Origin of the sequence: Streptomyces sp. NPDC093094, from assembly GCF_044754345.1 — a bacterium.
Taxonomy (GTDB): Bacteria; Actinomycetota; Actinomycetes; order Streptomycetales; family Streptomycetaceae; genus Streptomyces.
Genome location: NZ_JBIVOX010000036.1, coordinates 1 through 48,601, shown reverse-complemented (window position 1 = coordinate 48,601; position 48,601 = coordinate 1). Strand labels below are relative to the sequence as shown.

Here is a 48,601-nt window from a genome sequence, read left to right as displayed (position 1 = left end):
CGCACGACGGCGCAGCTCAAGCGGGTACTGGGAAGGACGTGCCATGACTCGATCCTCTCAAATGATCGAGTCCCTACCGAACCCGGAACGGTTCACAATTCCAAGGGGTGCCTGCGGAGGGTGTGAGGGTGGGCGGTCAGGCGTGGGGGTCGACTTCGGGGTGCGTGAACCGCACGGGCTTGCCCAGCGACCGGGCGTAGGCGATTTCGGCTCCGATGCAGTCGCCGACTGCGAGCACCTCATCGGCGAGCCGGATCTTCGCCCGGTGCAGATCGTCGAGTCGAACCTTCAGCGCCTCGGCCTCGACAGGATCGGACCAGAGTTCGTGCGGCGACTTCATGTCACAGCCCGGCTCAACGGCCTGCTCAGGCAACTCCTGCGGGAGAAGGAAGGACAGGACGGCGAGCCGCCGGCCTGCGTGACCGGCGCCCAGAGCGTCAAGACCTCCACCAGCGTCCCCGCCTCCGGCCAGGGCACCGATGCCGGGAAGAAGATCATGGGATGCAAGCGGAGCATTGTCACCGACACGCTCGGACTCCTGCTCGCGGTGCTGGTCACCGCGGCGAGTGTGCCGTCCGGCAGCACGTACTGCGCGTCCGTGTCGCGCGGGGCACGGGTCGGCCCCGGAGCGCGGTGGCCAGGAGACCGATGACGGCGTGCACGTGGGTGTGTGCGGTGCCCACGCCGATCCGGAAGCCGGTGGCGGTCTGCGCGAGGGTGCCGTGCTTGCGCAGGTGCACCGGTGCGACCAGGGCTCGCTGGGAGGGCCGGAGCTTGCGGCGGCGGTCACCCTCCCGGGTGACGATCAGCATCGTCACCCACTCAACCGGCGCATGAGGCAGGTCCAGTGCGGCAGGGTACGTGACCGATGAGGCTCCCCGGCCGAAGAGTCGAGACGTCAGACATCTCGCTCAACCGCCGAGGGGCCTCGTCCGTTCTGCACAGGTCGCCCATCATCCGACCGTCACCCGATCGGGGGCCCCGCCGAAAATGCTCCATGATCCACACCGTCATGACCGACCCCATGGCCCGCCGCCTCACCGGCGAGAGCACCATCTCCTGGTGCAGCCCGACACCATGGACCAAATAGCAGATTCAGGGATGAAAAGCTGGGCGAAAATGACCCTCCAGCCATGCGCGAGGTTGTAGTTTCACGGCACCACGACACGAACATCGGTTCCGCGATCTCCGGCGCAGGCATCAGCGGGATTCTCGTTTCGGACGCGTTGCCCTGGACCGCAGCGGTGCGGTCCGGCCGGGCTGATAACTCGGCCAGGCCGCATCCGACACTTCGACGGGGCGCGCAACGAAGCGGCCGACAACTGTAAAGCTCAACGCGGCGAGAAACGCACACAATCCCACGAAGATGGGGAACTCCGGCCCGTGCCCCGGAAGGTAGCTTGACCAGTAGATCACCAGCGAAACGACCCCCCAGGCCAGTAGCGAGAAGCTGTACCCGACCGCCAGCAACGCCGCAAGCAGGCAAATCAGACCGGCAGTCACGGTTGGAGCCACGGATAGCAGCCGGACTTCGGTGGACGACATATGTGGATATCTTGCCGAATCATGGCCAGATGTCGCCACGGCCGCCGCGAATGAGAACAATACACTCGCACCCAGTGCCCGGAGCCACATGGGGGATCGCCTGAGTTCAGGGGGAGCAGCCATAGGGCGCAGATCAAGCGCGGTGGACAGGCGATACCGGTCGACCATTCCGAGTACGGGCGCCACCAGCGTGACGGCGAGCAGGCCAACGAATGTGACACCGGGATCCCTGGTCTGATCCAGCAGGGCACGCATCCCCCGCGCGTCGGGGTCGAGGCGGCCGAAAGCATAGACCACGAGGATGACGAGGCCGAGCGCCCCGGACAGGGCTCGCGCTCTCCAGATACGCATGTCGAGGTAGTTCGCCCATTGCCGAAGGGCCGGGACGACGCCCCCGAGCAAGGAGGGGAACAAAGTAGACGCCAAATACCAGGCGACAGGGCTGCTCCGCCGAAAGTAGCGGACGTGGTCCAGGAGGGGCTGTCCCAGACTTGGACTGTTCCAGACATGCGGGTCGGCAAGAGGCGGCCACGCCAGTCGGCCGACGGTGTCCGCCGAACTGGTGATCTCGATCCACCTGGAGACGCTGTGAGGGCAGCGCAGAGCTCGACCGACGTTCCGGACGCGAGGGCGGACAGAAGCTCCCGCGAAGAGACAGAGCCCGATTCCCGAGAGCAGGGCAAGCACCTGCCCCCAATCGGGTAGGAGAGCACTCGGATGGCTCCATAGGGCGGGAAACCTGCCGCCTGGCGGTCGCCCTGAGTCGATTCCATGGTCGATCAGCTGTTTGTTGACCCTGAGGCACCAGCTGATGAAACCTTCCTGGCTCTGAAGGATAGCCAGCAAAAAAGGCACGACTGAGATCATCAGCAGCAGCACGCCGAGGGCCAGTGCGGCGGCGGCGGAGATGGACCGTCGGTCACCGAAATCCTTCAACAGGCTGATCGGCTTCAAACCCGACCCGATTCCGATGAACTTGATCCGCTCCTTGACTCCAGCTTCCCGGGCGCGCAGTTCGAGAGCCCGAAGACTGAGAAACCCTCCCTGGGAGTGTCCGACCACGACCACGCGACTCGCCATCACAAAGGCGGCGTCGATTGCGGAGTTGATGACGCCGATGATTTTCGACAACTCCTTGTCTCTGGCGGCCGCGATCTGCACGTCACCTAAAAGATTCCATGGCGGAAAGGCCGTACTGGCCGCCAGAATCCCGAGGAGGATGAGCGTGAACAGACGGATAGAGGGCTGGAACAGCGAGAGAAGCACCAGTAGCGGGAAAGCCAATCGGCAGAAGAAGCGCATGAAGCTCGGGCCTTGGACGTCCCGCCGGTCGGGCGCCACTGCCATGAGCAACATCAACGGAATCGACTTGACGATCCACACCAGGGTCTGCAGACCCCTCGGCCGGCGTCCGGCGTCAGCCCAGAACGCCTCGAGGAACACGACCCGTTGCTTGACCCGCTGCTTGTCGACCCTTCCTGCGTACTGGAATTCGACATGCGCGAAGGTCTCGCCGTCGCTGGGTCGTCTCGTCACCATGACGCGCTGTGATGCCTGCCGGCAGAGAATCTGCTCTACAGACCCAGCCACCTCCTCGAGGGGGCCACCGGGCTTCTGGTTGCCGATTCCATGGACCACGACTACGGCGACGCTGTTCTGCCGGTCAGGCTTGCGGCTCCCCCCAACGGCGCGTGCCGCCGCGGGCCGGCATTCGACATCGACGCGAACCAGCAGAACGACTGCCGCTAGCCACGCGGCCACCAGCAGTGTGTCGACCGGGCTCGCGGTCCGCCATTCCGGAGAGGGAAAGAACCCGCCGCGGAAGGAGAAGGCCAGCGCGGTCAATGCCACCAGGAAGACCAGGCAAGCAATTCGGATTAATCCGAAGGAGGTGGAGACTCTGGCCGTTGCTCCTTCTTTGATGGAGGCGGCGCGGTGGCTGAAACGGCGCATCAGCCAGAGGGAGGGTTTTACGGCCAGGCCGCCGAAAATGATCACCGCGAAGGTGTCCATGCCCGTCCAGATGTTAAGCCCTGCATAGAGTGCGGCGGCTGCCATGATGGAGAGCACGGTCTTGAGTCTGACGGAACGAAGGGCCGATTTCGGAATTCGGTGGCTTGATGTTCCGTGCACGCGGTCGCCTCGGGATCCTGCTGCGCTCAATCTCTCTCCTGGAGATTATCGGATCATGCTCTTTTTACTGTTGTTGCTCCAATTCTCCCTGCGCCCGCCATGGTATGGGTGCTGTGTTTCGTAAACGAATTCCATGCGGAGCGAAGCGGATCCGGATGGAGGCCGCCGAACGGTTCGGCGCCGGTGCCTCCAGCGCGGAGGTCGCCAGGGACTCACGGGTGAGTGTGCGCTCGGTCAGCGGCGGCGCCCGACCAGGTCATTTGCCGGGGAACGTGAACCCGGTCGAGCGGGAGTGCGGCGAGACGGGCCGCCGGTGGCCAGGGCTGTGCGTGTGGGGGAGACGTCCTTCAGGTCGAACGGCGGCTTGCCGACGCCGGCGTACCGCACAGCCCGTTTGACCGCCCGGGCGTCCGGCCGCGCTCGGCGCCAACCGCCCTTGGCCGACTTCAAGGCTCGCCGATCGGTGTTCGGTGTTGGCTTTGCAGCTCGTTCTGCCGTGCGAAGAGCGAGCTGTGGGGGGTCGCTGCCCGCCTGCGGACAAACGTGGCCGGCCGCCACCGGGTTCAGCGCAGGACGCTTGCGACTGCCCCCGTGACAGCGGCAAGCACCGTGAGCGTCCCGGCGAAGGTCTGGGCCGCACGGACCGCTGCGGTCGGGCCGGTGGCGCCGTCGCGGCGTGCCAGACAGCCGGCGGCGCCGGCCAGCAGCGTCGAGATCAGCACTGCCAGAGCGCACGAGAGCACGACAGCGATGGTCTGAACAGACATGTCCCAACTCCTCCGGTCCGAAAACGGTGTGTGCACCGAACCTCGGGGAAGACCCGTTCGCGAAGGTTCACGGCGGTATAAAGCGAGAGAAGGCGAACACGCGGGTACGGCAGAGGGGGGGCCAATGGCGAGCAGTGGCGAGCCGTCTGATCCCGAAGCGGCGCTGACGGAGTTACGAGCACGTCTCCAAACCGCGCTGGTGGCCAAGCGGTTGACCAAATCAGCACTCACCCGGCGGGCGATGCTCGGGCGGACTTCGGTGAGCCGGGCCTTCTCCGCTTCGGCGCCCGTGCCGTCAGCGCAGACCGTCAGCAGTATTGCGGCTGCCCTCGGACTCGATCCTGACCCGCTGCTGCGGCTGCGAGCGGTTGCAGTCTCCGGCACTGCACGGGAAGCGCCCGGGCTCTCGCCGCGTCGCTTCGGCGAGAGCCGCCCGGACGTCGATTCCGGCGTTCGCGCCGATCACCAGGCGGCGGAGAGACATGGCGGCCCCGCCCCGGACGAGGAGGCCATGGCCGCCTACGCGCTACGGGTCAGGCAGACGTACGCGCATCTCGAACTCGACGTCCTCACACCGCTGTCCGACCAGAGCGATCACCCGCCGGTCGCCGTGCGTGAGGTCTTTGTGGTTCCTGGTCTCAGGGCCGACCCACCGCCCGTCGAGCTGCCCCGCGAACTGGTCCACCGCCTTTTGGAGTCCGGGGACCTGGCGGCGGAAACGGAACCGCCCGAACAGTCCACATCCTCGGCGGACGAACCGGCGGAGACCGGGCTGCCGGACTTCTTCGCGGAGATCCAAGAGGCCATCGAGCAGCTGAAGGACTCCTACCGGCGCACGCCCGTGGTCGACGCCCTCACGGTGCTCGCAAGCGAGGGCGGGCGCAGAACCGTACTGCTGGGCGATCCCGGAGCCGGAAAGTCCACGCTCGCCCGCTACCTGGCACTGACGCTGACCCATGGCGCGCCACCGGAAGGCCCACTGGCGGCGCTGGCCGGCCATGTCCCCCTGCTGGTGGAACTCAGGGAGTACGCCGCGGGGGAGTGGCGCCAGCGCACCTTTGAGGACTTCATCACGCACCTGCACATCAACCGGGGCATGGCCCCGCCGCCGTCTGTGACCTTGCAACTCCTTCGCTCGGGCCGGGCGGTGGTCGTCTTCGACGGCTTGGACGAACTTTTCGATCCGCGTATCCGCCAGGACACCCAGCACCGCATCGCGGCCTTCGCCGCCCGCTATCCTTCCGCGCGCGTCATCGTGACCTCCCGGACCATTGGCTACCAGCGGGCCGTTCTCGACGGTGCGGACTTCAGCCATCACATGCTCCAGGATCTCGACGGGTCCCAGATCAGTGACTTCGCGCACCGTTGGTACACACTCTCCTGTCGGCATGATCCGCAACTCGCCGACCGTCTCGCCGGGCAACTGGTCGCCGCCGTCACGGCCTCAAGGCCGGTGCGTGAAATCGCCGGCAATCCGTTGCTGCTGACGATCCTGGCCATCATCGGACGCCGCAAGGTCCTGCCGCGCGACCGCCGCGGCGTCTACGAGCACGCCGTCACGGTTCTTGTCGCCCATTGGGACCAGCAGGCCAAGCATCTGCAGGCCGAACTTGCCGAGAGCGTGGCCAGCACGCTCGACGCGCTGGGGGAACGGGAACGCACCCTGCTGCTCCAGCTCCTGGCCCGAGCGATGCAGGAGGGGACGGGTGGGATCGCCGGAAATCACATTCACGGCAGCGATCTCGAACGACTGATCGGCGATCATCTGCGTGCACGGTACGAGATACCACCGCCCCTCGCCGCCACCTGCTCCCGGGCCGTCGTCGCGCAACTGCGCGAACGCAACTTCATCCTCTCGCGCTACGGCGGCGAAGTGTATGGATTCGTCCACCGCGCCTTCTTGGAGTATCTCGCGGCCATCGACATCATCCAGCGGATCAAAGACGACTGGGAGCGCACGCCCAAGCAGTATGTCGAGGAGATCGTCACGGCTCACGCCGCCGACCCGGCCTGGCACGAGGTGCTCTTGCTCCTGATCGGTGAACTCGGCGAGCGCGCGGCGGCGGCCGCCGTCGACCGCATTCTCGTGCTGCACGCTCAGCAGCAGGATCCCATGGAGGCGGGTCATGTCGTCCTCGCCCTACGGGCCCTGGCCGAAGTGGGCGCAGTGGGCGGGCTGTCCGGACAGAGTGCCGCCGTCGTCGACGCCGTCTGCGCTCTGTTGGACACGAGTACCGACGCCGCGCTGCCGTGGATACCTGCCGCGGCGTCGGCTTTCCAGATGTTCGGACCTTACTGGACCGGCCGTGAGCGTTATCTGCGGTGGTACCACCTGCGCGGACAGTTCTCCGAGGCCGGCACCGAAGCGGCCGAACTGGCAGTCGCCCTGCGTCCCGATCCGGCGGAGCTGCGCAGGCTCGCGGCCGGCTCGTTCTACGGACCGGACCGCGAAATCTTCCTCAAAGCTCTGGCCGAGGGGTGGAGCTCCCAGAGGGCCACGCAGGAGTTCCTGGCCGACCGGTCGGCTCGCGATCACAGCCCCGGAGTGCGGCTCAAGGCACTTGAACTGCTCACGACATGGCCGGGCGACCCCGAGCTGCTCATGGAGCGCCTGTACGTGGAGTCGGACGCGGCGATGCGCTGCGAGCTGGTCGCTCTGCTCATCGACCGGTGGCCCCAGAGCCGGAAGGTCCGCGAGGCATTGCAGCAGCGGGCCACGAGCGACCCTCATGCCGAGGTCCGCCGACGAGTGGTCGACGGTCTGCTGCGCTGGCCCGACCGCGCGGACGTACGTGATCTTCTCGTAGCCGTGGCCACAGACACCACGGACCCCGTCGATGCCTCAGCTGCCGGACCGGCCTTGACGGCAGCCGAGGCACTGGCGGCCGACCTGTCCTGGGACGAGAGCCTCGAACCTGTTCTGGCGCAGCTGGCAGAGCACCCTTCCCCGCTCGTCCGCCGAACAGCGCTGCCGCCGCTGCTGGACCGCCGGAGCGACGACGAGGCCCGCCGACTGCTGTGCGCACGCGCCGAGAACGACGAGGAACCGCAGCTGCGCTGGGCAGCTGTCCGGACACTGACACGGTGGCCGAAGGACGACGGTGTCCTCCGCCTGCTGCGGGCGCGTGCCACAGAGGATGCCTCACCCGTGGTCCGCTGGACCGCGCTGAAAGCCTGGGTCTCCCACTGCGAGGACCGTGAGGAGGTCCGCACCGTGCTGGCCGCTCGTATGGTCGCGGAAGAGAGCCCGGACCTGCGCTGGGGAGTTTTGGCCGCGTTGGTGAACCATCAGGCCGACAGAGCCCGGGCGAGGCTTCTGCTCGCCCGGCGGGCGGCGGACGACACCGACCCCGAGGTGCGGGCGGCGGCACTGAGGAGCTTCGTAGAGGACCAGCCTCACGACGACGAGGTCTGGTCGCAGTGGGTGGAGGTCGTGAACCGGGAAGTGGACCCCATGGTGCGGTTCGCCGCGGTGTCCTCGCTCGAGGACGCCTGCCTGGAGCGGGAGGACGTGCGCACCGTACTCGTCGGCATGGCTGTGGGTGACCCGGTGCCGGCCGTCCGCTGGGGGGCGGCCTCGGCGCTCGGTCGCAGCGGGCAGGCATCGGACCTCCGCGAGGTGTTGCTGGCCCTCGGCCGCGGGGACACCGAGCCGGATGTGCGCCTGTCGGCCGTCGCCCGCCTGTCCGACGACTGGGCTCACGACGAAGAGGTGGCGTCGTTCATCGCCATGCGAGCTCGCCAGGATCCAGACCCTCTGGTCCGCCGGAAGGTCCTCGAGGCGTGGACCGGCGCGGGCATCTCCCGCGACCCCACACCCACGCTCGTCGCGATGGCCGCCGACGACACCGACCCCACCGTGAGGTTCGCCGCCCTCACCCGTCTCACGGACCACCACACTGACAACCAACAGGTACGAGCGTTCCTCGCCGTCCGCGTACGCCAGGACCCGGACACCGAGGTCCGGCGCGCGCTGCTGAACGCCTGGACCGGTGTGCTGCCGCCCACCGACCCCGCCACCGTGCTCCTCGCCGTGGCCGCCGACGACACCGACCCAGCCCTCAGACTTGCCGCGCTCACCCATCTCACGGACCACCACGCCGACAATCAACAGGTACGAGCGTTCCTCGTGGACCGGATCCGGGAACACGTCGACCACGACGTCACACGGACGGTACTGCGTATCTGGGACGGGGACGGCCCCGTCGCCGACGAGGAAGTGCCCGCGCTGGTAACGATCGCCACAGACGATCCGGCAGGCTCCAACCGCTGGACGGCAACCGCTGCCCTGGTACGCGGTCTTCCTGACGAGGAGCGGTTGCGGGTACTGCTGGCAGACCGGGCGGCGCACGACGAAGACCCCCGTGTCCGCTGGGCGGCAACACTCGCCCTGGTCAGCACGCTGCCGGTGGAGCAGGCCGGACGTGTACTGGCGGAACGCGCCACTCAGGACGAGGACCGCGATGTGCGCTCGGCGGCGCTGAACAAACTCATCCGGAAATCCTCGGCCGGCGACGACCGCCGGGAACTGCTGCTCAAGGTGGCCTCGGACGACGAGCATCCGACCATGCGCAGCATGGCCCTGGCGCTGCTGGCCGTACATCGGCCGGCGGACCCGGATCTCCGTGCCGCGCTCACGCAGCGAGCCGAGCACGACTCCGACAGCAATGTCCGCTGGACAACACTCAAAGCCCTGGCCACCCTCTGGGGCGACGACGATGTGCGCGCCCTGTTCGCCGCTTGTGCCGCCCAGGACCCGGACGCCGACCTGCGCTGGGCGGCATCCGTCGTCATGGCGAACCGCTGGCCCAATCACAGCACAGCAGCCATGGAACGTTTGCAAGACCAAGCCCTCTCAGCCCCGGACGCCGAGAGCCGCTGGCTCGCTCTGGCCGCGCTGTCCGATCTGCCCGGAACAACCGGCCAAGAAGCACTGCTCGCCGACCGCGCAAAGGAAGATCCTGACCCGTTGATCCGTCAAGCCGCCTTCGATGTGAGCATCCGCGCCGTTCCGCCCGAGGGGCCCCTCGCCGCCTACGGCCGCAGCGTGCAAGAACGGCTGCGTGCCCTCCAGTCCCTGCTGCACGCTGCAGACGACGCTCGGTCAGTCGCCCAGCACAGCGCCACTTTCGATCCCAACCCCGCAATCCGCCGACGGGTCCTCGCCATGATCGCTCTTGAATGGCCCGACAGACGGACGGCCATGCTGCTCGCCGACCGCGCCGCGGAAGACGAAGACCCCGAGGTCCGCCCCTACGCGGCTGCGCTGCTCGACACACTCCGCGGAAGCTGACGGACGCATCCCTGAAGTTCTCCTCCTGCTGTGGAGACCGTGACCGGAGGGACAGTTGGGGTCATGGCATCCAGGAAGCGCCTCTACGATGCGGAGTTTTGCGAGGGGGCGGTACGGATCGTGACGGAGACCGGGAAGCCGATCCCGGAGGTGGCCGCGGATCTGGGCATCCATTGCGGGACGCTGCACAGCCGGGTGTCGCGGGCGAGGCGTAACGGGTCACCGTCGTCGGACCGGCCGGTGGCCGAGCCCTCGCCCGGTGGCCGGCTGCGGGAGAGCGGGCGCGCGGAGCCGGACCGGCTGCGGGCCGAGGCCGGGGAGAAGGACAAGCGCATCCGCGAGCTGGGGACGGGGCGTGATGGGTGCAAGCGGTTCGTGGCCTTGTGGGTGAAGCAGCTGACGCGGACCCGGCCGTGGCGGTCGGGGTGATCAGCAGCTGCAGGGCCGGGCAGAGGGTTTTGTACCGCACCGCATGCCGGGCACTTGGGGTGTCGCAGTCGTGGTGCTGCAAGTGGCGCGACCGCCCGCCCACCGCGGGGCAGATGCGCCGGCAGCGTCCGGCGGAGGAGACCGGGGAGATCTTCCGGCGGTCCGGGCGGCATCTACGGCTCGCCCAAGGTGTTCATCGAGCTGATCCGCCGGGGCCGGCGGGTGCCGGTGAACACCGTCGCCGGACTCATGGCCGAACCCGGCCCGGCCGGACAAAAGATCCGAAGGCGCCGGGGCCTGACCCGGCCCGGGAGGCGGGCAGCGGCCCCGGACTTCGTGCGCCGGGACTTCACCGCCGGGGAACCGGACCTTGTTTGGGCGGGCGACATGACCGGGACCGACACCGGCGAGGGCAAGCTCTGCCTCGCCACCGTCATCGGTCTGTTCTCCCGGCGGCTGCCCGGCTGTGCGACGGGCGTCCGTCACGACGCCGAGCCGGTGGTGGCCTCACTCAACATGGCCGCGGCCACCGGGGGCGGCGACGTCCGCGGCGTGATCATGCACACGGACAGGGGGCAGCGAGTACTGCTCGCGGCGCTTTCGCCGGGCCTGTCGGCGACCGGGCGTGACCCGGTCCACGGGCAGAGTCGGATCTTGTTTCGACAACGCCGTGAGCGAGGCGTTCAACCGTGTGCTCAAGGTCGAGTACGTCCACCGGCACACCTTCGCCACCCGCGCCGGGGCCCGGATCAGGATCGCCACCTGGATCACCGGCTTCTGCAACACCAGACGGCTGCACGGCGTATGCGGGTTCAAGAGCCCGATCGACTACGAACGCGAGTACCGGGCCACCCTCGCCGAGGGACTGGCCGCATAGATCGTCTCCACACTGCGAGGGGATTGACACTTGACGTCTCTCCTTGATCAGCAGATCCGCCGTTGATCAGACACTCCCACGGCACGGCTTCGCCCCACCGAGCGAAGATCACCAACAGCATCACCTCCGTGACCAGTAATAGTGGGATGTCAAGTCAGATATCGAACAGCGCCTCTCCCTGAGGATTGGATTCGGGTGCGAGGACGGTGCGAAGGCGGCTGATGCTCTGCCGCCACTTCGGGCCGCTCGGTGTCTCATCCCAGAGTTCGGCGAGCTCGGACTCCTCGGCGACCACTCGGTCGAGTGCCTCGACAGCAAGCGGCCGAAGATCGCCGGCGAAAGCCGGAAGGGCTTCCTCGGGCCCGTAGCTTGTACTGATCGGTTCACCGCCCGGGCACTGTGCCGCGATGAGAGCGGCAGCTGCGACAGCCTCTGCGCCCTCTGGGCTCTCGAGGTAGTCCGGGGCTTGGACGGTGCGGCTGAGCGTCGCTCGCACGAGGCCCTCGCGCTTGTCCGGGGCCGTCTCGTCCAGGGTGTAGGCGAAGTCCGCGGCCATGTCGTTCTCGAAGGGGCCGATGTCCCAAGTTCCCATGATGATCTCCTCGCGTTGACGTGCGGTGATCATTGCAGCGACCACTGACAGCGGCTGTCATGAGGAAAGCGGGACGCGCTTCCGCAGGAGGGCAAAGTCTGCGCGGCCGGACATCTGGCGCTTGAGCATCTTGGTCCGGTGGACGCGTTCTTCGACGGCGCCCGAGCTCCAGGCAGGGTGAGGCCGGCGATGAGGCATCTGGCCGGGCCCCGGTCCCGAGATCCGCAGCGTGCTGCCGTGCGGGTGCGGGGTGTGCCCGCGGGTTCGGTGCGGGTGTGAGGTCCGGGTCAGTCGGGGGTGTGCAGCCGGCGGCCCAGGTAGACCTTCAGCGGTACGAGTGCCAGCCACGCCCACATGATCTGCGGGCCGGCCAGCAGGGCCAGCGGGACGGTGGCGGTGAAGACCAGCACGGAGGTGGCGCTGTCGAGGAGGTAGAGCGGGGTGGCTGCCTCGGAGGTGCGGTCGTGGCGCAGCCAGGGGCGTCTGGCCAGGACGGCGGCGAGGGCGAGGTGGGCGGCGGCGAGCGCGGCGACCGAGCCGGAGTAGATGGCGACCGACACGGGCTGGGCGCCGTACTCGGCGAGCAGCCTGGTCGGGAAGGGGACGAGGGCGGCGATCCCGAGGCCGGCCATGGAGAGGGCGATGATCTGCCCGTCGATCTCCCTCACGTCCTGGAAGATGCGGCGGTGGTCGCGCCAGAAGCTCCCGAGCACCGCGACGCTGAGCGCGTAGGCCCCGAGGTCGGGCAGCAGGTCGCGCAGGGCGTCGCGGTAGGCGGCCGGATCGAGTTCCCGGGGCACGGAGAGGTCGAGGACGAGCAGGGTGACGGCGATGGCGAACACGCCGTCGACCAGGGCCAATAGCCGTTCAGGGCTGCCGTCCGGGCGCGAGGTCCACATGGTGCCCGACGGTAGAGCGCGCGCCGCGTCCTGTGCCGCACCCACGCCCGGTCCCCGCGGCGGATCACACGGCCGCGCGGGGGGCGTGTTGTAGGGCGTCACCCTCTGGATCGCTGGCGGCAGCGTGGGGCCGGTCGGCGGCGGGGCGCCGTGCGGGCGCATGAGCGTGTGGCAGGCATCGCGCACGTCCTGGCGCAGGCCGTGGTGGAGCTCGGCGGACAGGCGGTGCCCGCGCAGCAGGCGGGTGTTGCCTTGGGTGAGGTCGTGCGCGACGAACACGGTGCACTCGCGGCCCAGGTCGTCGAAGGCCCGCAGGGTGGCGATGTTGCCACCGCCGATGGAGTACACCGCACGGATGTCCGGGCCGCGTTCCAGCGCGGCGCGCACGAGGTCGTACTGGGCGGTGTCGAGGTCCTGCTCCTCGGCCATCTCGCCCAGCGTGTGTTCGCCGGTGGCGGGCGCGTATGACGCTGCGGAGCCCGTCTCGCGCTCCTCCTCGTTGCGGAAGAAGCCGCCGCTGAGGATGTTGCCCGGCCGCCGTCCCAGCCACTGGCCATGAGAGAGGCGGGCCGTCGCGCCCGCCGCCCGGTCGTCGGTGTTGACGTAGGCGCGGCGGGCGCCGGCGGGCAGATCGGTCACCGGCGTCACTTCGGGCAGGTCGGCGGTTTCCAGGCCGCCGACTGCGGCGGTGACCCCGAGGACGTCCCGCGACCTGCTGGCCGCGGCCGGCATCGTCCCGGCAACGGTGCTGCTGGTCTCCGAGCCCTATATGGAGAGGCGATCGTTCGCCACCACCCGCAAGCTGTGGCCCGACGTCGAGATCGTGTGCGCGTCGGAGCAGCTGGACCTGGACGACTACGTCAAGAGCATCGGCGACGAGAAGCTCGTGGTGGACATGCTCGTCGGCGATCTCCAGCGGGCCATCGAACACCCGAAGCGGGGCTTCGCCATCGCCCAGGACGTCCCGGAGGACGTGCATGCCGCATACGAGTCCCTCATCCGCGACGGCTTCACCAGCCGCCTCGTCCTCTGACCAAGCCCGCCCCGGGCGGGCTGTGTGCCGTGCATCAGCCCGACCTGTTCCCGAGGCCGACCACCCTGGCGAAGCTGTTCGCGGCGGCCGAGGGCACCGGGCCGCCGGTACGGGACGCCTCCGACACGGTCGTACGCCCGAGCCCCGACCGGGCGGCGAGCTGCGTCTTGTTCAACCCGCTTCGGGCCGGCGCGGCGGCAAGCCTCCTGTGCAGTTCGGTGAGCTCCGCGCCGTCGCATCGGCCGTCGCTGTCGTGCCGGTGCCGCACCTGCTTCTCACGCTGTCGTGTTCGCCGGTGTTCATCTTCGTCCCGGTGAACCCCGGAGCGCATGATTTCCACGACGCCGGACCGCGCCGATACGCCCAGCCAGCAGCAGGGAGCAAGCCGTCTCGTTGCCCCGCGGTGCGGCGATGAGTTTGTGGCTCCCGGCCGGTCCAAGCTTGTGACACTCTAGGAAGGGACGCCGCCATGTCGGAGCTTCTCGTCGACTTCATTACTTCCCTCGACGGTTACGCGTCGGGAGAGGGATGGCCCGGGTTCTGGGGTCTGGAGGGCCCGGAGTACCTCGCGTGGCTGGGCGAGCAGCCCGAGGTCACCTATCTGATGGGAGCGAATACCTACCGTCTGATGTCGGGCTTCGCGGCAGGCGAGGTCCCCAGTGGTCAGGACGAGTTCAGGCCCGAGGAAGAGGCGTCCGTCGACGAACTGACGCGAGCGTCCAAGGTGGTGTTCTCCTCCTCGCTCGAAGAGCCGCTGACCTGGGCCAACTCCCGGCTCGTCCGCGAAGACGCCGTCGAGGCGGTCCGTGCCATGAAGTCGAGTGGCTCGGGGCTCCTCAGCACGATCGGCAGCCTCAGCCTGTGCCGGTCCCTGCTGCGGGCCGGACTCGTCGATCGCTTCCGTGTCGTGATGTTCCCGGTGATCACCGGGGTCACGGGTGAGGAACGCATCTACGACGGCTATCCGGACGTTGCCCTGGAGATGATCGGGCACCGTACCTTCGACGGCCGCATCCAGATGGTCGAGTACAGGCCCCGCGTGCTCGAGCATCCGCCGCTCGGCACCCCTGCGTGACGCGTCGCCCCGTCCGCCCGTCCGCCCGTCCGCCCGTCCGTCCGCCCGTCCGTCCGCCCGTCCGTCCGCCCGTCCGTCCGTCCGGACGGCCGTCAGGCCGGCGTCGGCGGGCGCGGAGCAGGACCTCGTAGGGGCGGGCGGCCGGCGTCGGTTGCGAGTGTCTTTTCCCGCTCGGCTTCCTGGGCTGCTGCCTGTTCGGGTTGAAGGCCGGCGGCCCGGTCGGGGGCTGGGTCTGCTGCGCGACCTGGACACCGCGTATGAGGGCGGGCCGGCAGAAGGCTGAGCGGTGCTGTTCGGCTGCCGCAGGCGTAGTGGATGAGGGCCCGCTCAGCCGTCATGTGTCGTGGGGCGGGTGCCGGTGGCTGTGATGGCGGCAACGGCCGAGAGGAGGGCCAGTGCGGCGAACAGTGCCGGGTAGCCGCCGAGGGGGCCGGTGAGGAGGGTTCCGGCGAAGGGCGCGCAGGACGCCTGCGGTCACGGTGAGGGTTCGTCGCTGTTCACGCCGGACGATGCTGCGGCGGTGCGGGTGCTGTGGTGGCGGCATGCGTACCGTCCCGGACCGCAGGGGCGTAACGGTCCCGGCGCTCAGAGATGCTCGAAGAAGCGGGTCCACCATGTTGCGAGACCCTGGTGTGGTCCGTGGCTGAGGTAGGTGAATCTGTCCTCCGCCGGCCCCGTCACTCCGGTGTAGCGCCGATGGAGCAGGTGTTGCGGGATCAGGGTGTAGCCGAGCATGGACAGCGCCGAAGCCATCCGGTCGCGCTCGTCAGCGGACAGCACGCCCTCGCGGACGGCGTGGTCCAGGTCTTGGTGGCTGTCGGGCAGCGGGGTGGTCACGACTGCGAGGTTGCCGTAGTTGCTCAGGCGCACGCCCAGTGGAACGCCGGCTTGGGTTGCCTCTGCCGGGACGGCGATCTTGAAGTAGTAGCTGGCGTCCTGTGTCTGGTCATCGAGTCGACATGGATGCCCAAGGTCATTGCTCAGCCGGTTCCGCAGCTGGATCGCCCGCGCCTTGGCGGCGGCGTAGTCGAATGTGTGCGGAAACTCCAGGTGGTCTGGTCCGGGCAGCTGATCAAGGTCATTGAACAACGCCAGGATCTGATCGTCGTCACTCACGCCCACCACTTCAGGAAGCCGTTCCTGCACGAGTGCTGGCGCCCCGGACGATGACCTGCCGCCAGGCATGTTCGGCTGCGGTGACGGCTTCGACGACCAGGGCTTCCAAACTCGCGGGGGTGAGGCTGCGGAGCGCGTCGCGGACCGGGGGCCGGGTCGGGTGCGGTGGCCCGGGAGATCTTCAGCAGTTCGGGGCTGTGGCTCTCGGGCCGGTACAGCGGCATGCCGCCCTCACCGTTGATGAGGCGTCGGCCCGTGCGGTCCTCGTGGCCGCGTCACAGAAGCTTGAGCGGGAACCGCAGACCGTGAGCAGAGCCAGTGGCAGCGTCTTTCTTGCGGGAGGCATCCAGAATTGCCGGCAGATCGCCGGACTGGCCGGTGCGGGTTGCAGGGCGGCGGTCGGCGTCGTGGCCGTCTTCTCGGACGGCGTGTGTCCGGCCTCGGATTTCGCCGGGTGGGCGGTGACCTGGGGGCGGTCGGTGACAGGGCCGGGGTGGGGCGCCGCGGTAGCCGGTGCGGCTGCCTGCGAGCCGGGGCGCGGGCGGTTGCCGTGGTTGCTGTGCCTTGCCGCTGTAGCACTGACCGATGCGCGGGGCTGGTTGCTGCAGGCCGCCTGGACCGCTACGTGCCGGGGGCCCGGTACTGGACCTGCCCGGCTTTGCGGAGGGCGTCCATGGTTTCGTCGATGGTCAGGAGAACGGTCGTCTCGAACGAGCTGAGTGCGCCGCCTCCGCTGATCGCCAGGGCGACCGCGGCCATGGAGACGTTGTCGGGGGCTTCCCACAGGTTGTAGCCGTCGCGGGTGCCGAAGGCGTACCAGAAGCCGTGGAGCTTTCCGCCGACGGACTCGATGTATGCCTGGGCGGCCTGTGCGCGGTCCTCGGGGTGGCCGATGAGTCTGGCCCAGGTTTCCGGCGTGTAGCTGAACCTCGATAGATAGAGCGGCATCATGTCTCCCTTTTGTCCCATCAAGGAATGCCACCGCGGGGTGGGATACGCCCCGGGACCGCTCGTGTTTCCCCCGAACGGCCGGGAGGGTGACCGGCATGGCACTGCCGGTGGGCGACCCGGCCCGCCCCGGGACACGGCATCAAAGCCCTCGCTTTGGGACGCTTGGGCTCTCGGTGGGAGGCGGCTTGGCTGAACTGCGGCGGAGCGGGTGCGAGGCCTGGCTGACCGGTGGCCCGGTCCCCACCGTTCCCCGTGGTTCCCCGCACGATCTGCCACGTGTCCGGCACGAGCACGGCCGTTCGGTCCGGGTCTGCCGTGGGCCACAGGCGCGGGCCGGGGTGCGGCGGCGGACTTGGCGATCAGCACGGCGCCGCGTGTGCAGCCTTCCAGTGCGAGGACCAGCAGTGCGAAGAGGGCGTCGAAGGCGCGCCGGCCGAGGATGGCGAGGTCTGCAGGGCGGGCGCCGGGCCTGAACGGACTCGACCAGCTTGAACACCATCGCGAGGACCGCGGCCGGGTTGCCGGCCCCGCGGGTGAGGGTCTGTCAACGAGCAGGTCTGTTCCGTAGCCGGTGGTGACGGAGGGTGTGGTCAGCCCAGGAGGATGCGGTGGCGGAGAACGGGGAAGCTTGCGCGGCCGTACATCTGGCGTTTGACCAGCTTGGTTTTGTTGTTGACGCCTATGGTGCCTCCGTTGTGGTGCGGCAGGGTGAGGGCGGCGTCGACTGCGGCGCGGTCCTTCTCAAGAGAGCGAAGTCGTTGACCCCGATGACCCGCGGAATCTGCATCATGGGCGCGGGCACCCGCCGCAGCAAGCGCAGGGTGATGGCGTACGAGAGGGGCACGGTCGGCGACCTGGCGAGTCGGCGGAGACCCGGCCGCGCAACTCCTCGACCAGCTCGCAGAGCCGGTCGGTCAGACGTGTGGTGCGGTTTCGCATCATGCACGCTCGGTGATCACAGACGGGGACTCACCGTCACCACCGACCACGGGACAGGCCCGTCGAACTGACACACCCGCATCACGCTTCAAAGGCCGGCAGAGCCAGTCGGCCAAGGGGCTGCCCGGCCTGCGGCCGGACAGCCCCACAAAGGTGTTCATCGAACTTCTGGAGCCCAGGCAACCTCCTGGCTCCTTCGGCGGCTCTCGCTACATGCCCGCCGCCGGATCGCCGTCACCGAGGCCGAGCCACCAGTGTCCGTCGTCCTTGACCAGCAGAAGCTCCTGCCGCTGCCCGGTCTCCTCGTACGTCACCGTGATGGGGCTGAAGTAGTCGACGGTGCCTTCCAGCACGGTGACGTCGACATGTCCGCCCGCGGCTTCGCCGTACTTGCGGACGTACGTGACCGCGGTCGGCCCGGGCTTCTTGTAGTCGGGCCCGGCGAGTTCGGCGATTCCCTTCGCGTCGCCGTCCTTGAGCCGCTGCACATAGACCCGGACGAGGGTGTCGACCTCCTCGGCCGTCTCCTGCACGTCAGGGTACGAAGACTTCTCCGCGCGCACTGTCACGTCGACCGTGGGCGAATCGGCCAGGGCGTAGGGGGCCCGGAACCAGTTCCACCATACGGCCGCGGCAATCCCGACGACGACCACGAGTACGGCACCGCCCAGCAAGATGACGCGTTTCTTCACAGGCACCTTCCCCTCAGTACCAGTTGGGCTTGACGCGGATGATCGAGTAGTCGGTTCCCCTGTTGGAGCCCGTCAGGTACTCGTTGAGCGGCTTGTCGAGCCGGTTCTTGTTGTGCGCGGTGACATATGCCTTGCCGTTCTTCACCAGGGTGATCACGCCGGCGTGGTCGTAGAGGCCCTTGCCGTTCCAGTCGAAGAAGACGATGTCGCCCTTCTTCGCGGCCGCCTGGTTCTCGCCGAGCCACTTGCCGTCACTGTGTTCGAGGAAGAACAGGACCTGCTTGTTCGCCACGGTCCACGTATGGGACCACGTCTTCCACATACCGCCCTTGGTCTCATGGTATTTGCGCCACCAGTTGTGGATCGAAGCCTCGTTCTTGCCCACCCCCTTCATGCGCATCTTCCCCCCGTAGTTCAGGGCCTTGGAGGTGAAGTTGGTGCAGTCCTGGGAGAACTCGTGCTGGCTGTTCCAGTGGGCCCTGGCCCAGTTGGAGATACCGGTGGCGTTCAGGGTTGCCATTGCGTCTATGTCCGGCCCGGCGACGGCACCGCTGAGCGTGAGCCCAGAGCTCGGAACCGCCCCGTGCGGCAGTGAACTGGCCGCCGAAGAGGTTTCCTCCGCCGACACCTGCCTGCCGAAGTCCGTCATCGAGAACGCCGACGCGTCCGCCGGCAGAACCTGTTCGGCCTGCGTGGCGTCGACACGCCGTTTCACGACGGGCACGCCCTCCAGCGCGAAGGTGTAGCGCCAGGTTCTCTCCGACTCGGTCGGCGTGGTTCCCGTACCGTCGTACAGGCCGGAACTTTCCTTGACCGTGGCTCGCAAGGCAACCGACTGGCCGTCCTGGGACAGCATGACGAGCACGTCCGTCAGCTCGGACGTCATGCTCGTGTACGACATGGCGTCGGCGGCCAGAGCGTCGCGTGTGGCGACCAGGTCGGCGCCCTCGGCTGCCAGCAGCCAGGAGAAGCCAGGCCCGCGGCTCGACGCGGCCGTCGCGACGGCGGCATTGCTGTGGACTCCGGTGGTGATGCCGTCACGCGCGTTCAGGTGCTGCTGAACGGTCTCGCGATAGATCTCCGCACCTTGCGGTACGGCGGTCGGTGTCACCGAGCCGGTGGTCACCGCCGGGCCCGTGCCGTAGGGCGTGGTGGCCGTGATCCGGACCGTGTAGGCGGTGCCGTTCGCCAGGCCCGTCAGTACGGCCGAGGTGCGGGGCGTCGTCGTCTCCTTCACCACGGTGCCGGACGCGTCCAGAGCACTGACGGTGTAGGTGACGTCCGACCCGTTGTAACCGCTGTCGGTCACGGCGGACCAGGTGGTGAGTACTCCTGCGTCACCACGCTGGGCCGCTGCGTTCGTGACCGCGCCCGGGGGTGTGGCCGCAACGTAGGAGATGTCGAACACGGGGCGCCGGGTGGTCTGGATGTTCTCGGGCGAGGCGAAGGCGATGCCTGGGCCGGAAGGGGATTCGTCCTCCATGAGCAGCGCGACGCCGTGGTCGGGGCTGTCGCCGGCCTCGTCGCGCCAGCCCGCCACGAGCCCTGTGACGTCGAATTCCCAGGGCGAACCGCCTGAGACAAGGGCGTCCGGTGGGATCGCGTTCTGCAGATCCATTCCGGTACCCGTGGTGTCGAAGGCTTCGTTCAGCCCGTACACCCCGACTTGCGCGTCGTCGCAGACCGTCATGCATCCGGAGGAGGAAAGCCGCAGCACCGCGGAGGTGACGCGCGCGCCTGCCGGCAGGGTGGACAGATCGGGCTTCAGGTAGGAGCGCCAGGTGCTGGTTCCCTCCCTGCCGACTCGCAGGGTCTGGGCTCCTGTCGTCGCATCGCAGGGCAGTCCGTCGCAGGCATCGCCTCCCGTGACGACCTGGGCGCTGGAGACGGCTGTTCCCGTGACGCTCAGCTTCAGCGGTGCATCGGGGGCTTCCTCCGTCACGAGGGCCACCTTGAAGGAGCGGGCGGCTGAGTACGCGGAGCACATGCCCTCGTGGCAGGCGCGCATTTTCCAGGTGTAGGTCTGTCCGTCGGCCAGCAGCCCGGCGGGCACCTGGAAGGACACCCGGTCGCCGCTGGGTGCGGTATGGCTGCCGAGGACCGATCCACCGAGCGCGTTTCCGCTCGCGTCGTACAACGTGAAGTCAGCGTCGACCATGCCGCCGCTGGGCGTCGAGACGACACCGGAGAGCACCGGCGTCAGTGTGCCGGTGCCACCGGTCTGGAAGTCGGTGGGAGCGTCACCTGGAAGCACGCCGGTGGTGTCGACGCCGAACGGCACCCATGCGGACCACGCCTTGGAGTAGTCCACGCCGTCGTACGCCCTTGATCGCAGCCGCAGATGAGCACCCTCTGGCAGCTTGTTCGTCGTCGGGATCCGAAGGGTTGCCTCGCTGCCAGGGGCGAACGCGATCGAGGTACCGCTGTATGCGTATGTGCTGTCCGCGAATGCCGGGTCCGCTGTGATCTCGAACTGGGCCGTGAGGGATGCTCCGGCATCGGAGTCGGCGACTTTCGCCGACAGTGTCGGAGTGAGCGACGCGACGGTCAGATTCGACGCACCGGGCTTCTGCGGTGACACGGTGGTGGCCGTCGGTGTACTCGGATACGAGTTGTAGGTCACCGTCAACGACGGTTCGGTGGCCGCGTTGTGGCTGCCGTCGACGTAGTTGGCGGAACGGTAGCGACGCCAGGTCAGCGGGTCGGTCTCGTTCGCCCCGGCGAGCCGGATGCCGTAGTTGGGCTGTCCGTCGGACCATGCCTGCACAATGCCGTCGATGTCCCAGGAGACATGGCCGGCAGGGCAGCTGGAGTCGTGGCCCTTTGCCGACTTGTTCACGATCGCGGATGCAGTCGTGGTGGCGGGCTGCGCGCCCCAGGTGATCGCTGACGGATCCCAGTCCGCCGTCACCCGGCGGGCCTCGACACCCGATCCGCTCGTACTGCAGGACGAGGACCAGTACGAGTACAGTCGCAGGTCGGTGTCGGTGATGTGCTTTCCGACGTAGTTGGCGACGTCGAACTTCAGGTAGGACCGGGCCTTCTCGGTCCCGTCGTACGTACCCGCCTTCAACTCGGTCGAGCCGCGCTGCGAGTTCGGGTAGTCGTCGTACTGGACCCAGGTGTCCGTGACGGGGCCCATGAGCGTGTTGGTGGGGTCGATGACGACCGGGTACTCGAGGTCGGGGTCGGACAGGAATTCCTGATCCGGGCTGAGCACGAGCGTCTGCCCGTCACCGCTGATGTCCTGCACCTGGGTGGTCACCTGGGCCGTGTGCTCAGGCTCCCCGGATTCCTTGTCCTCCGATGAGTCCCACATCAGCGGAGTCGGCGCCGAGGCCACCTGCTTGCCCTGGTCGTTCTCCCAGCGCAGCCGCTTGTCGCGGGTTTCCTCCAGCCGCAGGTCGTCCGCGCTCACCGGCAGCCGGAACTGCATGGCCTTCTTGGGTCGCTCCCGCAGCACGATCGAGTGGGAGAAGCCCTGCGGGAGCGCGGTGACGACGAGGTCGCCGCCGGGAACGACATCGCGGTACGTGGCCGTGTTGCCGGCCAGGTCCGGCTTGGGCAGTGGTCCCTGCCAGTCGATGCCGAGAGTGTGCCCCGCCTCCTCGACCTGTGCCAGGTAGGAGGTGTTCCCACCTGCAGAGAAGCGGATGTCTGCGGCGGCGGTCCTCGGTTGGATCTCGTCGCCCACCTGTTCCAAGGTGGTGTCCACCTTGTGCCAGTTGCCCTTCGAGTCCTTCACCTGCACGGGACCGGTGAACGCCTCGGTGGTGAGCGAGCCGTTCGGGTTGGCGAAGGTCGAGGAATCCTCGGTCCGCAATCCCTTGATCTCGACCCGCTCGTTCTTGATCAGCGCCTGGAAACGAGCCTGGGCTTCCTCCGACTGCTGCTCGGTCGTCGACGCGGGGGTCTCTTCAGCAGCCGACGAGGGGGCTCCGGTTGTGGCCACCGCCAACCCGGTTTCGATGACCATCAGCAGTGACAGCGTGGCTCCGAGGCGGGATCGACGCTGCTGGGACGTTCTTCGTGGCACTCATGATCCTTTCACGCTCTCTCCCCAGTGAGGGGGAAAAGAGGAGGTGATCTTCACATGGATGCGGACATGCCACAACGGGCGTCCTTCGATCAGCCGAGGTCCGCAGGCTTGTGGTGACCTCCGGGTCCCGTCTGCACGGGGTGCGCCCCGTGCAGTGCTTGACACCAATGTCCTTACAGGTGAGGCGAGTTGCCGACTTCAGCCTGTCGGCATGGATCATCGCGAAGCCGCCGGCGGCGGCACGGCGGCGGCGCGGACCGCGGCGGGGGCGGATCGGCGGGATGCCCCGCACGAGCGGCTCCAGGCCCTGGCTGTCGTGCGTGTTCGCACCCGAGATGCCCACCGGCAGGGGCAGCCCGGTCCGCTCGGTGATCAAGTGGATCTTCGACCCGTACCTGCCGCGATCCACCGAATTCGGACCCGTCAGATCCCCTTCTTCAGGGCCCGCATGTTCACCGAGTCGATCGCACAGCGGGACCGGTCCAGCTCGCCGCGAGAGCCGAGCTCGTCCAGGACCAGGCGATGCAGCTTCGCCCGGACCCGGGCCGTCGACCACTCGGTGAAACGTCGGTGGGCCGTGGCTCCCGACGGTCCGAACGAGGCGGACGGCAGCTGCTGCCACGTGCAGCCCGACGTGGCCACGAACACGATCGCGGCCGGCACCCCCGGTCACCGTGCCGACGCCGACCGCCTCCCTGCGGACGGGTCGGCGCCTCCGGCACCACCCGCTGGAACAACTCCCACAGCTCGTCCGGCACCAGCCGCTCAACGATCCCCACACCGGAAGTTCATCGAACGCTCCAAATGAGATGACCTCTTGCCACGAGTGGTGGACCGTCCCCCGGGCGGTCGCCACTGAGACACGGGGGGGGGACTGTAAATCGTTCGGTGTAACTCCCGATCATGGAGGATGCATCGATGACCAGTGAGAACGTGACCGAGGCGGAGACCGCCGAGCCGTCTGAGCCTCAGCAGTCGAAGGCGGTGGACGCCCGGCTGATCGACGAGCTGGTCTCCCGCGCCCAGGCGGAGGGCTTGCAGCTGACGGGCGAGGGCGGACTGCTCCAGCAGCTGACGAAGCGGCTGTTGGAGTCCGCACTGGAAGGCGAGATCACCGACCATCTTGGCTATGACAAGCACGACCCGGCCGGGAAGAACGGTGGCAACAGCCGCAACGGCACCCGCGCGAAGACTGTCCTGACCGACATCGGCCCGGTGGAGATATCCGTGCCCCGCGACCGGGACGGGTCCTTCGAGCCGAAGATCGTCAAGAAGCGGCAGAAACGCCTGACCGGCGTCGACGAGATGGTCATCTCTCTGTCTGCGAAGGGCCTGACCACCGGCGAGGTCCAGGCCCACCTCGCGGAGGTCTATGGCGCCGAGGTATCCCGCCAGACGATCTCCACGATCACCGACAAGGTCCTCGAGGGCATGGCCGAATGGCAGAACCGCCCCTTGGACCCGGTCTATCCGGTGGTCTTCATCGACGCCATCCACGTGAAGATCCGCGACGGCGCCGTCGCCAACCGGCCCATATATGTGGCCCTAGCCGTCACCACCGAAGGCCGCCGGGAGATCCTCGGACTGTGGGCCGGCGACGGCGGCGAGGGCGCCAAGCACTGGATGCACATCCTCACCGAGATCAAGAACCGCGGCGTGAACGACGTCCTCATGCTTGTCTGCGACGGCCTCAAGGGCCTGCCCGACGCCGTCGAGACCGTCTGGCCCCGCACCACCGTCCAGACCTGCGTGGTCCACCTCCTGCGGAACTCCTTCCGCTATGCCGCCCGCCAGGACTGGGACAAGATCGCCAGGCTCCTCAAGCCCATCTACACCGCTCCGACAGAGGACGCGGCCCTCGAGCGGTTCGCCGAGTTTGCCGACGTCTGGGGGAAGAAGTATCCGGCGATCGTCAGGCTCTGGGAGAACGCCTGGGAGGAGTTCACCCCGTTCCTGCGGTTCGACACGGAGATCCGCCGCATCGTCTGCACCACGAACGCGATCGAGTCCGTGAACGCCAGGATCCGGCGGGCGGTCAAGGCCCGCGGGCACTTCCCGAACGAGACCGCCGCCCTGAAATGCGTCTACATGGCGATTATGTCGCTCGACCCCACCGGCAAGGGACAGGCCCGCTGGACCATGCGCTGGAAGACCGCCTTGAACGCCTTCGACATCACCTTCGACGGCCGGCTCTCCGCAGCACGTCAGTAACCCCAACCACCCTCGTTACACCGTCCGATTGACAGACCCCACGGGGGAGGTGTGCCGGGCGGGGACGATGACCAGCCACGCGGTGACAGGTGCCTGTGGCCGGCCACGATCGTCTGATGAGCGGTACTCAGTGGTCGAACGTCAGGCGGGGTGCTGCGTTGCGGGCCAGACCGTGGACGTAGTCGGGCCACCAGGCGCCGGCGGGAGGGTCGACGATGCCGTACTCGGGGTCGATGGTGCCGCCGGTGCTGCGGGTGCAGCTGCCGTCGGACTCTCCGGGAACCTTGATCCAGAGGTAGGCGTCGACGAGGGGGGTCCCGGTATCGGCGGTGGGACGCGGGCCGAGGCCCCGGCCGGGGGCGTTGCACCATGGCTCCGCGTCGCCGGTGTACTTGCCGGCCGGCGGGGTCCAGGCGCCCAGGCCGTTGCGGCTGGTGTCGATGACGAAGTGCTTGAGCTCGTCGGTCGACGCGTCATCGGCGTTCTGGTCGAACCAGGCGTCGGTCCAGCGCCAGGTCTCGGGCTTGGTGGAGTCGACAGAGTTGCCGGGGGTGCCGTCGTTCGGGGCGGCGGGGGAGTAGTACTGGTTGGCGCACCAGTCGGCGTGACCGCGCGCCCGGTCGGGGCCCTTGGTGGCGAACCACATGCACTTGGAGATCCAGGTGCCGTACCGCGCGTTGTGGGCGGTGGGGTGGGTGTTGGAGACGTTGAGGGCGAAGCCGTCGCTGTACTCGACACCGGAGTCCAGCAGGCGCTGCGCCATGTCGCCGACGAGGCGCCACTGGACGTTGCCGGCGTCCAGGTAGACCGCGGTGCGGGGCTTGGCCTTGAGCGTCTTGACCGCGTACTCGAGGTCGGCGAGGCGGGTGGCGGTCAGTTCGCCGGTGGGGTCGGTGGTGGGGCCGCAGTCGCTGGGCACGAGGGCGAGGCCGTCGGGCTCGACGATGACGACGGCCTTGTCGTCACCGATGCCCTCGGCGAAGGCGTCGATCCACTGCCGGTAGGCGGCGGAGGTGGCGGCGCCGCCGCTGGAGTACTGGGTGCAGTCCCGGCCGGGCACGTTGTAGGCGACCATGACGGGGGTGGTGCCCGTGGCCTGGGCCTTGCGGACGAGCTTGGCGGCTTCGGCGCGGACCTGCGCGGGGGTTCCTTCGGTGAACCACTTGGACTGTGGCCAGCTGGCGAGCTTGGCCATGTTGGCGGCGTCGGCGAGGTCACCGTTCTTGAGGTCGGTGAGGGTCTGCTTGGCGGCCTTGCTCTGCGGGTCCACGTAGAACTTGGTGGCCGGTGTGATCACGTTCTGCGTCGCGGTGGCGGGCGCGGGGGTGGCCTGTGCCTGAGTCGAGGTGAGGGCGGCGCAGACGCCGATCGCGGCGATCGCGGCGCCCGTGCGCATGAGAAGGGGCGGTTTCACGGTGGCTCCTTGCGAGGGGTGTGTAGGGAGGATCCGCCCGTGGGGCGGGCAGCGGTGAACGGCTGCGCGTCCCGTGCGGCGGTGATGCCTGGGGCCCGGTAGCGGGGCTTGGACGGGGTCGGGCCCCAGAAGCCCGGTTCAGTAGCCGTAGATCATCTTGTAGGCAGCCTCGGGGAGGAACTGTCCGGCCGAGGAGCCGGCTCCGACGCCGCAGTTGCCGTCGGACTCGCCGGGCGTCTTGATCCACAGGAGCATCTCGGCGCCCCCGCCCTTCTGGGGCGGGGTGCCGATGCGGCGGCCCGCGGGGTTGCACCACTGGCCGTCGGATCCGTTGCCGTTGCGGCTGGTGTCGACGACGAACGGCCTGGTGTAGCCGTAACGGGCGCTCAGCTCGGCGTTGATGGCGTTGGCGAAGGCGGTGTTCTCGCCGGTCGAGTAGTAGTTGGAGATGTTCAGCGAGAAGCCGTGGGCCTGCTGCAGGCCGGCGCCGTGCAGCCGCTGGGCCATCGTGGCGGGGTTGCCCCAGCCGGGGTTGCCGGCGTCGAGGTAGACCCATGTGTTCGGTGTCTGACGGTTGAACTCGGCGAGAGCGCCGTTGATCATGCCCCTGCGTTCGGTGATCTGTGCCTGGTTCATGCAGGCGTAGTCCCCGAGAGCGTCGGGTTCGAGGACGACGACGGCCGGGCGCTGTCCGATCCCTCCGGCGAACTCGGCGATCCAGGTCGCGTACGCGGAGGGCGAGGAGGCGCCGCCCCCCGAGTGCCCGCCGCAGTAGTCGCGGTTGTAGACGTTGTACGCCACGAGCACCGGCAGCTTGTCCCAGTAGTCGGCTGCTCCGACGTACGCGCCGGTGGCGGTGGCGATGCTGCCGCTCCAGGAGCCGAACCACCGGGCCATCGGGGTGTTGGCGATGGACGCGCTGATCGCGGGCGCACGCCCGTCGGTGGGGTTCGCGGCGACCCACTGCTTCGCGGTGGAGTTCGGGTCGACGTAGAAACCGCTGGTCATCGTCGTGGGGTCGGCGGCGTGAGCGGACGGCGCGACGACGAGTGTCAGTGGCAGCGCGATCAGGGCGGCCGTGAGGGTACTGATCCTGCGGCGCATGAATGTACCTCGGTTTTCTGGCGGGGGAGATACGCCGGGCTCTCGTCCGGAGCGTGCGGCGTACGGAGGGACTGCGGTGGTACCGCGTCCCCTGGGGCGACGGCTCTTCTGGCGGGGACGACACACCTCATCAGGCGACGGAAGCCTTTTGGGAGCGCTCCCATTGGAAGCGCTCCCAGTTCCGGTCCGAAGGCTGGGAGGTGTTGGCCGGTATCGTGTGGCGCGCAGTTCGGCGTGTCAAGGGTTGCTTCGTAAATTCGTAACGTGCCCTTCACATTGCGGGCTTGAGGCTTTACAGTCCTGGAACTGGAAGCGCTCCCAAACCATGGCCCCGGCCCACGGCTCTGCCCTGCGGTGAACGGGCCGGCGGCGTGGGAACGGGGGATGAGAGGCTGCTTCTCGTCCGGCTGCGAGGGAGGGCTCGAAGTTCATGGCAGTGGATGTGCCGCGTCGGCAGCTCACGCTCGACGAGGTGGCCGAACTCGCCGGCGTGTCGCGTTCGGTGGCCTCCCGTGTGCTCAACGATGCCCCGCATGTCAGCCGCGCCAAGCGCGAGGCGGTCCAGCGGGCCGTTCAGGAACTCGGTTACGTCCCGAATCCGACCGCCCGCGCGCTGGCCACCCGCCAGACGGGGGCGGCGGCCCTGATCATCTCGGGGGAGAGCCCGTCGATCTTCGCGGACCCGTTCTTCGCCCAGGTCATCGTCGGTGCCACCAGCGCGCTGGAAGAGGCCGACCTCCATCTGATGCTCTGCCTGGCTGCCTCCGACCGGGGCCGCAAGCGGGTCGAGCAGCTGCTGCGGTCCAAAGGGGCCGACGGCGTCATGCTCATGGCCCTGCGGGAGGGCGACCCGCTGGTGAAGATGGCTGAGGACGCCGAGATGCCCGCCGTGTTCGGCGGCCGCCCGGTCGGTTTCAACCCCCGCTGGTACGTGGACGTCGACAACGTCGGCGGCGCCCGCGAGGCCACCGAGCACCTGATCGCGGTCGGCCGTACGCGCGTGGCCGCGATCTGCGGACGTCTGGACACCGAGGTCGGGCGTGCCCGGCACCGCGGATACCGGGACGCCATGCTCGCCGCCGGTCTCCCACCGCTGCCGCCGGTGGAGGGTGACTTCACCGAGCCCAGCGGAGCGGCCGCGATGGCCGCGCTGCTGGAGCGTGAGCCCGGTGTCGACGGGATCTTCGCCGCCAACGACAACATGGCGGCGGGTGCGCTGCGCACCCTCCGCCAGGCCGGCCGGCGCGTTCCCGCCGACGTCGCGGTGGTCGGCTTCGACGATCTCGTCGTCGCGCAGATCGCGGACCCGCCGCTGACCACGGTCCACCAGCCCATAGAGGCACTCGGGCGGGAGATGGCGCGTATGCTCGCCGCGCTCATAGACGGGCGCGACCCGACGCCGCTGATCCTCCCCACCCGGCTGGTCACCCGCTCCACCACGTGAAGAGCCGCCTGCCGGACATCTTCCGGCAGGCGCCGCTCCTGACTGGTCATCTGCTCCGCCACGTGCTGGGCGTCTCGGTGTCCAGCGGGACGGCGAGCCAGAGCGTGCGGCGGTGCATCTCCTGCTTCTGCAAGCAGACCGAGGGCGGCCTCGCGTTCTCCACCCACGGATGCCCGCCCCGCCAAGCTCCGGCGCCTCGGCGTCGATCCCTTCGATCATCCGCAGTGCGACCTCACCGGGGTTCGTCTGTGCGGTCAGCCGGGCTAAAGGGTGTGTTGCGAAAGTGCTGGTCAGGGCCATTCGTTGATGGCTGTGACCAGTCCTGTTGTCTCGTGGCGCATGGCCGGCTTGTCGTGTCTCGTGGCCACTGCGCGGTGCCGTTTCAGCCGGTTGATCCTGCACTCCACCGTGTGGCGCTCTTTGCGGTTCCTCCTTGTCGAAGGCCGGCGGCCGAGCGTCCCGACGGTCGAGTGCCCCGGGGGCCGGGCCTCTTGCGGTTGCGGACCTGGCCGGCCTTTTCCGGGACGGTGTATCCGATCCTGCGTCTGCGCAGACAGGAGCGGTTCGTGCGAGAGCCGTGGGCTTTGTCGGCACGCACCCCGGCCGGTCTGGTGCGCGGTCGCCAGGGTCCGGTGCGGGGGGATGCGGATGTGTTCGAGGACGGGCGGGAACTGTGGGCTGCCGTGTCGGTGCCCGGCGGTGATCGGCAGCGGCAACGGCTTCTGCCCCTGCCCGGTCGCGAGGCGGGTCTTCGTGGTCGGGCCGTCCCGGGAGCGTCCGGGACCGTGATCGTCCGGCGCGGTGCCGATTCCGCCGGGCGGCGCGCGCTGCAGATCCCTTGTTCACGCGCTCCGGCGGCGTGCCGGCGGGCACGGGCACGCGGCCGAGTCCACGCTCACGTCCCAGGTGATCAGGCCCCACGCATCGGCCTGGGCCCGCAGTTGTTCCAGGATCTGCTTACAGGTGCCCTCGCGCCGCCGCCGGCGGAACAAGGTCGTAGACCCGGCCCCGCGGCCCCTGCCGCTCGGGCACGTCTCGCCAGGGGCACACCCGTCCGGGTCCGCCACCGTATGCCCTCTGTCAGCCGCCGCCGGGTCCACACCCGCGGCCGACCCGGTGTGATGCCCCGCGGCAGCAACGGCTCCAGCCGGGCCCACCGGCCATCCGGCAGAGCACCACGCCCCACGGCACATGATCACCAAGAAACAAGATCCACTTTCGCGACAGACCCCAGATTCCCTTCCTTTCAATGCCCTTTTCCGAAGCAGGGCTGAAACGTTCGCGCGGTACCGCCCTGACGTTGTTGCCCGCGTCGCCTCCGAAAATTGGATCGCGCCGCGCTGTGGGTGGCCGGACGGTACGGAAGACGTTGAACCCGGTGTGACCAAGACGATGCGGCTCCCGCCCGTCCCTGGCGTCCAGCACAGCCGCAGTGAAACGGTTCCCGCCCCGGGCTGGAGCCGATCTTCACCGAGCTCGCCTTGCGGTGGGCCGGCGCCGGGCGTGCCGTGTGCGGCCGGGCGGGCGAGGAGCGGGCGTTCCTCGCCTGCCGCTTTCCCTGGCCGGTGCGCTGACTGCAAGGCGCGGTGCCTGGGAGCGGCTGTCACCGTGGCGGTGCTGTCCGTTAGCCTGCTGGTATGTCGGAGCGTGTCATCCCGGGCGGTGGGGGCGGCCTGATCTCCCTGGGCGCTGCGGACGCTTTGTGGGCCGGCTTGACGGCCGGTAGTGCTGTCCCGACGGCTTCTGCGCCGTTCACCTGCTTTCCTGCTGATGCCCGGCTGGGGTACGTCCTGCTCGGTGGTCGTCTGGTGGCGACGGCGACGGCGGCAGACGGCGGCCGGTGGAGTGTTTCGGAGGCTGACGTGCGCCGGGCGGCTGTGGAACTGAACGCGGTGGAGGTGGACCGCCGTGACCTGGTGCGTATCGGCCCGTTCCGCGGTGCGCTGAAGCAGGAGCACCAGGAGGGAACGCTGCTGAGGTGGCGTCAGCACATCGCCCGGGAACTGCAGGAGCCGGCCAGGGGCAGGGCGGCCCGTCGGCCGTTCCATCTGGCGGGGCTCGACTGGCGGCGGGTACTCGTGGAACAAAGCCACGGCCGTGACATGCGCTCATGGTCGCTGCCGCGCTCTGTGGTGAGACTGCTGGACGCGGCCGGGCATGCCGAAAGGAAGTGGCTGCAAGCCGTACAGCAGGGAAGCGGGACCGTCATGGAACCGCCCTCCCCCCGCCGGCAGACGCAAGCCGCCGACGGCCGGCAGGCGACGAACACCGACTGCCCGACCACCGCACTGCGCCTGTACAACGGGGAGCTGAAAGGCCAGCTGTACTCGGTACTCAGCAGGAAGCCCGGCATCTCGGGCAAGGTGGCCGGCTGGATATGCGCTGTCTGCCGCACCGCACCCGCCACGGTACTCGATCACTGCCACGAGCACGGCTATGTCCGCGCCCCGGTCTGCCACTCCTGTAACACACAGGAACGGCCCGACCATCTGTACAGCAACGACATCCGCGTGGCCGGCCACTACACACGCCTCTTCGACACCCACGTTGCTGACTGGCTGCCTCACTGGCACCGCTGCTCCGGCTGCCGCGCCCGCACCACCCTGCCGCTGCCCCACCTGGCCGCCTGGACCGCCCACACAGCCTGCCGACCCCTCCGCCCGACCCACCGCCGCGGCTCGCGAGGGCGCACACCCTGCGGGGTGCTGCGCGTGTCCTGGACAGGCAACCAGAACGCACCCCGTTCCTGCCTGCTCACCGTGACCGTGGACTTCTGCCCCGCCGGTGAGCATCATGTCCTGGCACGAGTGCCCTATCAGGAGGCTGCTGAGCGGTTCCGCTCCTGGTTGGCGCAGACGGCCCCGGCCGTGGCCGCTGAGGCCGGACCCGACCGCCTGGACGACCTGCCCGCCCGGTCCCGGCCGGTCATCGCTGACACCAGCGGTGAAGGCTTGGCGCTTTTCTGAACGAACGGCAGGTGCTTCTGCGTCAATGCCGGCCCGCACCGGCGCGATTGTGGGGGGAGGGGGGTGATGGTGTGGGTGCGGCCGGTTTCTGGCTTCTGTTGTGCGCGGGGGCGCCTTCCGCTTCACACCATGAGGTGGGTTGGGCCGTGTTGTCTCCGGTCCGTTCCTGGGTGGCTGGGATGGTCCTCCCATGAGTGAGATGCGATCGCGCAGCAGGGTTCCGGTGCAAGAACGGGCGTGTGGGGTACCTCGGTTGCCGGGCGGGAGTCCCGGGCTCCGGGCCCGACGCCCGAGTTGTTCTCGGATGCGGGGCCTGCGCCCGCTGTGGCTCTTATGTGCCCTGGCGGCTCTGCTGGCGCTGATCAGCGTTCCTGCCCCGCGAGCCCAGGCCGTCAACGGAAGCACTTCGCCGTGTGCGCTGCAGGGCCGGGGAACCACGGTCAACGAGGGCCAGAACACCGACTACACCCAGTTCCTCGATCCGGTCGGCACCAAGAGCATCGGCGTGGTCTATGTGGACTTCCCCGACGTGGCCGGTGCCGGCCGCGTCGCGGACTACTACGGTCTCCTGTCCCCGGCCGCCGACTGAGTGTGGAACGCCTCGTACGGCAGGACCTGGCTTGACATGCGGCCGGTGATGGACCGGTGGGAGCGGATGCCTGCAGCGTCGAACGCCTATGGCACCTCCAGCCCCTCCTACGAGCAGCACTCGCGATACGTGAGCGACGCGCTGCGGGCCGCGGCCGGTGCCGGCGCCGATCTGACCGGTTACGACATGTTCTACATCGTCTCCACCGCCCGCTCCCAGGTCAGCGGCTCTCACGCATGGTTCTGGACCCCCACCCGGCCGATCGTGATCAACGGCACGACGATCCGCTGGGCGTTGACGTTCGGAACCGACATGTGGCACTGGGGCCACGAGGTGGCCGCCCACGAGACCGCGCATGTCTTCGGAGCGCCGGACCTGTACGCCTTCAACGGTGATCAGCACCGCTACGTCGGCGGCTGGGACGTCATGGGCCACGTGGCGGGAGCCGCTCCGCAGTACTTCGGCTGGCTCTCCTGGAAGTTCGGCTGGACGGGTGACGACCAGACGGTGTGCGTGTGGCAGAACAGGACCCAGAACACCACAACCTTGAACGGGGTGGAGTACACAGGTCGCACCAAACTGCTGGTGGTCACAACCGGTACCACCACCGCCTATGTCGCCGAGGCCCGAAGGAAGGCATACAACGACTCAGGTGCCTGTTCTTCCGGGGTTGTCATCTGCAAGGTCGACACCTCCGTAACCAACGGCCAGGGACCGCTCCGCGTGGTGCCCAACCCTGACGCCGCGCCGCCGCCGGCAGGATGCGGCACGCTGGATATGGCTACCTGGCAGCCGGGCCAGACCTTCTACGACCGCGGCGCCAATGTCCAGTTCACCGTCCGGTCCGCCGACGCCCACAACAGCACGGTGAACGCCATCAAGTGGTGACGCCACAGGTGCAGGCCGTACCGTCCGGCGGTCCGCGAGGGACCCGGTCGGCCCTCCACCACGTCGCCGGCGCGGACCTGGGCGAGCGCGGGGTCCTCGGTGGGCGGTGACGGTGACGGCGTGGAAGTCGATGTGCTCGGGCATGGGGATCCTCTCGGGCGGGCCGCGCCAGGCCCGCAACCGGACGGCAGAGGTACGTCCGGCGCGGGCGGGGACGGCGGCCAGGGGCGGTCAGCGGCCGACGCCGACGGGAGTGCCGGGGCGGGCCCGGTTCTGGGGTCGCTGTTCCTCCCACCAGGCAGGCGGATTGCCTGCCTGGTGGAGGGGCCGAGTGCGGCAGTCGTGGTGGCGGGCTGGTGTGGGGGAGGCGGGGCGACGGGGGCGGCGGCCTGCGTCACTCTCCGCCGCACCCGCCGCCGCAACCTCCGCAGCTGCCGCAGGAGTCCACGTCGACGCCGTCGCCCACGGCATCGCTCCAGTCCCGGGTGCGTTTGCGGGCCGGCCGTGGGGCCGGGGGCGGCGGCTTGGGCCGCTCCCTGTTCAGGGCGATCCTGTGCCGTGTGTGCTCGGGCAGCACCGCACGCGCGAACTCCGTCTCCTGCCTGCAGCACGCGTCGAGGGCCTTCCAGCGGCGCCGCTTCTCCGACGGCCACAGGCACGCCGGTCCCCACTGCACCAGCCAGGCCGCCCCGCTGACGTAGAGCCAGACCATCCTGTCGGCCTCAGGCACGAACGGCACCGGCACCTCGGCCAGCCCTCCGTGCAGGCCCATGCCGGTCGCCGTCAGTACCGAAGCGGCCAGCATGAGGGTCAGGCTCCTGCCCGACGCCGTCGTACGCACGGCAGGCGACTCTCGCTCGACAAGCTCCCTGAACCGGGCGAAGCGAGCCTCGTCCGCGATCTCGTACAGCTTGGTCGCGGCGTTGGCCGGTGTGCCGCGGATCGCCTCCGCCAGGGCGCGCAGGGCCGGATCCGTCTGCTTGCGGCCTCTGTGCGTGGACCGCAGTTCGCCGGTGGAGGAAACTTTCACCACGCCGTCGTCGACGAGCACACAGACCGCGGTCTGTGCCGCCTCGGCCATTCCCCCGAGCAGATACGAGGCCCGCACCGGATGCAGGTCCCCGACGAGCAGTTCATCGACGATCCGCCGTTGACCGCTGTCCCTGAACCAGCAGTACGCGCCGCGCAGTCCGTTGCACACCACGAAGATCAGCAGCCAGAACGCCACGATCCCTTCGCTGTCGGTCAGCAACCAGTCCACCGTCTGCCCCCCAGCTTCGATGCGGCCCTCCGGCCCCGCCCGGCGGCGACGAACCGCACAGAGTGTTGACCTCGATCGGGACACTTCCGGTTCCCGATGTGCTGTTTCGCTTCGGCCGAACCTGCCATGAACGCCGTTCGGCGACCGGAGGGCGACCGGACAGTGCGCGGGGCACAGCCTCCTCGGAGTAGTGCAGCAGGACGCGCCCCTCACCCATGCGCCGTGTTAACCAACTGCAGCAACCTGGCAGCGGCGCACGACCAAGAGGTCGTGAGGCAGACGGGTCCCTCCTCGGGGGGAGGGAGCGCGCAGCAGGACTGCCGGGCGACATCCTGCTCTGGCTCGCGGACAGCGGATACGCCGGCGTCGCCTCCTTCGAGGAGCTCGCCGGCCTGCCACTACTGGTCTCGGTGGCCAGCGAGGCTGACCAGGCAGGTGCCCCGCGAGGGGCCAGAGCGCCCCCGTCGGCCAACAGGTTATGGCCGACCGCCTGGCAACCCCGACCGGCCGGGCCCAGTACCGCCGGCGCAGCGCTCTCGTCGAGCCGGGCTTCGCCCGGCTCTTCCAGCGATTCGGCCGACATCTGAACTACCGCGGGCGCCGGGCCGTCGACACCGGGATCAAGCTCCTCGGTACCGTCCACAACCTCAGTGAACTCCTCGTCGGCACCGCAGAATCGCGCTCTTGACTCCCGGACGGGGGAAGCCGTGCGACAGCCTCCGGCCCGTGCCGCAGCCGCGCCGAAACCGGACAGGCCCGGCTCTGGGCGTCCGCCCAGGAGCAGTCCGGCGGGAGCGGACGCGGCGGTCACTCGAGCCGGGCCGATCCGGGCTTCCGGAGGTCAGGGCCCCACATGCACGTGTGCGGCCCACAGTGATGGGATGTGCGGATAGCGGTCCCGCATCCGGCGCACGGCCCGGTTCAGGGCCCAGGCCGATCGCTTCGGGTCGGCACTGCCGGAAGCGCCGAGTCCTTCGTAGAACAGCGCCGACATATCGGCGTGGGTCCGGTCGTCGATCTCCCAGAGGGTGCCGATCACGTGCTGGTAGCCGCCCAGGTGCAGGGCTGCAGGGAGGCCCACCGCCTGCCAGGGTGTCCCCGCTCCGTCCGCGGCGGTGTGGCAGGCGCTGACGAACGCGAACTGCGGTGCAGCGGGCCGCGCCTCCAGCAGCGATGCCGTCGTGAGCAGCCCGTCTGCCAGTTCGAGCCCGCCTACACGCTGTGAGCCCGCATGCATGACCCCGTGGCCGGCGAAATGGAGCACCGACGAATCCCGGAGCAGGTAGCGCACTGCGTCCGCCGTCGCCTGCGATCCGGTGAGCAGCCGCGCATCGCGCCAGCAGGCCAGCACCTCGTACGCCTCTCTCTGCGCGTGCGGCAGGGCCGCTACCCGTGAGCTGTCCGCGGGAGCGACCACGAGTGCCGACAGGCCGGTCTCGGGGGCGGGCGGCGACTGTCGGCGTGCTGCGGCGAGCGCGCTGACCGTGGCCGCGTAGGAGGCGCATACCCTGTCCAGAGCGCTACGGGTCGGGTCACCGCCCCGCTCCCGCGACCCCGCGTCCTGCGCGGCGTGCAGGGGTAGCAGTCCCAGGAGACCGGTCGGGATCCACCACAGCCGGGGCAGGGGCTCGCCCGGGCGTGGGACCGGCGGGGCGATCGCGTCCAGCACCGGCTCGGCGACGGCCGACCAGAGCCAGTCGAGCGTGTGGCGCAGAGGATCCTCCGCCTTGAGGTGCTGGGCCAGGGGCGCGTAGTCAGGGGAGAGCAGCGCGCGGAACTGCCGCAGTCGGTCCGGCAGTTCGGCGTGCAGGTCAGGGAGGGGTACGGCCCGCACGCCGTCGGGGGCCACGATGAGGGCGTCGGAGCGGTAGCGGCTGACGTTGACCATCACCAGCGGTCCGTCGTCGGCCTGCGCGATCAGTTCCTCGATCGTGGGTGCCACCAGGATGGAGCGCGTGCCCGGCAGGTCACGGATACGCCGGACGAGTTCCTCCCACTCGGCCGCCAGGTCCGGGCGGGGCGTACCCGCCTCCGCGTCGGCGATGCGGCCCGCCAGCGACTGGAGGCGCGAGGCCACATCCGGGGCGTTCGTCCTCAGACGCTCGGCCAGTCGATCGGGCCCCGGCGCATGCGCCAGCAGGGTCACGCGTCCACGTTCCAGAAGGACTACCGCGTCTTCCGGGCGTCCCGCGGCCACGGCGGACGCGGCGGCGTCGTTGACGAGTTCCTCGAAGTCGCCCGGTTCCGTCTCTGCTCGCTCGGTGGCGTACTCGCGGCGTAGGAGCAGGACCAGCGGCAGCAGCTCGATCGCCCGGCTGTAGCTCTCGAGGGCCGATTCGTGGGAACCCGTCCTGAGGGCGAGCCACCCCAGGCGTTCCGCCGCTCTGAGCCGTTGCAGGGGCAGAGTGTTGGGTGACAGGACGTCTTTGCGCAGCGCTTCGAATGCGTCGGCGAGGTCGTCGTCGAGTGAGCCGGGCCCGAGGAGGTCCGCGAGGAGGTCCAGGGCGGACGTGCGCGACGGGGAATCTGCGGGGAGGAGACTGGTGGCCTCGCGGGCGAGGGAGACAGCGCGGGCCAGATCGGCGTCCTCGCCCGAGACCTGCGCCCTGCTGCCCAGGGACAGGGCGAGGGCGACGAGGGCCTGCGCTCTCGTCGGAGACGATTCGGGGCTTTCCTCGACTGCGTTCGCCGCAGTGCGTGCGGCCTCGCGCAGCACGTCCTCGTCGCCGGAGAGCAGAAAGCTCGTCCGCAGAGCGCCGGCCAGACCGATCTGGGCGAGGGTTCTGCGGGCGTCTCCCGCCGGCAGGAGTGCGACGGCCTCCCTGGACGCGCTCAGCGCTGTCTCCAGATCGGCGAGGGTGCCTCTTCGCTCGTGACGGCGCTGAAGGGCCACGGCAAGGCCTTGCAGGCTTTCGGGCCGCCCAGTGTGATCGTGGGGCAGCTCCGACAAGAGCCCGCGCAGCGCATCGATCTCCTCGTCCAGGTCCTGGCCGTCGCCGGACCTCGCGTAGCGGCGGTTGCACGCACTGGCGAGCAATTCCAGGGCCGGGCCTCTGACCGAGTTCGCCTCTGCCGTGGCGCGGGCCGCGGCCTCGCGGGCGACTGCGATCGCCCGGTCGAGGTCACCGGGATGCCCGTCCCGGTCGAACCGGGTGAGGAGCGCACAGGCGAGACTCAGGAGCGCGCGGGCGAACTGCGGAACTCCTGGATCTGTGAGATCCAGTGAGCGCTGGAGGAGTGCGATCAACGCTTCCAGGTCGTCGTGGCCGTCGCTGTCGAAACCGGCTGCCTCGGCGGCGTTGGCGACGGCCTCGTCCAGGTCGGCGAGGTCCCCGGTGCGGTCATGACGGAGCCTCAGCGCGCGTGCGGCCAGCCGGGCGGCCTCGTGCCGCTGCTCGGGCCGGGGGGGACGCGGGTCGCGGACCTCGCGCACGAGGCTGATGGCGCGATCCAGGTCTTGTCGGTCTTGGCGCTGTTCGAACCGGGACAGCAGCGCTGTTCCCAGCCCCAGGGCCGCGACGGTCCAGCCGGGATCCGCCGTGTCCCAGGAGGCCGTCGTCACCAGGTCGAACACCTCGATCACCCGGTCGATGTCGACGGAGTTCCGTCCGACGCGGTTCAGGAGGAAGGTACCCAATTCGCGCATGAGGCGGGCGGTTTGCCGACGGTGGCCGAGAGCCTCCCGCGCGAACAGAGTGCGCGCGGTTGCGATCGCTTCGGTGAGGGCGCGGGCCGCCTCTTCCTGGTGTCCCCGCGTGCTGAGTTGCGTCACCCGTCGGCACTGCGCCTCCAGCAGGGCGGGTCCCGGGGCCTCGTTGCGTTCGCGGGCGAGGTGTTGGTGCAGGAGGATCGACTCGCCCGCGGCGATCTGTGCAGTACCCGTTCCGGCGGCTTCGGTGAGGGAGGCGTCGAGGCCGCCCAGCAGCATGCGGGGGGAGGGGATGTGCCGCTGCTCGGGGTTCGACAGAGCTGCCAGGCCGGCAGCCGTCCGGTCCGCGTCCTCGGCGCCTTGCGGGTCGCGAGGTCCGGCAGTGCCGAGCGCCGTCAGTCTTTCCAGGGCCTCGGAAGCGTTCTCCGCGGCCAGCTGCCGGTGACCTGCTCCGGCCAGTGCCATCGCGTAGCAGGTCAGAAGGCGTACCAGGAGCGTCAGTTCCGTCGGTCCGCGATCGCTCGGCCGGGACCGGGGGAGAACGTCGAGCGCGTCGGCGGCAGTTCGGGCCGCCCGGGAGTCCTGCCCGGTCAGGATCTCCAGTGCCGACATCACGTGCATGGTGCGCGCCTGGAGCATCCGGTCGCCGTGCCGCATCGGGCGCGACTGAGCGTTCCACTCGGGCAGGGCTCTGCGAGCCCAGCGGCGGACCTCCGTCTCGTCCGATTCGAGCCGCATGAGGATGATGACGTGGCGGGTGAACGCCTGGGCCCGTGCCCGTGGTTCAGCCGTCGTGCCGTCGGATTCCGGGTCCGTGTAGATACGGCAGGCCTTCGCGGACGAGTTCAGGGCCTCACCGAAGCGGCCCAGCGAGGTGAGGTAGGCCGCCTGTTCCACCAGGCTCGCGGCGTAATCCGCGCGGTAGCGGGAGCTGGTCACGAGAAGGCTCCCCCCGTCAGCTCCGCGTTGTCGAAGAGGTCCCCGTAGAGACTCACAGCCTCGGACTGCACGACCAGCGCCTCCTCGGTACGGCCGAGCGCGTGGAGCTGCTCGGCATGCCGCCTGGTCGCCCCGGCGAGCTGGGGCAGGTAGCGGCTGAGGCCGCCGCTCACCAGGCGCCTGCACACCGCTGTTTCAAGCCGTGTCACTTGCTCCGCCAATACTGCCAGTTCAGGTGCTTTGACGGGGAAAGCTTCGGCCAGTGCCGCCAGGGTGTCCGGGTCGTCGAGTGCGGCTTGCACCCCTTCCTCCAGCAGCTCCAGAAGGAATTCGGGCACCTCCGTCTCCAGCGCCACCGACAGGGCGGTCGGACCGGTGCGACGCAACTGCTCGACGACTTGGAAGCGCAGCGCCTCACGGGCCGCGGAATGATCCACGCTCGCGCGGGCCAGCACATGAAAGGCGCGGTGGAGCTGGGGGAGGGTGGCGGCGGCCAGCGGTTTGACCAGCAGGTCGGGCCAGTCCCGCAGCTGCACGCCCACGAGGTGTTCACCGAGCCGGTCCGGCTCCAGCGCGCCCCAGCGTCCCGTGCCGGAGGGCGGGTAGAGCGTGGTCAGCCACTGGTCCACGTCCATCAGCTGCCCCTCGCTCTGTCCGTCCAGTCCGCGGACCCGGGCGAGCACCGCCAGCGCCTCGTCCCGGTCGGCCGCGCCCATCAGCGTCGCCACGGTGACCGCGTTGGTCAGGCTGTCGTCGCCCAGCGCCACTTTGTGGCGCTGGGCGCCCGCCCGCCAGTAGGGCTTCTCGTGGGTGATCAGCAGATCCTCGTGCGTGATGATGCCGTTGTTGGCCGTGGCCACCGAGGTCGGCCCGCTCTGCAGCAGGGAGACCAGTGCCGCCAGGTGGATCTGCATGATGGATCCGTAGCGGGATCGGCTCAGGTCGGGAACCGTGATCCGCTCGGCCAGCGCCGTCCAGTCGATCTCGTCGAGGCCGCGTACCTTCGGCAGGGCCTGCGACAGGTCCAGCGCCGCCTCCCGGAACGCCTCGCCGCGGTGCTCGCAGTCCTCGGGCAACGGCCCCAACACCTCGACGCCGTCGAGTGCCACGGCCTCCTGGAGCTGCCACGTGGAGCCCCACAGGCTCTCCCACCACTTGCCGGGCGACCGTGCGAGCATCAGCAGTCTGACCGTGTGCCCGGCCTCGGTGCTCACGGTCCGGAGCAGGTGCTGAACGACGTCGGGCCGGGTTTCGGCGTAGTCGACGATGAGCAGCAGGGGCAGTTCGCACGACCCGAGTCGCGCCATGGGCTCGATCGGCAGACGGTCGGCCTGGTCGGCCTGCACCATTCCGGTGATCCAGCCCATGGCCAGCGCCCGCTGATGGAGTTCCGCCGCGAGGCGGGTTTTGCCGTACCCGCCGGGACCGACGACGAGCCGTGCCTCCAGCGGTTCCGGGGAGGCCAGCCAGTCCTGCAGTTCGGCGACCTTTCCCTCCCGTCCGTGGAACCACCGCACGGCTGCGACCTGGGCGGTCAGGAGTGTGGCGGGCGTGCGCGGACGCCGCAGCGGGCGACGGCCGCTGAACAGCGTGGCCAGCTCCGCCGACTCCAGCACCGGAAAGTTCTTCGTCTTGCCGACCCCGGCGGGAGCCCCGCAATGCTCCGTGATGTGACGGAGGAACTCCGTGTCGGCGAAGACCTCGCTCATCCTGACGGCGGTCAGCCGGTGACCGTCGAAGCCGTCGTGGTCGATGACGACAACCCCGATCAGCAACTCTTCGCTGAACAGGGCGGCACCGGACATGCCCGCCCACGGTGAGTCGTCGTTCATGTGCCGGGTCGGGGCGTCGTCGACCTGGACGTGGTACGTCCCGGACTTCTCACCCGCGGCAGGGTTGACACGGCCGCTGAGGTGCTCGCGTTCGCGTCGTTGGCCGGAGAGCCGCAGCACCTGGGGGTAGCCGACCGCGGTGCAGTCCACACGCGACTTCTGGCACGTGGTGCGTCCCCACCGCACCGGTGCGGCGGGGACCTTGGGCCAGGCCCCATCGGTGATCTCCACCAGTGCTACATCGAGGTCCGCCCCTTCACCGCGCCAGACGACTTCGCCGTGGAACAGGGTGTCATCACCCGTCGCCCGGCAGCGGATGTCCTGGCTGCTCGAGAGCGTGTGGAACGACCGTTTCCCCGAAACTTCCGCGACGATCGCGTGAGCGGCGGTGAGGACCAGCCTCGGACCCACCAGATATCCCGAGCCGCAGCCCCACTCTCCGTTGTCGAGCGCGGCGAAGACCTCCACGGCCTGTTCCTTCTTCATGACGCGTCCGGCGCCGACGGCTCCTGGCCCGGTCAGCCCTCCGGGAGGGTCGACGCCGTGCCGGAGATCCTGGTCGGACCGCCCGCTCGGTTCTGCGGTGTGAGGGTCAACTTCATCCGATTCGTGGACCCCGAAGACCGGGAGCGCTTCGCGCCGAGTGACAGCACGCTCACTTTCAGACCGCCCTCGCCGCCGCGCTGCCTGGCGACGGTCACCTCGAACTCCAGCTCCACGGGGCCCAGTTCGAACTGTATGGGGTCGTTCTCACCTTCGGTCATCGCCTGATTCAGCTGGCCTCTCAGCTGACGGACGACTTCGGACAGTTCGAATCCCTGCTCTGCGTCACGCGCCATGGAGCGACTGTAGCGATCAGCGCCCCCGGCCGACGGCAAGTCGGCTGAATAAGGGGCCCGTTGACAAGGCGTTTTGCTGCGGATCGTCATCCCGGCCCCGCGGCCTCTCCTGATTCCTCGTCCCGGCGCCGGCGAGGGTGCCGGGCACCGTCGCGTTGCTGCGCCCGGCTGGCGTCGTGCCGGGGGACGTGGCCCTGTTCGCCGCGACGAGTGGGTGGCCGACAGTGCCGGGGGCGTACCAGGTCCGCCAGCGACGTCCCGCTCTCCGCTCCCGCGGGGATGGACCCAAGGCAGGCTTGGATCTGGGTGTGGTGGAATGCGAGTCCGTGGCTGGTCGGCCGGTCGGGCGGCGGTTGTCGTACCGCTGTTCGCGCACCTGCCGGTGAACCGTCTCGAGCGCGGGCTGCGTCTGCGCGCGAGCGCTGACAAGAGAAGGGCGACAGGAGCGCCTGTGGCCGTGGCGCCCCCGTACCTATGAGCACTCCCTGCGTCTCTGGGTTGATGGGTGAGCATTGTGGGGCACGGGCCTGACGTGAAGGCGGGAGCGGTCCCGGCCGGCGCGGGGGACGTCGGCCGGGACCGCAGCAAGCGTTTCAGGCTCGGGCGTCCACGATGAGGGTGCCGATGTGTCCCTCCTTCGGGGCATCCATGATGCCGGCTTTCGCTGTGGAGAACCCGGCTCGCAGAAGGTGGCGTTCCCATACTGCGGGTTTGTAGCTGTAGCGGTAGGTGAACATCGCTTTCCCGGCGAAGCCGCCTTTGTACATGCCCTGCGGGCCGTAGGCGCCGGGGATGGCCGGCGGCTGCGAGAACACGAACACCCCGCCCGGGGACAGGTGCTGGCGCACGAGCGGGAAGAGGCGGGAGGGGTCCGTGAACCAGGCCGCGCCGAAGATGGAGTACACCGCGTCGTACCGGTTCTGGTCGGCGGCGAGCCAGTCGAGGACTGCTCCCTGCTCGATGCGGACGCCGAGCGGGGCCCATTTCTCGCCCGCTCGCTGGACCATGCGGGGTGAGAGGTCCACGCCGGTGGCCTTGATTCCCTGCTGTGCGAGGTGGGCCAGCGCGCGGCCGGTGCCGCAGCCGATTTCCAGTACGGACTGCGGCTGGGCGAGAAGTTCGGGGCCGGGGCCGTGACCGGTGTACTGGGTCCAGCAGAAGGACGGCTCGGCGTCGTCCTTGAACGCGGACTCGGCGTAGGTGTCCCACAGTTCGGTCTCGGCGGCGATGTCGTGCGGTACAGGCAAAGCGCGTTCCTTCGCTTGTCGGCATGCGGGAGCCCCCGCCCTCGGGAGCTGTGAGGGCGGAGGCGAGCGTAGCCGGGCGCGTGCCGTGCGGGCCGCGCCCGGCCCGCACGCGCGAGGGCGGCGGTGCGCCGGCCGCCACGCGGGCTGTCGGCGGGTCACGGGGTCAGGGCCTGGACGAGGCCGGTGACGATCCTGACGAAGACGCAGACCGCGGTCAGGGCGATCCCGATCGGCTGGGCGTGGCCGGGTTGGCTGGGCGTGGCCGGGTTGGCGGTGGACGGCGTGGCCGAGGCATCGAACAAGAGTCTGCGCGGCCCGGTGAGGTGTTCGTGTTTCTGCATCGGGGCGCATTTCTCTCCTGTACGGAGCGTCACCGGATGGAGCCAGGGGCTTGGTGGCATCTTGTGGCGTGTGACGCAGGAAGCGGGTGGCAGCGGCCCGACTGTCCCACTTGCGGACATGGGCAATTTTCATTTCGACGTAGGTGTCGTCTTCGTGCACGGCATCGGTTCGCAGGCCCGAGGGGCAACTTTGCTGAACTGGGCGGAACCGTTGCTGGAAGTGCTGTCTCGTGCGGGGCCCAGCCACGATGTCCGTACGAGGGTGGCAACCGTGGACGATCTCGGCGGCGATGTTCCGGAAATCACGCTGGAGATCGGCCGGCCAGGCGGCCGGAGCATTGCGTGGCTGTTGTCCGAGGCCCGCTGGGCGGAAGCCTTCCATCCGTCTCGGGCCTCGGACGTGCTGCTCTGGGCTGCCAGGTTCTCCTGGCGTGCTGCCAGACGGGGTCTTGCGGCGCTGTTCCACCACCTCTGGTTCTCCACCACCAAACGCCTGTTCCCGCAGATCCTGCGGAGCCTGCCCATGTGGAGGGGCGGTTGCCTCGGGGGCTTGTCGGTACTGGTGGAGTGGGCGTGGCTGCTGCTCTACGGGTGGGTCAGCCTGTTTGTCACGATCGTGCCCTATCTGGTCATGTTCTGCGTGGTGTTCATTCTCGCGCCCGTCATGGTGTGCGTCGCTGTGGCCGCGGTCGTGGCGCTCATCGTCGCGCAGAGGCTCCCCCTGCTGGGCAAGCGGGTCTCCCCGTTCGTCGCAGACCTGGTGACGTCCGTGGGCGACGCCCAGGCATATCGGGACAGGGAGATTCAAGCAGCAGCGATGCGCCAGGTACTCCTGGCACGCGTTGCCGATGTGGCCCGACGCGCGAGGAAAGTGGTCGTCGTCGCTCACTCCCAGGGCGCCGCGATCGCCTGCCGCACGTTCCTGGCGGGAGATGCGCCGTGGCCGGCGTGTCTGGTGACCGTCGGTGCGGCTACCAGCCTCCTGAACGAGGAAGCTTCCGTGGAGCGGTGGCAGGCACTTGGCTGTCCTCCATGGATCAACATCTGGTCGCCACGCGATCTCGTCCCGGCCGGCCCGATGGGCGACAGTGCCAAAGCCGTCCGCAGCCGGTGGATGGAAACGCTGTGGCATCACACCGCCGGTGGTTTCGTCATGCGTTCCCCGGACGGTCGGCTTGAACTGGCCTGGAGACTCGGGTCAGGGCCGGACTGCTGGTCGGGTACCGAGAGCCTGGTGCAGCAAGCGCGCAATGCCCGAGGAAAGCGCAGCAATCTGGTCTGGGGCGATGGAACGGCGGAAGCCGTTCCAACACCGGAACCGTTTGACGACTGGCTCCGTTGGGAGGAGGCCCAGGACATCGCGGAAGCCGTGCTCTTTCGCGCCACCGGTGAGCGGGTGGAGCCGGAAGAGGTCCCCATTCCCCGAGACTTCAACGAACCCGGCCCCGAGGAATGGCCCGTCGCCAACCGCTGGTCCGTCCTGTGGGACCACACTGCCTACTCCACCAACCTGACACAGGTCCAGTATCCGCTGATCCACCGGCTGCTGTGTCTGTCCGCGATGCCGGAGGAGGAGCGCATCGACCCGGACGACCCATCGATGGCATGTCTGCCCCAGCAGAATCAGCACGTGGACGACACGCATGTGGGACGAGTCCGTCTCCTGGCCATGTGCCGCGTTATTGCCGCGGTAGGTGCCGTCGCAGTCGTCGACTGGATCGCCGGGAGCGAGACCGAGCGATGGTTCTCCGAGGTCGGTTCCTGGACGGTCGGCGGCTCCAGGACGGGCGGCTGGGTGGTGCAGCGACTGGGGCAGGGGCTCTGGTCCCTGGCCGTACTTTCAGCGGCGGGGTTCGCAGCATTCGCGGCCCTCTCAGGCATCTTCGGATTCGCCTGGCAAGGATGGCACCGTAAGGAGAGCCTGAGGCTGTGCGCCGACCCTGATGGCCCGAGAGTCCGAGTGGGAGCCGCCGGCTGCTGGTTCGCGGTCCTCTACGCTCTCGGCCTGGTTTCCTCCATCCTGTACTGGGGCATGGAGCCGTCTTGGTCATACGCCGACTTACGCGATCCCCGCCTCCTGCTGATCCTCACGTACGTCGCATGGGTGACGCTGTGGCCGGTATACGGCATGAGCGCCAGCCGAGTACCAGCACGACCTGGACGCTCGCGGTGAGTGCGGGTGTTCAAAGGGAGCAGCCACGGTGCCTGGGCCTTGGGGAAGGTTCAGCTGGCGGGTCCCCCCGTCGCGCGACCACGAGTGGACGAACACGACCCGCCTGCACTCCGCCCTCCGCGCGGCCCTCCTTCGTGAGAAGTCCCCCACACTCCGACACCCGCCCCGGCCGATCCTGAGCCCGGCCGGGGCGGGATCCGCAGGGTGACATGATCGTCAGCCGAGACGGAGAAGACCGGCTTCGACGACGGCGCGGCCGAAGGGGTCGGCGAGTTCGGCGAGGCGTTCACAGCCGGCGTCACCCAGGGCGGCGTAGGCGGGAAGGGCCAGTTGGTCGGTGCGGTCCTCGATGTGCTGACGCAGGAGTACGCCTTCGGGGCTGAGGGAGTCCCCGTCGAGGAGGCCTCGCTTGCGCAGGCGCTCCTGAGTGCCAGCCCACTCCTCCTCGGGCCACGCACGGCTCGCCTTGAGGAAGTCGACGGGAACGTCACCGGTCGCAGCGTGCAGAATCAGGGCTTCCAAGCCTCCGACGCCCTCGCTCAGCAGGCACGCGACATGGCCGTCTCCACGGAACTCCCGGAGCAGTGTCTGGGCATGCCACAGCCGCAGTACCGGATCCTCGGGCCAAGGCAGTGCGGCATGCGCGGCGAACAGCGGGCGGCCCTGTGCGTGTTCGCAGGCCGCTTCGGCGGCCCGCCGGGTCAGCGTCAGGACCTCGTCGAGGGCGGACAGTTCGTGGATTCCCGCCCTCCGCAGGGCTTCGCCCGCCCCGGCGTACCGAGCGTCCAGCACCCGCTGTGGCGTCGTTGCGGCCCAGGCGCCGTCGAGCGCCTGCCGTACGAGTTCGGGGTTGAAGTTGTAGAAGGTCGCGACGACAAGCTCGGCGGATGCCCGGCCGAACGCGGCGCTGCGGGAGGCGAAATAGCCGGCGCGTCCGCTCAGCCCGAGGTCCGCGTACCGTCGCCTCGCCTCGGGGACGAAGTAGATCATGCCGTGCACGGGCTCAAGTCCGCGCCAGGCCGCGCGCGCTGTCTTCACGGTCACCTCTTCGAAGGGGCGGGGGAGGGGGTATGCGCTGTGGTTCTGTACTAGCCGTGCGCTCGCAGGTGTTCGAGCAGGAGGCGGCTAAGCGTTTCGGGCGCCTCCTCGGGGACCCAGTGGCTGACGTCCTTGAGGGTCTCGAAGCGGTACGGCCCGTTGACCCACCGCTCGGTTTCCAGTGCCGCCGCCGGGCCGAACGCGCTGTCGTTCGTGCTCCAGATGTACAGCGTGGGCACGTCGATAGTGCCGATCTTGCCGTCGGGGCGGCCTGCCCGGTACCAGTTCAGTGCGGCGGTGAGAGCGCCGGGCCGGGACAGGTGCCGTACATATGCCTCGGTACTGTCCTGCGGAACTTTTCCGGCGTAGAGGGCGTGAAGCAGCTCGGCATCGTGGGCCAGCATGCGTTCCTCGGTCGCGGGTGTTTCACGCCAGTCGATCATGTAGTGCGAGCGGCTGCGCTGGTCCTCGTCGGTGCGCAGGGCGGTGGCCAGAGCGCCGGGATGCGGTGTCGAGACAACCGTGAGGGTGCGTACGCGCCCGGGGTGGGCGTCGGCGGTCCACCAGGCCACCGCTCCTCCCCAGTCGTGGCCGACCAAGTCGAACGCCGTCCAGCCCAGTTCCTCCGTGATCGCGACCACGTCGTCGACGAGAAGACTCATGCGATAGTCCTCGGGCCGCTGAGGGCGGGCGCCGGGGGAGTACCCACGCTGGTCGGGCGCCACCACCCGGTAGCCCTGCTCGGCCAACTCCGCGATCTGCCGTTGCCACACCAGCCCCATCTGGGGAAAGCCGTGCAGCAGCAGCACCGGGCGGCCCCCGGGTGGGCCCGCCACGAGCGCGTCGAACACGCCTGCACCGGTGGAGATGCTCAGCTCGGTCACGACCCACCTCTTCATACCGACTGGTCGGTAGCCTCCAGGTAGGGGGGTGCGCTGTCAAGGCCACGAGCGTGCAAGTCCCGCGTTGCCCTGCCCGGGCGTCCGGGAAGGAGAATAGTTGAACATGACGCCGGATTCAACTATAACGATCCCGGAACGGACCGCACCGACGGCAAAGAGTGAGGCGACATGAGGGAAGCAGTCATCGTTTCGACGGCACGGACGCCGATCGGGAAGGCATACCGCGGCGCGTTCAACGACACCCAGGCGCAGGAACTTGCCGCCCATGCCCTGTCCCACGCTGTACAACGCGCCGGACTCGAAGGCGGCGAGGTCGAGGACGTGATCCTCGGCTGCGCCGTCCAGCAGGGGGCAGCCGGTTTCAACGTCGCGCGCCAGGCGGCTCTCCGCGCCGGCCTGCCGGACACGGTGTCGGGGATGACGGTGGACCGGCAGTGCTCGTCGGGCCTGATGGCCATTGCGACGGCCGCCAAACAGATTGTCGCGGACGGCATGCAGGTCGCTGTCGGCGGCGGTGTCGAGTCGATCTCCCTGGTGCAGAACGACCACATGAACACTCACCGCATGACGGATCCCTGGCTGGTCGAGCGCAAGCCGAGCATCTACATGCCGATGCTGCAGACGGCGGAGATCGTCGCCGAACGCTACGGCGTGAGCCGTGACCGCCAGGACCAGTTCGCGCTGGTGTCACAGCAGCGCACGGCCGCGGCGCAGGAAGCAGGCCGGTTCGACCGGGAGATCGTCGCGCTCGACAGCGTCAAGAAGGTGCTCGACAAGCAGTCCGGAGAGGTGCGGGACGAGGAGGTCACGCTGACCCGGGACGAGGGCAACCGCGCGTCGACGACGCTCGAAGGCCTGGCCGGGTTGGCGCCGGTGCTGCCCGACGGTCAGGTGAGCGCACGTTCCAGCGTGACGGCGGGCAACTCCTCGCAGTTGTCGGACGGGGCTTCGGCGTCGGTGCTGATGGAGTCGAGGGAGGCCGAGCGCCGCGGGCTGGAACCGCTGGGCGTCTACCGCGGTATGACCGTTGCCGGTTGCGGACCGGACGAGATGGGCATCGGACCGGTGTTCGCCATTCCGAAGCTGCTGAAGCAGCACAACCTCTCCATCGACGACATCGGCCTGTGGGAGCTCAATGAGGCGTTCGCCTCCCAGGCGTTGTACTGCCGCGACGAACTGCACATCGACCCAGAGCGGTTCAACGTCAATGGTGGCGCGATCTCGGTCGGTCACCCGTACGGCATGACCGGCGCCCGGCTGGTGGGGCATGCCCTCATCGAGGGCAAGCGCTGAACCGTTCCGGGTTCGGTAGGGACTCGATCATTTGAGAGGATCGAGTCATGGCACGTCCTTCCCAGTACCCGCTTGAGCTGCGCCGTCGTGC

At 68.9% G+C, this 48,601-nt stretch carries 31 protein-coding genes and 7 pseudogenes; 15 read left to right on the top strand and 23 right to left on the bottom strand.

Annotation, left to right across the window (positions count from 1 at the left end; translation table 11 throughout):
• Positions 1-136: 136 nt before the first annotated feature.
• Positions 137-358, bottom strand: a pseudogene (locus ACIQGV_RS38880) (hypothetical protein); the annotation flags it as partial.
• On the opposite strand from ACIQGV_RS38880, the pseudogene ACIQGV_RS38875 reads away from it, so the two are divergent.
• A pseudogene (locus ACIQGV_RS38875) lies at positions 341-571 on the top strand (transposase); the annotation flags it as partial. The pseudogenes ACIQGV_RS38880 and ACIQGV_RS38875 overlap by 18 nt on opposite strands.
• On the opposite strand, the pseudogene ACIQGV_RS38870 reads toward ACIQGV_RS38875, so the two are convergent.
• The 3 genes and pseudogenes from ACIQGV_RS38870 to ACIQGV_RS38860 form a co-directional block, all read right to left on the bottom strand.
• Positions 562-812 (bottom strand): annotated as a pseudogene (locus tag ACIQGV_RS38870) (transposase family protein); the annotation flags it as partial. The pseudogenes ACIQGV_RS38875 and ACIQGV_RS38870 sit on opposite strands and share 10 nt — an antisense overlap.
• Before the next feature lie 388 nt (positions 813-1,200).
• Positions 1,201-3,615 carry a hypothetical protein gene (locus ACIQGV_RS38865; protein ID WP_402504005.1) on the bottom strand — a complete coding sequence of 805 codons (2,415 nt, stop codon included), beginning with the start codon at positions 3,613-3,615 and terminating at the stop codon, positions 1,201-1,203.
• A gap of 626 nt (positions 3,616-4,241) precedes the next feature.
• Positions 4,242-4,445 carry a hypothetical protein gene (locus ACIQGV_RS38860; RefSeq protein ID WP_402504004.1) on the bottom strand — a complete coding sequence of 68 codons (204 nt, stop codon included), beginning with the start codon at positions 4,443-4,445 and terminating at the stop codon, positions 4,242-4,244.
• A gap of 124 nt (positions 4,446-4,569) precedes the next feature.
• On the opposite strand from ACIQGV_RS38860, the gene ACIQGV_RS38855 reads away from it, so the two are divergent.
• The 4 genes and pseudogenes from ACIQGV_RS38855 to ACIQGV_RS38840 all read left to right on the top strand — a co-directional run bounded on the left by ACIQGV_RS38855 (position 4,570) and on the right by ACIQGV_RS38840 (position 11,044).
• Positions 4,570-9,738 carry a HEAT repeat domain-containing protein gene (locus ACIQGV_RS38855; RefSeq protein ID WP_402504002.1) on the top strand — a complete coding sequence of 1,723 codons (5,169 nt, stop codon included), beginning with the start codon at positions 4,570-4,572 and terminating at the stop codon, positions 9,736-9,738.
• Between the two features lie 63 nt (positions 9,739-9,801).
• Positions 9,802-10,167: a transposase gene (locus tag ACIQGV_RS38850; RefSeq protein WP_402504000.1), complete on the top strand. Its 366-nt coding sequence runs from the start codon at positions 9,802-9,804 to the stop codon at positions 10,165-10,167.
• Between the two features lie 249 nt (positions 10,168-10,416).
• Positions 10,417-10,740, top strand: a pseudogene (locus tag ACIQGV_RS38845) (DDE-type integrase/transposase/recombinase); the annotation flags it as partial.
• A 52-nt stretch (positions 10,741-10,792) separates the two neighbouring features.
• On the top strand, positions 10,793-11,044 hold the full coding sequence (locus tag ACIQGV_RS38840) for an integrase core domain-containing protein (RefSeq protein ID WP_402503998.1): 252 nt from the start codon (positions 10,793-10,795) through the stop codon (positions 11,042-11,044).
• A 154-nt stretch (positions 11,045-11,198) separates the two neighbouring features.
• Here ACIQGV_RS38840 and ACIQGV_RS38835 read toward each other — a convergent pair whose 3' ends face one another.
• The 3 genes and pseudogenes from ACIQGV_RS38835 to ACIQGV_RS38825 form a co-directional block, all read right to left on the bottom strand.
• Positions 11,199-11,636, bottom strand: coding sequence for a DUF4259 domain-containing protein (locus tag ACIQGV_RS38835; RefSeq protein ID WP_402504012.1), 438 nt, complete (start codon positions 11,634-11,636; stop codon positions 11,199-11,201).
• A gap of 287 nt (positions 11,637-11,923) precedes the next feature.
• Entirely contained in the window at positions 11,924-12,535 is a 612-nt protein-coding gene (locus ACIQGV_RS38830; RefSeq protein WP_402504010.1) for a TMEM175 family protein, read from the bottom strand.
• An 81-nt stretch (positions 12,536-12,616) separates the two neighbouring features.
• A pseudogene (locus tag ACIQGV_RS38825) lies at positions 12,617-13,249 on the bottom strand (LacI family transcriptional regulator); the annotation flags it as partial.
• Between ACIQGV_RS38825 and ACIQGV_RS38820 the strand changes: the two are divergent.
• Together ACIQGV_RS38820 and ACIQGV_RS38815 are read left to right on the top strand one after the other, a co-directional pair.
• Positions 13,239-13,568 (top strand): annotated as a pseudogene (locus ACIQGV_RS38820) (YdcF family protein); the annotation flags it as partial. The pseudogenes ACIQGV_RS38825 and ACIQGV_RS38820 sit on opposite strands and share 11 nt — an antisense overlap.
• A 469-nt stretch (positions 13,569-14,037) precedes the next feature.
• Positions 14,038-14,643, top strand: coding sequence for a dihydrofolate reductase family protein (locus ACIQGV_RS38815; protein ID WP_402503996.1), 606 nt, complete (start codon positions 14,038-14,040; stop codon positions 14,641-14,643).
• Between the two features lie 585 nt (positions 14,644-15,228).
• Here ACIQGV_RS38815 and ACIQGV_RS38810 read toward each other — a convergent pair.
• The 5 genes and pseudogenes from ACIQGV_RS38810 to ACIQGV_RS38790 all read right to left on the bottom strand — a co-directional run.
• Complete coding sequence (locus tag ACIQGV_RS38810) at positions 15,229-15,759, bottom strand: hypothetical protein (protein WP_402503994.1); 531 nt, start codon at positions 15,757-15,759, stop codon at positions 15,229-15,231.
• Between the two features lie 621 nt (positions 15,760-16,380).
• A complete protein-coding gene (locus tag ACIQGV_RS38805) occupies positions 16,381-16,707 on the bottom strand; it encodes a GYD domain-containing protein (protein WP_402504008.1) in 327 nt (108 codons plus the stop codon).
• 1,151 nt (positions 16,708-17,858) lie between these two features.
• Positions 17,859-18,341, bottom strand: a complete 483-nt coding sequence (locus ACIQGV_RS38800; RefSeq protein ID WP_402503992.1) for a hypothetical protein — start codon at positions 18,339-18,341, stop codon at positions 17,859-17,861.
• 13 nt (positions 18,342-18,354) lie between these two features.
• The gene (locus tag ACIQGV_RS38795) at positions 18,355-22,377 is read right to left on the bottom strand and encodes a DNRLRE domain-containing protein (protein WP_402503989.1); all 4,023 of its coding nucleotides are present in this window, start codon (positions 22,375-22,377) and stop codon (positions 18,355-18,357) included.
• Between the two features lie 244 nt (positions 22,378-22,621).
• Positions 22,622-23,159 (bottom strand): annotated as a pseudogene (locus ACIQGV_RS38790) (IS5 family transposase); the annotation flags it as partial.
• Between the two features lie 139 nt (positions 23,160-23,298).
• Between ACIQGV_RS38790 and ACIQGV_RS38785 the strand changes: the two are divergent.
• On the top strand, positions 23,299-24,591 hold the full coding sequence (locus ACIQGV_RS38785) for an IS256 family transposase (protein WP_402503987.1): 1,293 nt from the start codon (positions 23,299-23,301) through the stop codon (positions 24,589-24,591).
• Between the two features lie 127 nt (positions 24,592-24,718).
• Here ACIQGV_RS38785 and ACIQGV_RS38780 read toward each other — a convergent pair whose 3' ends face one another.
• On the bottom strand, positions 24,719-26,005 hold the full coding sequence (locus ACIQGV_RS38780; RefSeq protein WP_402503985.1) for a glycoside hydrolase family 6 protein: 1,287 nt from the start codon (positions 26,003-26,005) through the stop codon (positions 24,719-24,721).
• A 138-nt stretch (positions 26,006-26,143) separates the two neighbouring features.
• Entirely contained in the window at positions 26,144-27,109 is a 966-nt protein-coding gene (locus tag ACIQGV_RS38775; protein WP_402503983.1) for a glycoside hydrolase family 6 protein, read from the bottom strand.
• 430 nt (positions 27,110-27,539) lie between these two features.
• Between ACIQGV_RS38775 and ACIQGV_RS38770 the strand changes: the two genes are divergently transcribed.
• Positions 27,540-28,553 (top strand): LacI family DNA-binding transcriptional regulator, encoded by a 1,014-nt coding sequence (locus ACIQGV_RS38770; RefSeq protein ID WP_402503981.1) that lies wholly within the window; start codon positions 27,540-27,542, stop codon positions 28,551-28,553.
• Positions 28,554-29,463: 910 nt separating this feature from the next.
• Here ACIQGV_RS38770 and ACIQGV_RS38765 read toward each other — a convergent pair.
• Positions 29,464-29,739, bottom strand: a complete 276-nt coding sequence (locus ACIQGV_RS38765; protein WP_402503979.1) for a transposase — start codon at positions 29,737-29,739, stop codon at positions 29,464-29,466.
• 451 nt (positions 29,740-30,190) lie between these two features.
• On the opposite strand from ACIQGV_RS38765, the gene ACIQGV_RS38760 reads away from it, so the two are divergent.
• The 3 genes from ACIQGV_RS38760 (at position 30,191) to ACIQGV_RS38750 (ending at position 32,996) form a co-directional block, all read left to right on the top strand.
• Positions 30,191-31,519, top strand: coding sequence for an endonuclease domain-containing protein (locus ACIQGV_RS38760; RefSeq protein ID WP_402503977.1), 1,329 nt, complete (start codon positions 30,191-30,193; stop codon positions 31,517-31,519).
• Positions 31,520-31,823: 304 nt separating this feature from the next.
• Complete coding sequence (locus ACIQGV_RS38755; protein WP_402503975.1) at positions 31,824-32,108, top strand: hypothetical protein; 285 nt, start codon at positions 31,824-31,826, stop codon at positions 32,106-32,108.
• 66 nt (positions 32,109-32,174) lie between these two features.
• Positions 32,175-32,996, top strand: a complete 822-nt coding sequence (locus tag ACIQGV_RS38750; RefSeq protein WP_402503973.1) for a hypothetical protein — start codon at positions 32,175-32,177, stop codon at positions 32,994-32,996.
• 394 nt (positions 32,997-33,390) lie between these two features.
• Here the strand turns inward: ACIQGV_RS38750 and ACIQGV_RS38745 are convergent, their stop codons facing one another.
• Positions 33,391-34,257, bottom strand: a complete 867-nt coding sequence (locus ACIQGV_RS38745; RefSeq protein WP_402503971.1) for a hypothetical protein — start codon at positions 34,255-34,257, stop codon at positions 33,391-33,393.
• Between the two features lie 478 nt (positions 34,258-34,735).
• Here ACIQGV_RS38745 and ACIQGV_RS38740 point away from each other — a divergent pair, with 478 nt between their 5' ends.
• Positions 34,736-34,945 (top strand): transposase, encoded by a 210-nt coding sequence (locus tag ACIQGV_RS38740; RefSeq protein WP_402503969.1) that lies wholly within the window; start codon positions 34,736-34,738, stop codon positions 34,943-34,945.
• Between the two features lie 153 nt (positions 34,946-35,098).
• On the opposite strand, the gene ACIQGV_RS38735 is transcribed toward ACIQGV_RS38740, so the two are convergent.
• From ACIQGV_RS38735 to ACIQGV_RS38715, 5 genes are all read right to left on the bottom strand, one after another.
• Entirely contained in the window at positions 35,099-38,845 is a 3,747-nt protein-coding gene (locus ACIQGV_RS38735) for a CHAT domain-containing protein (protein ID WP_402503967.1), read from the bottom strand.
• Positions 38,842-41,163: a trypsin-like serine peptidase gene (locus ACIQGV_RS38730; protein ID WP_402503964.1), complete on the bottom strand. Its 2,322-nt coding sequence runs from the start codon at positions 41,161-41,163 to the stop codon at positions 38,842-38,844. The genes ACIQGV_RS38735 and ACIQGV_RS38730 overlap by 4 nt, the downstream gene beginning before the upstream one ends.
• 32 nt (positions 41,164-41,195) lie before the next feature.
• Positions 41,196-41,516: a trypco2 family protein gene (locus ACIQGV_RS38725; RefSeq protein ID WP_402503962.1), complete on the bottom strand. Its 321-nt coding sequence runs from the start codon at positions 41,514-41,516 to the stop codon at positions 41,196-41,198.
• A 593-nt stretch (positions 41,517-42,109) separates the two neighbouring features.
• Complete coding sequence (locus ACIQGV_RS38720) at positions 42,110-42,763, bottom strand: class I SAM-dependent methyltransferase (RefSeq protein ID WP_402503960.1); 654 nt, start codon at positions 42,761-42,763, stop codon at positions 42,110-42,112.
• Positions 42,764-42,918: 155 nt separating this feature from the next.
• A complete protein-coding gene (locus ACIQGV_RS38715; protein WP_402503957.1) occupies positions 42,919-43,104 on the bottom strand; it encodes a hypothetical protein in 186 nt (61 codons plus the stop codon).
• Between the two features lie 70 nt (positions 43,105-43,174).
• On the opposite strand from ACIQGV_RS38715, the gene ACIQGV_RS38710 reads away from it, so the two are divergent.
• A complete protein-coding gene (locus tag ACIQGV_RS38710; RefSeq protein WP_402503955.1) occupies positions 43,175-45,277 on the top strand; it encodes a hypothetical protein in 2,103 nt (700 codons plus the stop codon).
• A gap of 216 nt (positions 45,278-45,493) precedes the next feature.
• Here the strand turns inward: ACIQGV_RS38710 and ACIQGV_RS38705 are convergent, their stop codons facing one another.
• Both ACIQGV_RS38705 and ACIQGV_RS38700 read right to left on the bottom strand, forming a co-directional pair.
• Entirely contained in the window at positions 45,494-46,315 is an 822-nt protein-coding gene (locus tag ACIQGV_RS38705) for a hypothetical protein (protein WP_402503953.1), read from the bottom strand.
• Positions 46,316-46,365: 50 nt separating this feature from the next.
• Positions 46,366-47,199 carry an alpha/beta fold hydrolase gene (locus ACIQGV_RS38700; protein WP_402503951.1) on the bottom strand — a complete coding sequence of 278 codons (834 nt, stop codon included), beginning with the start codon at positions 47,197-47,199 and terminating at the stop codon, positions 46,366-46,368.
• Between the two features lie 186 nt (positions 47,200-47,385).
• On the opposite strand from ACIQGV_RS38700, the gene ACIQGV_RS38695 reads away from it, so the two are divergent.
• Positions 47,386-48,510 (top strand): acetyl-CoA C-acyltransferase, encoded by a 1,125-nt coding sequence (locus ACIQGV_RS38695; RefSeq protein ID WP_402503948.1) that lies wholly within the window; start codon positions 47,386-47,388, stop codon positions 48,508-48,510.
• The last annotated feature ends 91 nt before the right edge of the window (positions 48,511-48,601 follow it).

Bases quoted from the DNA above. Each gene is read 5' to 3' on its own strand.
- ACIQGV_RS38740 (WP_402503969.1), top strand. From the start codon at position 34,736: ATGGCCGACCGCCTGGCAACCCCGACCGGCCGGGCCCAGTACCGCCGG.
- ACIQGV_RS38855 (WP_402504002.1), top strand. From the start codon at position 4,570: ATGGCGAGCAGTGGCGAGCCGTCTGATCCCGAAGCGGCGCTGACGGAG.
- ACIQGV_RS38835 (WP_402504012.1), bottom strand. From the start codon at position 11,636: ATGGGAACTTGGGACATCGGCCCCTTCGAGAACGACATGGCCGCGGAC.
- ACIQGV_RS38695 (WP_402503948.1), top strand. From the start codon at position 47,386: ATGAGGGAAGCAGTCATCGTTTCGACGGCACGGACGCCGATCGGGAAG.
- ACIQGV_RS38730 (WP_402503964.1), bottom strand. From the start codon at position 41,163: ATGAAGAAGGAACAGGCCGTGGAGGTCTTCGCCGCGCTCGACAACGGA.
- ACIQGV_RS38755 (WP_402503975.1), top strand. From the start codon at position 31,824: ATGCGGGGCCTGCGCCCGCTGTGGCTCTTATGTGCCCTGGCGGCTCTG.
- ACIQGV_RS38760 (WP_402503977.1), top strand. From the start codon at position 30,191: ATGTCGGAGCGTGTCATCCCGGGCGGTGGGGGCGGCCTGATCTCCCTG.
- ACIQGV_RS38715 (WP_402503957.1), bottom strand. From the start codon at position 43,104: ATGCAGAAACACGAACACCTCACCGGGCCGCGCAGACTCTTGTTCGAT.
- ACIQGV_RS38775 (WP_402503983.1), bottom strand. From the start codon at position 27,109: ATGCGCCGCAGGATCAGTACCCTCACGGCCGCCCTGATCGCGCTGCCA.
- ACIQGV_RS38860 (WP_402504004.1), bottom strand. From the start codon at position 4,445: ATGTCTGTTCAGACCATCGCTGTCGTGCTCTCGTGCGCTCTGGCAGTG.
- ACIQGV_RS38770 (WP_402503981.1), top strand. From the start codon at position 27,540: ATGGCAGTGGATGTGCCGCGTCGGCAGCTCACGCTCGACGAGGTGGCC.
- ACIQGV_RS38815 (WP_402503996.1), top strand. From the start codon at position 14,038: ATGTCGGAGCTTCTCGTCGACTTCATTACTTCCCTCGACGGTTACGCG.
- ACIQGV_RS38785 (WP_402503987.1), top strand. From the start codon at position 23,299: ATGACCAGTGAGAACGTGACCGAGGCGGAGACCGCCGAGCCGTCTGAG.
- ACIQGV_RS38750 (WP_402503973.1), top strand. From the start codon at position 32,175: ATGCCTGCAGCGTCGAACGCCTATGGCACCTCCAGCCCCTCCTACGAG.
- ACIQGV_RS38850 (WP_402504000.1), top strand. From the start codon at position 9,802: ATGGCATCCAGGAAGCGCCTCTACGATGCGGAGTTTTGCGAGGGGGCG.
- ACIQGV_RS38830 (WP_402504010.1), bottom strand. From the start codon at position 12,535: ATGTGGACCTCGCGCCCGGACGGCAGCCCTGAACGGCTATTGGCCCTG.
- ACIQGV_RS38725 (WP_402503962.1), bottom strand. From the start codon at position 41,516: ATGGCGCGTGACGCAGAGCAGGGATTCGAACTGTCCGAAGTCGTCCGT.
- ACIQGV_RS38805 (WP_402504008.1), bottom strand. From the start codon at position 16,707: ATGCCGCTCTATCTATCGAGGTTCAGCTACACGCCGGAAACCTGGGCC.